Raw genomic sequence first — 55,062 nt, forward strand, 5'->3', positions numbered from 1 at the left:
TTGGTCTGACGGTTGATTACCAGATCGTCGACAACTTCTACGCCAAGGCTTCGGTTCAGTACCTCGATCCGGAAGACGCTGACGACTCTACCTCGGGCTACTTCCGCCTGCAGCGTTCGTTCTAATCCACTTGGTGAGTGTCCCCGGTCTTCAGACCGGGGACGCTTCAATCAGTTTCTGATCCGAGTGACCTCCGATCAGCTACGGGGACGGGTCCGGTCTTCCCTGCCGGACCGTCCTTGCAGCGTTTTTGAGACGCGCTCTTGTGGCTGTCTTTCCGGAGCGTCATCCAGGTAAGCCGAACCGGCATGTTGTGTATCGCACGTCGGCATCCTGTCGGCCTTGCTTAAGGCCATGCTTATTCTCAAGAGAGTTTGGATTGACCGTTGGCCATTGATTGGCGTTGCCGCGACGGGTCGTGGAAAGAAAATCCAATACCGACAATGTGATTACAGCTTTGGTGGAGAGAGGATACAGCCCTTTCGGGGGGCGGCATTCATTCCTACTCTCGGACAGCTTGTTCGTATGGACGATCTCAACGACTATTATTATTTGCAGCCGTCGTCTCCAGCGGTGGTTTTGCTTCTGCAAGTCGCAATCTCAAAATACCGCGCTCAAAATTGAGCAGGCGGGTCAGCCGACTTGAGGATGGGCTTGGCGCACGGCTCATAGAGCGTTCGACCCGTCACTTCCGGGTGACAGAGATCGGTCAAGCTTTTTACGAAAGATGCCAGACCATTCTGCAGGAGGCCGACCCCGCCAAATCGATCGTCACCGAGGCTCAATCCGACCCGCCGGGCGTGGTGCGGACGGGCTGCCCGCTAGGTCTGGTCGACATTTCGGTCGGAGGTATCCTGCCTGAATTCCTCGAACGCTTTCCGAAGATAAAGCTGCAGATTATCGGCTCCGACCGCCGCGCCGACCTCATCAACGAATCGATCTTGAGGTGAGGGCGACCAGCGAGCCGGAGACACAGACGAGCCGGACGATGCGCAAGCGCGACCGGGCGCGGCGCGTTCTGGTCGCAAGTCCGTAGCTCATCGAACGTATCGGCGGTTGAAAATTGCGTCGACGAGCTCGCCGACCTTCCGACGCTGGCGATGACCCCGTGGGTGTCGTTCCATACCTGGGAGCTCATCGCTCCGAATGACGACAAACGGGTAATCCGGCATCAGCCGAGGTTGACCTGCCGCAGCGTGACCGCCATTCTCGATGCAGCCCTCGCCGGCCTCGGCTTCGGACTTCTGCTCGAAAGCGCGTGTGAGGCGGATCTGCAGGCCGGCGGGCTGGTGCGGGTGCTGCCGGAATGGCAGTCGGAAGAAAGCCAGTTCCATATCGTCTTCACAACCGCCAAGTGCATGCCGCCGGCGGTCAGAGTGCTCATCGATTTTGTGGTGGAAAAATCCAAGCGTCATTGACGACGAGGCGACAGCCTCAGTCTGGGACGCATCGCGCTATTTCAGCCGTGCCAACAGCCTTTCACCGCTCAGCTCCCTGACCGCATCCCTGCCGATCCAGCGGGCGGTTTTATCTGGACGTTCAGCCAACAGCTTCGCCAACCCCAGTGCCGGTCCATGGCAGGCGCGATTGCGCTTGCCGATGCTGCGCAGTGCCCAATTGACCGCCTTGCGTACGAAGTTGCGGGAATCGCCGGAATGCGCCTCGATCACAGGCAGCCAGGAGAGGATGGCCGTATCGGTAGCGCCCTTTCGATGTACGGCGGCGCCCGCGATCATGGCGAAGGCGGCGCGACGAACAAATTCGCGCTCGTCTGCAGCGAATTCAGGAATGAGCTCGTCCAGGCCCGCCTCGACGAAGAGATCGGCGGCGCAGTCGACGACTTCCCAGGAGTCGAAATCATGAGCCCAGTTTCTGGCTTCTTCCGGCGTCAGCCGCTTCGGCTCGGCGGTATAGAGAGCGAGCAGCCGAGCCTCGCGAATATTGCTTCGCCAGAGCTGCATTGCCCTGAGGTGATTCCTCTTCGCCAATCTGGCGACCGCCCTGATATCAGCATTGGAAATTCCGAGGGCGCGGTCGGTGACGATGCCGAATCGCGCCATTCCAGCGGCATTCTCCTCCGAGCGCAGCGTTTCGAGATGCGCGATCAGTTCAGCCGGATCGGAAGAGCGACCGATCATTTCTCAAGCCGGGCGAGCAGCGAAGAAGTGTCCCAACGATTGCCGCCCATCGCCTGCACATCGCCGTAGAACTGGTCGACGAGGGCGGTGACCGGCAGCTTGGCGCCGTTGCTGCGGGCTTCGGCGAGCACGATGCCAAGGTCTTTCCGCATCCAGTCGACCGCGAAGCCGAAATCATATTTGCCGGCGTTCATGGTCTTGTGGCGATTTTCCATCTGCCAGGAGCCGGCCGCGCCTTTCGAGATTACCTCGACGACCTTTTCAATATCGAGGCCGGCGCGCTTGCCGAAGTGCAGCGCTTCTGAAAGCCCCTGGACGAGGCCAGCGATGCAGATCTGGTTGACCATCTTGGTAAGCTGTCCGGAGCCAGCTGGCCCCATCAGGCCGACCATACGCGCATAGGCGTCGATCACCGGCCGGGCTCTCTCGAAGACGGCTTCATCGCCGCCGCACATGACGGTCAGCACTCCGTTTTCGGCGCCGGCCTGGCCGCCAGAGACCGGAGCGTCGATGAAATCCACACCCTTTTCCTTTGCCGCGGCATAAAGCTCGCGGGCGACCTCGGCGCTGGCGGTGGTGTTATCGATCAGCACCGAACCCGGCTTCATGCCGTGCAGGGCGCCGTTTTCGCCTGAGGTGACCGAGCGGAGATCGTCGTCATTGCCGACGCAGACGAAGACGAAATCGACACCTTCCGCTGCCTCGGCCGGAGTGGGGGCGGATTTGCCGGAGAATTTCTCGGCCCAGGCAGCAGCTCTTTCGGCCGTGCGATTGTAGACGGTGACATCGTGGCCGCCCTTTGTCTTCAGATGACCGGCCATGGGGAAGCCCATGACGCCGAGACCGATGAACGCGACTTTAGCCATATGTTCCTATCCTTATCCAGAGTGAGAGGCCCTGAGGATTAACTGAAACGGCGCAAGCAGAAAAGCCGTGAAGACGGACGTCCTTTCGATTGCTTCTTTGAGGCTGGTCGCCGATCGGCCGAGCCCTAGATGGAACGAATCACAATGTTACTGGGGGTGACATGAGCGAAATTCCAAGAATCGAGCCGCGCCGCAAAGGCCGCAGCGGCACGCAGGCGATGCTTATTCCGTCTCAGAAGATGGTCGCAGAGCAGATTCGGTTGGCGCCTGAAGGTGTCCTTACCGAGGCTGGCGTTCTGCGCCGCCGTCTCGCTGCCCAATACGGAGCGGACGCCTGCTGTCCGGTGACGGTGCAGCGGCATTTGCGTGCGATTGCCGACCTGTCCGTCGGTGAACTGGAGAAGGGCGAACCACCTTCGATGGTGACGCCCTATTGGCGCATCGTCGATCCGGCGAGCCTGCTTGCGAAACGTCTTGCCGGCGGTCCCGCCGTCATTCACGAGCGGCTGGCCGCCGAACGCCGGGGGAAGTAGCGGGCAAGGCGAGGGCGAGGAACTGCTTCCAATAGCGGTTCCGGGCACCATTTCACCAGGCGCCGCTGCTATCTTTCTGGGCATCTGCGGGGTGGCGGCCATGTCAGGCGTGTGTCCGCTCGCCAAGAGCGGGCTTGCCAGGCTTTCAACAATAAATTCGGCCGCAAACAGATCTTCGCCGGCGCAGCAGCCATGGCGGCAACCTGAAAGTCGCCTCGGGCTCATGAACGCAGATGCATGTATCGCCGGATGCCGTCTGCGGCTTTCGGCGTTTCTGTGGTTAGCCTCGTGGCTGGCGAGTAGGGATTATTCATAGTGGATGGGCTATGATGGCCGTATTCGTAGTCCTTTCGATTGTTGTATCAATTGACGGGTTGGCAATACATTTTTCGTTCGATTGTCGCGTTCTGTTCGTCGCTTGACATAGGTATACCTCCATGGATATAGGTCTATTCATAGCTTTACGGGTATGGGTCTTCAATGTCGAACGTTCAGGACGTGCTCTTCAGGACGCTTGCGGATCCCACCCGGCGCGCGCTTTTCGAGCGGCTGTGCCGGGAAGGGGAGAAGACGGTCGGGGCGTTGACGGCGCAGGCCGGGGTCTCGCAGCCGGTCGTTTCGAAGCATCTCGGGCTGCTGAAGCAAGCCGGCCTGGTGCGCGACCGTCATGAAGGGCGGCAGACGCATTATAGCGCGCAGCTCGGAGCGCTTGCGCCGCTCGTCGACTGGACGAGCGAGATGGCCGGCTTCTGGCAAAGCCGCTTCAATGCGCTCGAAGATTTGTTGAAGAGGATGGATCAATGACAGACATATCGACCGAAACGCGTTCCGTCGTCATCGAGCGGGAAATGCCTTTTCCAGCGGAAAAGATCTGGCGGGCGCTGACCCAGCCGCACCTGATCCAAGAGTGGTTGATGAAAAGCGACTTCAGGCCGGTCGTCGACCATCACTTCAACTTCAACGCCGATTGGGGCGCCGTCGACTGCCGAGTTCTGGAAGTCGAACCACACAAGACCCTCGCTTACAGCTGGGGCGCCTATGGCCTCGAAACCGTCGTGACCTGGACGCTCACCCCAACGGGCGCGGGTACGCATCTGCGAATGGAGCAGTCGGGTTTTCGGGCGGATCAGCGGCAGGCCTATGGCGGCGCCAGGAGCGGGTGGCCGCAATTCTTCGACAAGCTGGAACAGGTGTTGACGCGGGTTGACTAATCCATTGGCGGCGGCCGGTCGGGCTCGTTCGAGGAGGCTTCATTGAACCGGAACAACTGGTGTCGGCAGGTCCACCGTTGGCTGTCGATTGCCTTTACGCTGATCGTCATCGTCAATATCATCGCCATGGTGCAGGAGAAGTCGGCGGTCTGGGTTGGGCTCTTGGCGTTGCTGCCGTTCGGCCTGTTTGTGCTGCCCTATGCCGCGAAACGGCGCGTGGGATGCATCGGCGGATAGGAGGTGATCCATGGCGGGCAAAACGTCGCAGGGTGCGGAGAAAGTCATGAAAGAGACTGCCAAACCGGCGGTCGCCGCGCCGAAGCTTCTGTCGGGCGGCAACCCGCAAATCCCCAAGGGTTACGGCGATGCGCCCGTGCAAGCCTATATCGCCGCCATGCCGGACTGGAAAAGTGAGATCGGGCGTCGCCTCGATGCGCTGATCAGCAGAACCGTGCCCGGCGTCTGCAAGGCGATCAAGTGGAACTCGCCCTTTTACGGCATGGAAGGGCAAGGTTGGTTCCTCGGCGTCCATTGCTACGCCAGCTATGTCAAGGTGGCTTTCTTCAAGGGTGCGTCGCTGCATCCCCTACCGCCAGGCGAGTCCAAGCAGAAAGAGGTGCGCTACCTCGACATACGCGAGGACGACCCTTTCGACGAGGCGCAGATCGCCTCCTGGGTAGAGCAGGCGAGCCGTTTGCCGGGCGAACGGGTGTGAGGTTTTGATGCGCGGCGATGGGAGAACGATAAATATGAAGAAGACGACGGCCACCATGAAGAAAATCGATTCCGAGGAAGGGACCGGGCAAGCCTCTCCCTCTCAACTGATTGATGCGAGGATCGAGGAACTCAAGGATTGGCGCGGCAACGTGCTCGCGCGGGTCCGCGCGCTCATCAAGCAGGCCGAGCCCGAAGTGGTCGAGGAATGGAAATGGCGAGGCGTTCCGGTGTGGGAGCACGCCGGCATCATCTGCACCGGTGAGACCTATAAGAGCGTGGTCAAGCTTACCTTCGCCAAGGGAGCCTCGCTTGAGGATCCGAAAAGCCTTTTCAACTCCAGTCTCGACGGCAACACCCGGCGCGCCATCGACTTTCATGAAGGCGACAAGATCGACGAGGAGGCGCTGAAGGCGCTCATTCGAGCCGCCGCGGCGCTAAATGCGTCGGTGCGGGCGGCCGGTTCGCGGAAGAAATCAAGCAGCGTGTGACGCTTCATCCGGCCGCGTTAGTGAATTGGGCTTGCCTCGCGTTCGAGAAAGAGTTCGAGATTGGTGAGGCCGATTTCTGTGCCCTGAAGGCGGGCGCCGTTGTCGGCGTAGCCGTCGAGGAAAACCACTTGCTCGGTGAAGACCATTCTGGTTCCGCTGGCTTCGGTGTCGAAGGCGACGGTGACGAGCGAGGCTGAGATGCGGCTTTGCCCGAGCTTCATCTCATAGGCATAGATGATGCGAGTATCCGGGACGATATCGATGTAGTGGGCGTCATAGGCGTGCAGAAGCCCCTCGGTGTCGGCGGTATAGTTCCTCTCTGTACCGCCCGGCCTGAAATCGAGCGCGTATTCTATGGGCACCCATTCGCCGTGGCAGGCAAACCATTGCCGCTTGGACTCCGGCGTCGACCAGGCGCGGAAGACCCGGGCGACGGGTGCCGTCAGGCGGCGTTCTATGACGAAGGTGGCATGTTCGGCAGATCGTATCGTCATTCGGGGAGTGTCTCCGGCTCATCGGCGAGAAATTGATCCAGCCCGTCAAAGGCGGCGGTCCAACGGGTCTTTCGCTGTTCCACCCAGCGTTCGACAGCGGCGAGCGCATCCTGCTGCAGCCGGTAGGTCCGCACTCGGCCGGATTTTTCGGAGAGGACGAGCCCGCTCTCCTCCAGCACCTGCAGATGTTTCATCACCGTCGGCAGGGCGACGGCGAGCGGAGCGGCCAGTTCGGTGACCGAGGCCGGGCCGCGGCCGAGCCGGTCGATCATGCCGCGGCGGCTGCGGTCGGAAAGCGCGTGGAACATGCGGTCGAGATCCGCCTGGCTTTCGATCATTCCGCTTCATCCCGAAAGCGGGCGGGCAGTCTGTCGTGATAGGGATAGAACTTGAAATAGGGGCGGGCCTCTTCCAGCGCCCTGGCGAAGGACGGGCGCGCCAGCAGCCGCTCGTAATAGGCGCGAAGCTTCGGCTGATCTGATGAAAATGCAACCAGCGTCTCGGCGTAGAAGAGAGAGGGGGCTGCGGCGCAGTCGGCCATGGTGAAGGCCTCGCCGGTTATCCAAGGGCTTTCGCCCAGTTGTTTTTCGATCATGGTATAGGCCGTGGCCAGCGTTGCCCGGGAAGCGGTCATCTCGATTTCGTCCGCCTTGCCTTCAGGGCGGCGGCGATTGCTGACCAGCGTCTGCATCGGCATCTGGACATAATGGTCGAAGAAGCGGTCCCAGAGACGGACCTGCAGCGCCCGGTCGATCTCCAGCGGCAGCAGGGGCACGGCGCCGGGATAATAGTGATCGAGATATTCGATGATAATCGAAGTCTCGGGGATGGTGCTGTCCCGGGCTTCGTCGCGGAGCAGCGGCATCTTGCCGATAGGCCAGAAGCGAAAGAGATCGGCGCATGAGGCCTCGTCGGACAGATCGACGATACGGTTCTCAAAGGGGGTCTCGTTTTCATAAAGCGCGATCAGCACCTTGTGGCAGAAGGAGGCGAGCGGATGCCCATAAAAGACGAGCGACATGCGGCGACCTTTCCTGTCTGGCTGAAAACTTTGCCGACTGACTAACTATCAGGTCCGCAGGCATCGCGCAACAGATAGTTCACCGATCGTGAAACTATTATCTTCAGCCGATGTATCTGGCGATCACCAGATGGCCCGGCGTCGGCTGTCCGTCTTCCATGCGCACGTTGATGTCGGATATCTCGACAAGCGCGAAACCGGTGGCCGTCAGCCGTTCTCTCACATAGGCGTCGGCATGGGCGAAGCGCTGGTGTGGTCCAACCATGTAGGGGCGGCCGGCAAGCAATTCGTCAGGCAGGGTCTCCGAGGAGAAAATGAACAGGCCGCCCGGCGTCAGATTTTCGGCGGCGCCGAAGAAGAGCGGTTCGAGCGCGCCGAGATAGGGCAGCACGTCTGTGGCGGTGATGAGGTCGAAAGCGTCCTCGTCATTGTCGTCGAGAAAATCCTCAACCTCGGCGACGAAGAGCGTCTCGTAAAGATCTTTTTCGTGGGCGATCTCGACCATCTTCTCCGATATGTCGATGCCGGTCATGTCCTCGCACAGCTCGCGCAGCGCGCCGCCTGTGAGACCGGTGCCGCAGCCGAGATCGAGCAAACGCTTGAACGGCCCGAGCTTCAATGCCTGCAGGCGCTGGCGCACCAACATCGGCACGTGATAGCCGAGTTGCTCGACGAGCACGTCCTCGAAGACCTCGGCATGCTGATCGAACAGGGTCTCGACATAGGCGTCGGGCGCCTTGACCGGGGTTTCGCCGCGGCCCATCGCCGCGATGCGCACGGCGGCTCCGCCGTGGTCCTCGGGATCGATCGCCAAAACGTCCTCGTAGGCCGCTACGGCCGCCTCGACATCACCTGATTTCTCCAGCGCCAGTGCACGATTGTAGGCCTCGGCAAGGGCTTCTTCGTCGATCTTCTTTGCCATCGCGGTGCATGTCCTTCTGTTTCAGGCATGGCTCTACGGCGGCTTTCGAAGTTTTGCAATGGCGCGGCAACAGGCGCAGAATGGCCAAAAAGAAGACGATGGGAGGAAACGCCATGAAAGCGGAGCACGACAGGGTGCCACCGGCAAGGAAAGAAGGGGGCGAGCGCCCCTTGCTGCTGCCCACGACGCCGGGCGAGATCACCAATACGCTCAGCCATTATTACCGCGGCGAACTCGGGCGGATGACGAGCTGGCGCGACCGCATCGACCGGACGTCCAACTGGGCGATCACCGTGGTCGCGGCGCTGCTTTCGGTGTCGTTGTCGACACCAAGCTCGCATCACGGCGTGTTGTTGTTCGGCGTGATGCTGATTACGCTGCTTCTGATGATCGAGGCGCGGCGCTACCGCTTCTTTGATATCTACCGCGCCCGAATCCGGCAGGTCGAGCGCTGTTATTTCGCGCAGATCATGGCGCCGAACGCTGCGGCCGGCAGCGAATGGGCCGCGGTGATTGCCAACAGCCTGCGTCATCCGCGCTTTCTGCTCAGTTATGGAGAAGCGATGCATCGGCGGCTCAAACGCAATTACGGCTGGATGTATTTAATCCTGCTGCTTGCCTGGTGCCTGAAGATCTCGACGCCAAAACTGCAGACGGAGGGCGCGCCGGCGCTGCAGGCGCAGTCCTGGGCCTATGTCATCGACAATGCCGTGCTCGGGCCACTCCCCGGCCTTGCGGTCATTTCGATCGTCGTCACCTTTTACCTGGGCATGCTCTATTTCGCCCTGCGTCCAGACCGGGACGAAGGCGAATTCGGCCATGGCGAGGCGCATGTGTGATCAATGCAGGATGAACTCGCCCTTCAACGCCCGCCACTCTGTCGCCGAGATCAGCTTGCGGTGGACGTAGCGCACTGAATGCAGCGGCCCGTCGAGCTTCTCCTGCCAGAATTTAAGGAAGCCCCGCATCTCGGGAAAATCGGGTGCCAGATCATAATCCTGCCAGACATAGGTCTGCAGGATCGTCGGGTGATCCGGGAGGTGGTAGAGGATCTGGGCGGTCGTCAGACCGTAACCCTGCAGTTGCTTTTCCATGTCCTTGTGCATCGTATTCAGCTTCTTCTCGTTCCCACTCGCGCTTTATTAGCGCCACGTGAAATGGAAGCACGCGAATGGTTAACGCAAGCTTAACAGATACGTTGCGAAGGAAGTATTGTTTTTTGTTTTCAACGGTTTGGCAGCATGATAATACGAGTGCTGCCACGCTTCTTTAGCAGTGCCAAAACCGCGATACACTTTTGCCCTTCATGCTCAGCGCTTGAGATGCCGCGTCAGTCGACGCTCGATCCAGGCCCAGAGATGGCGCAGCGCCTCGACAATGGTGAGGTAGAAGATCGCTGCCCAGAGATAGGTCTGGTAGTCGAAGGTGCGGGAGAAGGCGTAACGGGTTTCGCCCATCAGATCGAGGACGGTGATGATGGCGACGACCGCCGAGCCTTTGATCAAAAGGATGATCTCGTTGCCGTAGGGGCGAAGCGCCACGATGAAGGCCTGCGGAAGGATGATCTTGCGGAAGGCGATGGTCTTATGGATGCCGAGGGCTGCTGCTGCTTCGCGCTGGCCGTGCGGCACGCTTTCGATCGCGCCGCGCAGAATTTCCGCCTGATAGGCCGCCGTATTGATCGTCATGGCAAAGAGGCCGCAATACCAGGCTTCGCGGAAAAACCACCAGATGCCAACGGCTTCCAGCTGCGGGCGGAAGACGCCGAGGCCGTAATAGACCAGGAACAGCTGGGCAAGCAGCGGCGTGCCGCGGAAGAAATATATATAGCCATAGGCGAACCAGTTAAGAGCCCGGTTCTTCGACAGCCGGGCCATGGCGAGCGGCAGGGACAGGATGGCGCCGCAAACGACGGAGATGGCAACCAGACTGAGGGTTACCCAGAGTCCGTGCAGATAACGCGGTCCGTAGCGAGTGAATTTGTCCGGATCCCAGCCATTGATGACGGTGAAGATCAGCAGCGCGGCAAGCAGAGCCCAGACCGCAACGAAGACGTAGCCGCACAGGCGTGCCACTGTGACCGGCTTTGCCACCTCGCGGGGCGCAGGCTGCGGGGGGATCAATGTCTCAGCGTAGCTCATCGGCGGACATCCGAACGTTTGGCCCAGCGGTCGACATAGATAAGCAGGAAGGAGGAGAGAATGGCGAGCACCAGATAGAGACAGCAGGCAATGCCATAGAAGAAGAACGGCTCCTTGGTCACCCGCACTGCGACGCTCGTCTGGCGCAGGATATCGGCAAGGCTGATGATCGAGACGTAGGAGGTGTCCTTCAGGAGCACCATCCAGAGGTTCGTCAGACCGGGAAGGGCGATGCGAACGAGTTGCGGCAGGATGACGAGCCGTAGCGTGCGGCCGCGATGCAGGCCGAGCGCATCTCCTGCCTCATATTGGCCCTTGGGAATGGCGCGGAAAGCCGAAAGCAATACTTCCGAGCAATAGGCGGAGAAGACAACCGACAGAGCGATCACGCCGGCCAGGAAGGCGTTGATCTCGACCGGCGGCCCGACATAGCCGGCAAGCTCCAGAAGAGACTGGATGAGCATCTGCATGCCGTAATAGATGATGAAGAGCGTCAAAAGCTCCGGCAGGCCGCGGAAGATAGTCGTGTAAATGCCGGCCGCCAGCCGCAGCGATTTTTCTTCCGACTGCTGGCCGAGAGCCACGAGGAAGCCGATGACGAGGCCGATCGGCAGGGTGACGATCGCCACCGATACGGTGACCTGCAGGCCAAGGGCGATCTCGTCGCCCCAGCCGGTGTCGCCACAGGCTAGGATCGTCGACGGACCCAACCAGGTGAAGATGCCGACGGGTCCGCATAGCGGATCGAAAATGTGCACAAGTGAGCTCCAGAAGGAGCCGAGCGCGGAAAACAATCCGCCCATGCGTGAATTCCCCTCACGGCTTTTGCCGTTTTGATCTTGCCACCTTTGTCAAACAAAAATGGCGGAAGAGCAAGCCTTCCGCCATTCGCTTGATCGGCCAGATACCGAATTTCTTATTCGCCGTAAACGTCGAAATCGAAGTACTTGTCCTGGATCTTCTTGTACTCACCGCTGGCGCGGATCGCAGCGATCGCGGTGTTGAGCTTTTCCTTCAGCGGGTCGCCCTTGCGGATGGCGATACCGGCGCCGTTGCCGTTGATTTCCTTGTCGACCGGCAGGGTCGTCAGGATCTTGCAGCAGGCACCGGCGTCGGACTTGACCCATTCGGAGAGAACGACGACGTCGTCGATGACAGCATCGACACGGCCGCTGGAAACGTCGAGCTTGTATTCGTCGGCCGTGGGGTAGAGCTTCAGCTCGGTGTCGGCGAGGTGCTTCTCGGCGTAGTTGGCATGCGTCGTGGAAGTCTGTGCGCCGATCACCTTGCCCTTGAGGCCGGCAACGTCAGTGATCTTCGAATCCTTCGGTACGGCGATGGCCGGAGGGGTGTTGTAGTACTTGTTGGAGAAGTCGACGAGCTTGAGGCGCTCGGGCGTGATCGACATGGAGGAGACGATCATGTCGAACTTCTTGGCGTTCAGCGCCGGAATGATGCCGTCCCAATCGGTGCTGACGAAGGAGCATTCGGCCTTCATCTCGGCACAGAGCGCCTTGGCGATATCGATGTCGAAGCCCTGGATGGTGCCGCTGGCATCGACAAATTCGAAGGGCGGATAGGTCGAATCGGTGCCGATCACGTATTTCTCGCCATCGGCCATGGCGGAGCCGGCAAAGAGCGACATTGCCGCGAGCGAGGCTGCCGCGAAGATACGGGTGGAGATATGCATGAGGATCCTCTCTGTTGGTAGCCATCGCGCTTTTTTCTCTTGGGCTGACGGCTGCTGTTCAACGGTGACGGGCACCGCCTTGCGGCGATAATCAGACTTTTTTTCATGGAAATGCAACAGAAATTCCCGGGCTATTCGCGGCGCAAACAGCAGGCGAGATGAACGGCGGCAGACCGCTACATTCACCTGAGGTTAATCCCCGGCTTCCTAGAACCGGAACAAATCGGCGGGTTGGCGCTTTGCCATTTCGCCGTTTCGCCTCAATGCGACGCTAGGGGCGGAACTAGGGCCTGTCGGCCTTCAGGAAGCTCAAACAGGATCGAGGAAACCCGATGGGCAAGAAATCAAGATTGTTCGCAAGCGCGGCTTTTCCGCTGCTTTCCCTCTCGCTGGCGCTGCAGCCGGTGTCGGCGATGGCCGCCGTGCGCGGCGCTGAGACGCAGGCAGCCGCCGCGCGGCAAGTCGAACAGGGGAGCTTCGAAGTGGCGCAGGATGCGCCCCAGGATGCACCTTCCGAAGAAGAGCTGCTGAAGAAGAAAAAGCACAAGGAGAAGCAGGAGGCCCCAGCCGAACAGGCGCCAGCCGCCGAGAAGCCAAAGGAAGCACCTGCGGAAAAGCCGAAGGCCGAAGCACCCAAGGAGGCTCCGGCGCCTGAACCCAAGGCCGCGCCCGAACCCAAGGCAGCACCCGAACCCAAGGCCGCGTCACCGAAAGCCGAGGCGCCGAAAGAGGCGCCGGCGGAACAGCCCGAAAGCAAGCCCGCGCGGAAAGCCAAACAGGAGGCTCAGCCCGAGGCAAAGCCGGAGGCCGCGCCGCAGCAAGAACAGCAGCCGGTAACGCAGGAAAAGCCGAAAAAACCCAAGAAGCCTGAGGCTCAGCAGGCCGAGCCCGAGGCGCAGCAGCCAGCCGCAAAGGAGGCCCAGCCGCAAACGGAGCAGGCTGCACCGGAGGCCAAGCCGGAAGGAAAGCAGCGCCCCCGCGATAAAGGCAAGAGCAAGGCCGAGACAGCCGCTCCCGAGGCGGTGACGCCGACCGAAGAACAGGCCAAGCCCGAAGCCAAGCCGGAGGCAAAACCCACAGCCGAAGCGCCGGCCGAAAAGAAGCCCGCAGCCGGCGAGACTGTGGCGCCCGCAGATAAAGCGAGCCAGGACAAGGCGACCCAAGACAAGGCGACCCAGGACAAGGCCGTTGCCCCGGAAGCCGCTCCGGCCGAAAAACCGAAGGAAGGCATGGCGGCGAAACCTGCAGGCGAACAGCCCGCCGGCGAACAGCCGGCAGCACCCGCCACCGGCGCGGCCCAGCCGCTGCCTGAAGCCAGCGGCGGTCAGCAGGCCGAGCAGGCCATTCCTGCGCCTGAAAAGGTTTCGCCGGAAGAGCTGCAGCGCCGCAAGAAGATTGCCGAAGATCCGGCCAAGAGCAACGAGACCGTTGTCCTGCCGGTTGAAAACGGTGCGGCCGTGCTCGACAGCGATAAGGATGCCGACCGCAGCAAGGGCAGGGAAGTCCGCCGCGACCGCGACAAGATGCGCGCCGAGAGCAAGGACTTCAAGGTGCCGACCTCTGATGCCGAGGCGCAGGCCGCCACCGCGGATAGGGCACCGACGGTCAAGCTCGAGGCGGTGACTAGCGAGAAAGGAACCAGACTCGACGCCCGGCCGCAATTCGTTCGCCCGGACGGGGCGCGTGTCGACGACCAGACTGACGACAATCGCGTGATCATTCAGTACAACAATCAGGTGATCGTGCGCAGCGACGACGACAGGCGGTTCCTGCGCGACGGCGAACGGCCGATCTACGAAGAGCTCCCGGGCGACCGTTACCGCGAGACGATTGCGCGACCGGAGGGTTACCGCATCGTCACGATCCGCAACCGCTACGGCGACATCATCCAGCGGTCGCGCGTCGATGCCCGCGGGCGTGAGGACGTTCTCTACTATTCGCCCGATCTCTATGAGGATCCGGACCGCGACTATTTCGAGGATGCGGGTGCCGACTTGCCGCCGATGCGGCTGCGCGTGCCACTCAACGAATACATCATCGATACTCGCAGCGATCCGGACAGGGACTATTACGAGTTCCTGAGCGAACCTCCCGTCGAGCCGGTGGAGCGTGTCTATTCGCTGAATGAGGTGAAGTATTCCGCTCGTATTCGCGACAAGGTCCGCCGAATCGATCTTGATACGATCACCTTTGCGACCGGCAGCGCGGAGATCCCGATGACTCAGGCGCGCACATTGCGTAAGGTCGCCGACGCGATCAGCCAGGTGCTGAAGAAAGATCCGAGCGAGACCTTCCTGATCGAGGGCCATACGGATGCTGTCGGTTCCGACCAGAGCAACCTGGTCCTCTCCGACCAGCGGGCGGAATCGGTCGCCAATGTGCTCTCCGACGTCTATGGCATTCCGCCGGAAAACATGGCGACGCAGGGCTACGGCGAACGTTACTTGAAGGTCAACACGTCGGGCCCCGAACAGGAAAACCGCCGCGTCACCATCCGCCGCGTCACTCCGTTGGTGCGTCCGGTCGCCGCCAACCAGTAGCTGCTTCCGCCCCTCCCCGGTGTCAGGGAGGGGCGCTGACCTCCTCTTCTCCCGCCGGGAGAAGGGGGCGCGCTCTTGTCTTACCCCTCTCTATCGGCCGGCTTTCGCAGCCGCCTTTTCAATGACGTCGGCGACTTTTTCCGGCTGGGATGCGAAGACGGCGTGGCTGGCCGTGATCTCGGTCACTTCGCTGCCAGCTCGTTTCGCCATGTCACGCTCCAGCTCGGGATTGATGGAGCGATCCTGGGTGGCGACGATCGTCCAGCTCGGCTTCGTTCGCCATGCCGGCTCTCCGATCTTGGTCGAGAAGGCCTGCTTGGCGGCGAAGACCTGCGATCTTGCCAGGAAATCGGCTTCGGCTTTCGGCAGGTCGGCCGCGAAAGCCGCGGCGAAGGCGCCGGGGTCGAGGTAAAGATATTTGCCGTCCTCAGTTTCCTTGATGTCCATACTGCCGGCCGGCTTCGAGCTGGCGAGGCTCAGCAGGCTTTCCCCCTTGTCTGGCTGGAAGGCGGCGACGTAGACGAGGCCCGCAACGCCTGGATTGTTGCCGGCTTCGGTGATGACCATGCCTCCATAGCTGTGGCCGACGAGCAGCGTCGGTCCTTCCTGCAGGTCGAGAATCCGCTTCGTTGCCGCCACATCGTCATCGAGCGATGTCAGAGGCTCCTGGACGATGGTGACGTTGAAGCCGCGCTTTTCGAGGATATCGGTCGCTTTTCGCCATCCAGAGCCATCGGCCAGCGCACCGTGGACGATCACGATGTTCTTGACCGCGGCAGCCTCGGCCGCAAAAGCGATTCCGGCGGTGGCAAAGGCCAGGCTTGCGATGAAAGTCAGATGCTTGTTCATGGGGTCACTCCTTGTGGTTGACGTTGCGGGGCGGGAATCTTGAGGTTCAGCCGAAGGTGAAGGCGTAGCCCTGGACGCCCGGATCGAGGAAGCGGATTTCGAAGGTGCGGGCTGCGACGGCGCCGGCCTGGCGAACGAGTTGGTAAAGCCGCGTTCCGGTGACCGTGCCGTTGCCGTCGGCATCGATGTCGGAGCCATGATCGGGTCCCGGCGCCTTGCCGTCGAGCCTCACCTGGAAACGGATCGGTTTGGCGTCGGCGCCGGGTCCGAGAACGAGATGCAGATCGCGGGCGCTGAAACGATAGGCGATGCCGCCGCCTGCCTCATCGAGCGTTGCCTGATCCTTACCGATGGTCCAGGTGCCGGACAGGCCCCATGCGTTAATGCCGGGCTCGGTGATCGAGTAGTTCTGCGGCATATCGGCTTGCAGCCCTTCGGGCGAGACAAAATTTTCGGCCTGCCCGTAGCCGAGGTAGGTCTCTCCGGACCGGATATTGGCGAGGTCGGGACCTGCCTCCACGCCCTTGGCAGCGGGCGCAACCGGTGCCGTTTCCGCCATCTGGCTGCCCGCTTCGCGCAGCAGATCCTGGATGGCTTTTTCGGTCCTGCCGTAATTGCCTTCGCCGAAATGGTGATAGCGGATCTGGCCTTTGGCATCGATCAGATAGGCGGCAGGCCAGTAGCTGTTTTCAAAGGCGCGCCAGATTTTGTAATCATTGTCGATCGCAACCGGATAGCCGATCCGAAAGTCGCCGACAGCCTTCTTGACATTGTCGATCGTCTTCTCAAAGGCAAATTCCGGGGCGTGCACGCCGATGACGACCAGGCCCTGATCCGCATATTTTTCCGCCCAGGCACTGACATAGGGAATGGTGCGAATGCAGTTGATGCAGGAATAGGTCCAGAAGTCGACGAGCACCACCTTACCCCGCAGCTGCTCCTTGGTCAGAGGCTCCGAGTTCAGCCATTCGACCGCGCCGTCGAACGAAGGCGCATAAGCTTCGACGGGCAGATCACTGCGGAAAGGCTTGCTTCCATCGGCCGCGGGAATGATCTTGTCGTTGCTCGCCACCTCAGAGGGCGTGCCCCCCGCCGGCCTGGCATGCAGCCTGTCCAGAACGGCCTGTTCCAGCGAGGCAGTGCTGGCATAGGAAAGCCGCGCCAGCAGGCTGGTGTCGAGACCGAGCGCGATAACCGCCACGCCCGCCAACACGGCAGCGCCGACAGCCTGGCGGATTCGATCACCAAGGCCGAGCGAGCGCTTCATCGCGGCGAAGATTTTACCGCCGACCAGCAAGGCGACGGCAAGCGAGGTCGCAGCACCGGCGGCATAGGCGATCAAGAGGGCGGTTGTCTGCAGGTTGGCGCCCTGCAATGCCGCGCCCGTCAGCACGAGGCCGAGAATTGGTCCGGCGCAGGGCGCCCAGAGCAGGCCGGTGGCGACGCCGAGGATGAGCGCGCTCCTGACCGTCGGCGCAGTGCGTCCGCCGCCGCTGGCGTTAAGTAGATTGTTGCCGAGATCGACGATCGGGCGGGCAAGCGTGCTTGCGAAGCGGGGCGAAAGCAGGCTCACTCCGAAGAGCGCGAGCAGGACGATCGCGGCAAGCCGGCCATATTCATTGGCACGGATCGCCCAGCTGCCGCCGACCGCGGCAAGCGTCGCGACCAGCGCGAAAGTGGCGGCCATGCCCGCTAGCATCGGCAGCGTGCTCTTGAGGAAAGGCTGGCCGGAGCGGGCGAAGACGAAGGGGAGGATAGGGAGGATGCAAGGGCTGAGAATGGTCAGCACGCCTCCGAGATAGGCAATGATCAGAAGTGTCATCATCGTTTCCTTTGAAACCGTTTGATCGGGCTCTGGACGGCGATGGGCCCGAACCAGCAACGGCGGCGAGATAGCCGGCCGGAGGTATCTCCGATGTGTCTGGTTTGACGGGAAAATGTACCGAACTATTGCGCTGGAGCGCGGACGATACAAACGAATACAAACTGCCTATCCGCAGAGGCGGCGGCGAAAACTGCGACCGTCCGCCCATGCCCTGCCGAGGCGGCGCTTTTGTATCAGAATGTATCTCGGCAGGCGGAGGTTACACTCGCATTCAAAAACCGCAGCCTGTGACATATGGCCGATACAAGCCGAACGTCATCTCAGCGCCGTGATCCATTCGACAGGAGAGACCGATGTCAGAGCAAATCAATTATCATCGCCGCCGTTTCTTTGGCATGACGGCAATCGCGCTTGCAGCCGTCGAATTCGGCGTGGCCGGAGCGGCCGCAGCCCAACTGCCGCAGTCTTCCAGCGCCGCGCTGCCTGACGTAAAGGCCGGGACCAATGCGTCATTCGAAGCGCTGAAGCAGGTCAAGACCGATGTGCTCGATATCGGTTATGCCGAGGCCGGAAAGGCCGATGGTCCGGTCGTGCTGCTGCTGCACGGTTGGCCCTATGACATCCATAGCTTTGTCGACGTCGCGCCGCTGCTTGCCTCCGCCGGCTACAGAGTGATCGTGCCTTATCTGCGTGGCTACGGCACGACCCGCTTCCTCGATGACAAGACACCGCGCAACGGCCAACCTTCGGCGCTTGCCGCCGACATGATCGCCCTGCTCGATGCGCTCAAGATCGGAAAGGCTGTCGTTGCCGGCTACGACTGGGGCGGGCGGACTGCCAATATCATGGCCGCGCTGTGGCCCGAGCGCTGCAAGGCGATGGTTTCGGTCAGCGGCTACCTGATCGGCAGCCAGGAGGCCAACAAGAAACCGCTTCCACCGAAGGCGGAACTTGCCTGGTGGTACCAGTTCTACTTCGCCACCGAACGCGGCCGCCTGGGCTATCGGAGCAACACTCACGATTTCGCAAGGCTCATCTGGCAGACGGCATCGCCGAAGTGGAATTTCGACGATGCGACTTTCGACAGATCGGCGGCCGCCTTCGACAATCCCGACCATGTGGATATCGTCATCCACAATTACCGCTGGCGCCTGGGGCTTGTCGAAGGCGAGGCGAAATATGATGCCTATGAGAAGAAGCTTGCCGCCCTGCCGCTGATCTCGGTGCCGACGATCACCATGGAAGGCGATGCAAACGGTGCGCCGCATCCCGAGCCCTCCGCCTATGCCGGAAAATTCTCCGGCAGGTACGAACACCGCACGATCGGCGGCGGCATCGGCCACAATCTGCCGCAGGAGGCGCCGCAGGCCTTCGCCCGGGCGGTCATCGACGTCGACCGCTTCTGATTGGCGGCAAAGCTTCGTTGCTCACGCGGGCGGAATATGCGTAGGTCGCGTCTGGCACTTCGACAAGAGCGAGGCGGCGGGCGCGGCCGCAATCGTTGAGGAATAGGCAATATGGATCATGTCGATCACATCCTGATCGTCGACGACGATCGTGAAATTCGCGAGCTGGTCTCGGGCTATCTGCAGAAGAACGGCCTCAGGACCAGTGTTGCCGCGGATGGGCGCCAGTTGCGCAGTTTTCTGGAAGCCAATGCCGTCGATCTGATCGTACTCGACGTGATGATGCCCGGCGACGATGGGCTGGTGCTGTGCCGGGAACTGCGCGCCGGCCGGCACAAGGCGATCCCGATTCTGATGCTGACGGCCCGCACCGACGATATGGACAGGATCCTCGGGCTGGAGATGGGCGCCGACGACTATCTTGCCAAACCCTTTGCGGCGCGCGAGCTTCTTGCCCGCATCAAGGCGGTGCTGCGGCGTACGCGCATGCTGCCGCCCAACCTGCAGATCAGTGAGGCGGGTCAATTGCTGACCTTCGGCGACTGGCGGCTCGATACTGTCGCCCGTCATCTTCTCGACAAGGACGGGACCGCGATTGCGCTGAGCGGCGCCGAATACCGCCTGCTTCGTGTCTTCATCGACCATCCGCAACGGGTGCTTAACCGCGACCAGCTTCTGAGCCTGACGCAGGGCCGTGACGCCGAACTCTTCGACCGCTCGATCGATCTTCTCGTCAGCCGCCTGCGGCAGCGTCTCGGGGATGATGCGCGCGAGCCGACCTATATCAAGACGGTTCGCAGCGAAGGTTATGTCTTCTCGGTTCCGGTCGAAATTTCGGAGCCGCGCCGATGAGGGCTGATATCCCCATGCTATCGGGCCTGATGTGGCCGAGAACGCTCAGATCGCGGATCTTCCTCATTCTTTTGGTGGGCCTGGCCTTCGCCTATGGGCTCTCCTTCAGCGTGCTCTACATGGAGCGCTACATGTCGGCCAAGGCGGTGATGCTCGGCACGCTGGAGAACGACGTCGCGACATCGATTGCCGTTCTCGACCGACTTCCGGCAAGTGAGCGCGGCGACCTGCTGGATTGGCTGAGCCGCGGCAACTACCGTTTCGAGCTCGGACCCGGCCTGGCCGGTGTGCCCGACAGCTCCAGCAAGGCGAGGGAGATCGCAGGAAAAATAGAGGCGGCCGCCGGGCATCGCTTTCCCATCCGCATCGAACGGATTCCGGGTGAGGTGAACCGGCTGCAGGCGCATCTGACGCTGAGCGACGGAACGCCTCTGACGATCGATGTCACGCCGAGAGGCGTCATGCCGATCGCCGCATGGCTGCCTTACGTCTTCGCAATCCAAATGGCGCTGCTCATTCTCTGCACCTGGTTTGCCGTCCGCCAGGCGATCCGGCCGCTCGGCGAACTCGCTGCTGCCGCCGATGCACTCGATCCTGATAAAGACGGTCAGGCTTTGAGTGAGGCCGGGCCTAGCGAGGTGGCGCATGCGGCAAGAGCATTCAATGCGATGCGGGAGAGGATCGCCCACTATCTCGAGGAACGGGTCCAGATACTGGCGGCGATCTCGCATGATCTGCAGACGCCGCTCACCCGGATGCGGCTGCGCGCCGACATGGCGGAGGATTCACCCGAGAAGGACAAGCTGGTGCATGATCTCGCCGAGATCCAGCGCCTCGTCCAGGACGGCATCGCCTATGCGCGCAGCGCACACGGCAACGGGGAAAAGAACACTCGCATCGATTTAGCATCGTTTATCGACAGCATAGCCTACGACTATCAGGACACAGGAAAGGCCGTGACGGTCGTCGGGCTGGTTGAAGGCGCCGCCTTCACCAGGCCGCACGCCCTTCGCCGCATCCTATCGAATTTCATCGACAATGCCTTGAAGTTTGCCGGCGCCGCCGAGCTCAGCGTCGAGCGCGGCGCTGACAATTCCGTCGTCATCAGCGTCATGGATCGCGGACCCGGCATCCCGGATGATATGCTCGAAGCCGCGATGCAGCCCTTTTTCCGGCTCGAGCAATCTCGCAACCGCGAGACCGGCGGCACAGGTCTCGGGCTGGCGATTGCCCAGCAGCTGACGGCGAAGATCGGCGGATCTCTGAAGCTCTACAATCGCTCGGGTGGCGGACTGGCGGCTGAAGTCACCATTCGGTGATGTCAAAACTATCAGAATGTTTTGTACGCGAAAATGTCGTGGACGCCGGATGCTACGTTTTGTGACATTTCGGCCGTTTCCGGAAACATGCCGGATATATCGATCCATCAAACCAACTCCGTCAACCCGGCCGCAGTAGCGGCCAGTCGCATGAAGCGACGCAACAAGGAGTGTTTCCATGACCAAGATCGACAAGGTGCTTTATACCGGCAGAACCCGCACCACCGGCGGGCGCGACGGCGCTTCGCAGAGCGATGACGGAGAGCTGGACATCAGGCTCTCGCCTCCCGGCAGCGCCCAGCCCGGCACCAATCCCGAACAGCTTTTCGCAGCCGGCTGGTCGGCCTGCTTCATCGGCGCGATCGGCATTGCCGCCGGCAAGTTGAAGGTCAAGGTGCCGGCAGAGACCGCCGTCAATGCCGAGGTCGATCTCGGCACAACCGATGGCGACTATTTCCTGCAGGCCCGCCTTAAGGTCAGCCTGCCTGGCATCGAAGCGGATGTCGCAAAGGCGCTCGTCGATGAGGCGCACCGGACCTGCCCCTATTCGAAGGCGACACGCGGCAATATCCAAGTCGAATTGAGCATTGCCTGACGGGCAGGAGCCGAAAGCACAAAGGGCGAGGCCAGTCGGGGCCTCGCCGACGGAGGATAAAATGAGATTGATGATCATCTGCGTGCTGGGGGCGGCAGTGTTTGCCGCACCCTGCATCTACGACATAAGCTCGCAGGAGCCTTCGCCGCTTGCAGGCCTGGTGAAAGCGGCATCGGCAGCTTCCGCGGCGCAAGGGCGGCCATTCATCCGAGGCCATGAGGGAGAAAGACAATGAAGCTCTATCAGAACGAAATCTCCTCGGCGACGTCGCGCGTCAGGATCGCGCTCGGCCTGAAGGGGCTGACGGCCGAGGCGTTGCCGGTCACCATTCTTGGCGAGGAGGCCGAGAGCCGGCAGGCCGGATACCGCAAGATCAATCCGCAGGGGCTGGTGCCGGCCTTGCTGACGGATAGCGGCATCCTCATCACCCAATCGCTGGCGATCATCGAGTATCTCGAGGAAATCGAGGCTGAGCCGCCGCTGTTGCCTGACACGGCGGAGGATAGGGCGCTGGCCCGCTCGATTGCACTTGCCATCGCAGCCGAGATCCATGCGCTGCTGCCGCCGCGGATCGGCCTGCATCTCAAAAGCACCTTCAACGCCGATGCCGATGCGGTCGCCGCATGGAGCCGTCACTGGGTCGGTGAGGGAATGGCGGCTGTGGAAACGATGATTGCCGGCCGCAGGCAAGGCGCCTTCGCCGTCGGCGACCGGCCAAGCATTGCCGATATCTTCCTTTTTCCGCAAGCGGTTAGCGCCCGGCGCATGGGATTCGATCTCGCCCGGTGGCCCAATATCTCGGCGATTGTCGCCAAGCTGGAGGCGATCCCGGCTTTCCAGGAGAACGCGCCGGCGCCGCGACGGTGATGCGGTCAATCAAGAAGCGGCCGTCAAAGAAGGTGGTCGTTTTTCTTTTGAGCGGTTGACCCTTGCCTGCAGATGCGCGGGATACCGGTCACCTTCCACCTTGATGGTGGCGAGCGCGCTTTCGATATCGGCGAGATCCTCGGCGATGACATCGGTCTTCAGACGCTTCAGCGCCTGATCGGTAACCGCGCGGATCTGTTCCGGCCGGCTGTTCATCCCACCCTGGCCGCCATTGGCATCGAAGTCGAAGCCGAATTTCGTGGCGATCACCACCTCGCTGCGGAAGAGAGCAAGCGCCTCTCCTAAAGCTCTTCGTGGCTATAGGGTCCCTAGGCCTCGGCAGTATCGAAGAAGGTCACGCCGCGTTCGAACGCCTTCCGGATCAGCGCGACCGCTTCCTGAATGTCTTTCCCCGGGCCATAAATACTTCAGCCCCATGCAGCAGAGACCGATCCCCGAGACTTCGAGACCGCTCCTTCCAAGTTCACGCTTCTCCATAGCCGTTTGCCTTCCAAGCCTGATACTCACTGTCGGTGACATGCTCCATCCAGTCGACGACCTTGCCATCGAGCTGTTCCTGGATGGCGATATGGGTCATTGCCGTCGTCGGCGATGCACCATGCCAATGGCGTTCACCGGGGGAGAACCAGACGACGTCGCCAACGCCGATCTCCTCGATTGGCCCTTCCTTCGCGCTGCACGCGGCCGCAGCCGGATGTGACGATCAGCGTCTGACCGAGAGGATGGGTGTGCCAGGCGGTCCGCGCGCCGGGCTCGAAAGTGACACTGGCGCCAGCCGCGCGTGCCGGGTGGGTCAGCTGAAAGAGAGGATCGAGGCGCACCGTGCCGGTGAACCAGTCCGCCGGTCCCTTGGCTGAAGGCTGCGAGCCGCTTCGCTTGATTTCCATCATCGTCCTTTCCTGTGTCTGAGCTTGTGGAACGGTTCGTCCACCCCGTGGCGCATGTCTTCGTCCTGCGATGACCGATATTTAGCGCGTGCCTTTGGTGGCGATTAGATGGTAGTCATGGCAAGGACCTATGAGAAAGTTTCATGAATGCCGCGTCCTGCCGTCAATGATCTGATCGTCTTCCTTGCCGTTGCCCGCGCACAGAGTTTCACGAAGGCGGCGGCGAGGCTGGGTGTGTCGCAGTCGGCGCTCAGCCATACTATCCGGGGGCTTGAGGAGCGGCTTGGTTTGCGATTGCTGACACGTACGACGCGCAGCGTCTCGCCGACGGAGGCCGGTGAAAGGCTGCTTCTCACCATTGGTCCGCGGCTCGACGAGATCGAGTTCGAGCTTGCCGCCCTGAGCGCATTTCGGGAGAAGCCGGCCGGCAGTATCCGCATCAACGCCGGCGAACATGCGGCGGATGCCATCCTCTGGCCCGCCCCTGGAAAGGCTCCTACCTGATTATCCCGATATCAATGTCGAGATCATCGTCGATTACGGCCTGACCGACATTGTCGCGGAACGCTACGATGCGGGCGTGCGGTTGGGGGAGCAGGTGGCGAAAGACATGATTGCAGTGCGCATCGGTCCGGACATGCGCATGGCCGTGGTTGGTGCCCCCGCCTATTTCGAAGGGCGCCCAAAACCGCTGACGCCGCAGAATCTTACCGAGCACAATTGCATCAATCTCCGCCTGCCGACCTATGGCAGTGTTTATGGATGGGAATTCGAGCGGGCCGGGCACGAGTTGAAGGTTCGCGTCGAGGGACAATTGACCTTCAACAATATCGCGCTCAGGCTGAATGCGACGCTCGCCGGGCTAGGGCTGGCATATCTGCCGGAGGACGCCGTGCAGGCGCAAACGAATGGGCGGCTGGTGCGCGTGCTCGAAGACTGGTGTCCGCCGTTTCCCGGTTACCATCTCTATTATCCAAGCCGCCGGCACGCCTCGGCGGCTTTCGCTCTCATCGTCGATACGCTTCGCTATCGAGGATAGTTGGCGGATTCGGGTCCCCAACAAGCGGTTGTCCATGCTTGCTGTAACACTATGAGAGGCGTTTTGCCGGGGGTGAAAACCTGCAGTGCCGGCGATTTGACATTCCATCACTCCCCACTAATTCACACTTGAAAATGAAGGAAACAATGAATGAATACTGCGCTGCCTGCCGCGAAAGCCCGGACCGGAGTGTCCGGTTTGGATACAATTCTGGCGGGAGGGCTTTCGGCGGGCCATGTGTTCCTCCTCGAGGGAAATCCGGGAGCAGGCAAGACCACCATTGCGCTGCAGTTTCTGATCGAAGGCGCACGGCTTGGCGAACAGGGGCTCTACATCACCCTTTCCGAAACCGAGAGCGAATTACGGGCGGGTGCGGCGTCGCATGGCATGGTGATCGACGGCAATATCGAGGTCTTCGAAGTCGTGCCTCCAGAAAGCCTGCTGGACTCCGACCAGCAGCAGAGCCTGCTTTATTCGTCGGATCTCGAACTGGGCGAGACGACGAAGGAAATCTTCGCGGCTTTCGAGCGGGTAAAGCCACAGCGCGTCGTGCTCGACAGCCTGTCGGAAATCAGGCTGCTTGCGCAAAGCTCGCTCCGCTATCGCCGGCAGATCCTGGCGCTCAAACATTATTTTGCCCGGCAGGGAGCGACCGTCCTATTGCTCGACGACCTAACGTCCGACGTACTCGACAAGACGGTGCACAGCGTCGTGCACGGTGTCATCCATCTCGAGGAACTTGCGCCGAGCTACGGCTCCGAACGCCGCCGTCTGAGGGTCGTTAAATATCGTGGACAGGCCTTCCGAGGCGGTTATCACGATTTCATCATCCAGACCGGCGGCGTCATGGTGTTTCCGCGCCTGGTCGCCGCCGAACACAAATCGACTTACCTCCGCGATCGGATTTCCTGCAATATCCCGAAACTGGACCTTCTTTTAGGAGGCGGCCTGGAGCGAGGTTCCAGTACCCTCATCCTCGGTCCTGCCGGCACAGGAAAAAGCACTTTTTCGTTTCAGTTCCTGGCAGCAGCGGTTGCGCGCGGCGAGAAAGCGGCGGCCTTCATTTTCGACGAGGAGCTCAGTCTGCTCTTTGCCCGGCTGAAGGCATTTGGAATGGATCTCGAAGCGATGAGGGACGCGGGCCAGGTCCATATTGAACAGCTCGATGCCGCCGAACTGTCGCCGGGCGAATTCGCCCACCGCGTGCGGGACTGCGTCGACAAGTCGAATGCGAAAACTGTCATCATCGACAGCATTAACGGTTATCAGGCTTCGATGCCGGATGAGAATTCACTGATCCTTCACATGCATGAATTGCTGCAGTATTTGAACAGGCAAGGCGCCAACACCTTCCTCACCGTTGCCCAGCACGGGCTGGTCGGTGACATGAAGGCACCTGTCGACGTTACCTATCTCGCCGATACCGTCATTCTGCTGCGTTATTTCGAGGCTGCCGGAAAGGTGCGCCGCGCCGTCTCCGTGATCAAGAAGAGGACCGGCTTTCATGAGGATACCATCCGGGAGTATCGCATCGACAGTTCCGGCCTGACGTTCGGAGATCCTCTCGTCGGGTTCCAAGGCGTCCTTCGTGGCGTTCCCGAATTCATCGGAACGTCGGCGCCGCTCCTGTCGACCGATGGCGGGGATGGCGGCGATTCCTAATTCCGGCAAACCGAAAGCATTGATCTACACGCCCGCCGGCCGTGATGCCTGGGTGGCGGTTTCGCTGGTCGACGAGGCCGGACTGGCCTCGATCGCCGCCGCCGACCTTTCCATGTTTGCGTCGTCGCTCAGCGATGACATCGCGCTTGGTGTCCTGACGGAAGAGGCCGTTCGCTCGGGCGACCTCAAGCCGATCGCCGCCTGGGTTTCGGCCCAGCCGAGCTGGTCGGACCTGCCGTTCATCGTGCTCACCACCCGCGGCGGGGGGCCTGAGCGAAATCCATCCGCTGCCAGGCTTTCCGAGGTTCTCGGCAACGTCACCTTCCTGGAGCGGCCGTTCCATGCGACTTCCTTCATCAGCATCGCCCGTACCGCGTTGAAGGGGCGCCTGCGCCAATATGAGGCGCGCGCACGGCTCGAGGCTCTGAGCGAAAGTGAGCGGCGATTGCAGACGGCGCTCGCCGCCGGCCGTCTCGGGGCGTGGGAGCTCGAACTATCGTCGATGGCATTGTCCGTCTCGGCGACGTGCAAAGCCATCTTCGGCCGAGAGCCGGATGAGGAGGTGACGTACGACGAGCTGATTGCAAGCATTCATCCCGGCGACAGGGATCTCGTGCAGGCGCGCCTGCGCCAGACGATAGACACCGGACGCGACTATTCGATCGCGCACCGGACGATCTGGCCGGATGGATCGCTGCATTGGACCGAGGTTCACGCGCAGCTCTATGCAGGCAAATATGGCTCCGCCAGGAAACTCGTAGGCGTCTGCTCCGATACCACCGCCCGCAAGGCGGCCGAGGAGAATCTGAGACGTCTCAACGAAAACCTCGAAGAACGCGTCAGGGAGCGGACCAGAGAGGTCAACGCCGCCCACCAGACACTGCTCGAAGAAGTCGCCCAGCGCGAGAGAGCCGAGGAGCAGCTTCGCCAATCCCAGAAAATGGAAGCGATCGGCCAGCTCACTGGTGGCGTCGCGCATGATTTCAACAATCTGCTGATGGTAGTTCTCGGAAATCTGGAGCTGCTCGGCAAGCACGTTGCGGGAGATGCCAAGGCCACACGTCTGGTGGAGGGTGCGCTCCAGGGTGCACGTCGGGGAGCGGCGCTGACGCAGCGCCTGCTGGCTTTCGCCAGGCAGCAGGATCTGCAGGTCAGGCCCGTCGATCTGGCCGAGCTCGTCTCCGGGATGAACGACTTGCTACGGCGCTCGGTCGGACCCTCGGTCAGCATCGAGACCCTCCTGCCGAATGGGCTGCCGCCGGCGCTTGTTGACGCGAACCAACTCGAACTGGCGCTGCTCAACCTTGCGGTCAATGCCCGCGATGCGATGCCGGAGGGGGGAAGGCTGTCCATCTCGCTGCGCGAGGAAGAGGTCGTCGGCAATGGCGCCGATCTCGGCGAGGGGGCCTACCTCGTCTTGGCGGTGGCCGACAGCGGCACCGGCATGGACGCGGAGACGCTGAAGAAGGCCGTCGATCCGTTCTTCTCGACCAAGGAACTCGGAAAGGGCACGGGTCTGGGTCTATCGATGATCCACGGACTTGCCGTTCAGCTCAATGGCGCACTCCTTCTGAAAAGCGAGCTTGGGGTGGGAACGACCGCCGAGTTGTGGCTTCCGGCGACCGAACGGCGCCCCGTGCTGCTGGCCGAGGCGGAGCTCTCCGTCCCGCAGGCCGCGTCCAGACTGAAGATCCTTCTGGTCGATGATGATGCCTTGATCGCCATGAGTTCGGTCGACATGCTCGAAGATCTCGGCCACGAGGTCATCGAGGCAAATTCCGGCTCGCAGGCGCTTGATCTGATCAGGAGCGGCCAGCCTTTCGATCTGATGATCACCGATTATTCGATGCCCGGTATGACCGGCGCACAGCTCGCTGAAGCCGCGCGGGACATCCTGCCAGCGCTGCCAATCGTGCTGGCAACTGGCTATGCCGATCTACCCGCCGGCACCGATATCGATCTTCCGAGATTGGGAAAGCCCTATAATCAGGCGCAGCTTGCCAAGGAAATCAGCAAGGCGGTGACAGGCGAAGCGGCGCCGGGTCTCAGATGTGGCAGCGGCGCCGGTGCTTCAGGGCCTCGCCCGGCCAAGGCCGACGACCGCTGCGATGAAATCGGCGATGGCGCCCGTATCGTCTAGATCGAAGACGGGCAGGGCCGTATCCCCGACGGCATGATCGGCGGCGATGGCGCAGATATTGGGATCGCTCGGCGCCAACGCTTCACGATTGGCGGCCTCCAGGCGGCGAGCCTCGATCTTCGGGATCGGCTCGCGCTTGTAGCCTTCGATCAGCACGAGATCGCAGGGGGCGAGACGCGCGAGAATCTCCTCGAACGCGGGTTCGGGCGCGCCGCGCAGCTCATGCATGATGGCATAACGCGTGCCGGAGACGATGGTGACCTCGTGGGCGCCGGCCTGGCGGTGGCGGTAGCTGTCGGCTCCGACTCTGTCGATGTCGAAATCATGATGCGCATGCTTGATCGTCGAGATCCGGTAGCCGCGGCGGGTGAACTCCGTCACCAGCCGGACGGCAAGTCCTGTCTTGCCCGAGTTCTTCCAGCCGGCAATGCCGAAGATTTTCGGTGCGGTCATGTGCGCAGGGCCTCCAGCCAGCGTTGCGCCTCGATGAGATCGTCAGGCGTGTTGATGTTGAAGAAGGGGTCGAGCAGGCTGGCGCGGGTCGGATGCAGCGGAAAGTCCACTTCCGTAACGTCATGCCGCAACAGGAAGTCGCGCACGCGGCGTTTCTCGTCGGTAGCGATCCAGGCTTCCAGATCGGCTGCCAGTGTCACCGGCCAGAGACCGAAGACGGGATGATAGCGGCCCTCGGAGGCGGCAATGGCGATCTGCGACGGCCGCGCCAGGGCTGCGGCCAGGCGGGCGACGAGATCGGTGGGAAAGAACGGGCAATCCACCGAGACGGTGACGACATGGGTAATCGCGGGAAGGCCGGCGCCGTAGACTATGGCCGCGTGGATGCCGGCCATCGGCCCGGCCTTGCCAGGAATGCGGTCGGGAACCACCGGCACGTCATCGGCGACTGCGTCGGCGTTAACGGCAACGGAGATGACCTGCTGCGAGAGACGGAGCAGTACATGGCGAAGCAGGCTCTCGGTTCCGAGCATCACCTCCGCCTTGTCGCGACCCATGCGTTGCGAGCGGCCGCCGGCCAGCACGACGCCTGCTATATCGGATCTGTCGAGCGGGAATTCAGTCATCATCCTGCCTCAAACCGGTGAGCGCGGCGCCGATTCCTGCGCGATCGGAGGCACGCGGCGCTTGGCTTCACGATAGAACGTATAGAGGCCGGAAGCGATGACGATTGCGGCACCGAGGAGCGTCCAGTTGTCAGGTACTTCGGCGAAGAAGAAAAAGCCGAGCAGCGAGGAGAAGATCAGGCTGGTATAGCGGAAGGGCGCGACGAAGGAAATTTCCCCGGTGCGCATGGCGAGGATCACCGACTGGTAACCGACGAGCACCAGCACCGAGGCAAGCAGGAGATGTCCAAGGGAGGTCGCGCTGACCGACTGCCAACTGCCAAGCACGGGAATGAGAAGCGCGCCGAAAAAGGAGATGGAGGTCGCGGTGATGACGGTGATCATCAGCGAGGGAATCTTCGGATCGATGGAGCGGGTAGCGAGATCGCGGCCGGCCGTCGTCAGTACCGCGCCGACGCAGAGCAGGGCGGCAGCGGTGAATCCTTCCGGTCCGGGGCGGATGATGATCATGACGCCGACAAGACCGACTGTTATCGCCGACCAGCGCCGCCAGCCGACGGGCTCGCGGAAGAAGAGCGCCGCACCGAAGGTGACGACCAGCGGCAGCGATTGCAGGATCGCCGAGGCATTGGCGATCGGCATCATGCCGAGTGCGGTGATATAGGTGACGGCGGACAACATCTCACAGATGATGCGCAGGATGATAACCGGCTGCAGCACGACACGCCAGGAGCGCAGAGCGCCCATTTTCCTGGCGATCAGATAGACGAGCAGGCTGGTGAAGAGGCCGCGCAGGAACATGATCTCGCCGGCATTCATATAGGCGACCACCGATTTGGAGAGGGCATCGCTCGCGGAAAAGCCGGCCATCGCCATGCTCATATAAATGGCGCCCTCAGTATTGCGTGACCGCGGCATGAAGAGATTCCCTTACCTGTGCGCCCTTTCTTAGTCGGGAAGATACATGAAGGGAATCGGATGAATGTCACACCTGGGATAAATCGATGGTGCGCTGCACAACGCTGCTGACGTAACGGCAGGCGCTTATGTGGAAACTACAGCAAGCGGCGGTTTTGTCTGGTGAAACCGGCATGTCGATGCGGCGATCCCGACGAAACTGATCTGACCGAGACGATATGCCATCGGGGCCTTTGTTGTTGCGCGCAGGAACCGGGTGGCTGCAGCGCCGAATGTCTGAGATCTGGGATGCCTCAACAATCGAGGAGAACCGACATGACACTTCTGAACGGAAAAACCGCAATCGTCACCGGCGCAAGCTCGGGCATCGGCCGCGCGGCTGCCAAGGTCTTTGCACGGGAAGGTGCGAAGCTGGTGATCAACGGCCGGCGGCAGGATGCACTCGACGCCGTTGTCGCCGAAATCGAAGCGGAGGGTGGAGAAGCCGTCGCCGTTGCCGGCGATGTCAGGGACGAGGTGCTGCAGGCAAGGCTTACCGACATGGCGGTCTCGCGCTTCGGCGGGCTCGACATCGCCTTCAACAATGCCGGCGGTCTCGGCGAGATGGGGCCGGTTGCCGGATTGTCGCTGGAGGGCTGGCGCGAGACGATCGAGACCAATCTCACCGCCGCTTTCCTCGGCGCGAAGCACCAGTCGGCGGCGATGGGTGAGGGTGGCGGTTCGTTGATCTTCACCTCCACCTTCGTCGGCCACACTGCCGGCATGCCCGGCATGGCCGCCTATGCGGCGAGCAAGGCGGGGCTGATCGGCCTCGTGCAGGTGCTCGCCGCCGAACTCGGGCAGCAGAATATCCGCGTCAATGCCCTCCTTCCCGGCGGCACCGATACGCCCGCCAGCATCACCAATGCACCGGATGCAACGCCTGATCTGCTCGCCTTCGTCGAAGGATTGCATGCGCTGAAGCGCATGGCGCAGCCTGAAGAGATCGCCAATGCGGCGTTGTTCCTGGCGTCGGATCTGTCGAGCTTCGTGACGGGGACGGCGATGCTGGCGGATGGTGGGGTTTCGATCAGCCGGACGTAGGATGGGTGAGGGGGCATTTTGCCCAGGCAATGAAAGATGTGCCATGTGCCGTGCGCCCCCTCATCTGCCTGCCGGCATCTTCTCCCCGCTGGGGAGAAGCCGAATCGCGGCGGCGCCTCGCTCCATTTGAGACGTCGCGATAGGTGTGGCCACCGTGTGTTGCTCCCCCTTCGCCCCAGCGGAGAGAAGATGCCCGTAGGGCGGATGAGGGGGGTGAGGAGCGTCAGCGACGACGCCTTGAGCGGGAAGCCAAAGGCAGTGGCTGCTTCAATGCCGCCCCAAGGCCACCTAAGACATAATCAACCCGCCGTCGACATTGATCGTCTGGCCGGTGATGTAGGCGGCGTCGTCGCTGGCGAGGAAAGTGACCAGGCCGGCGACGTCCTCGCCGGAGCCGGCGCGTTTCATCGGGATGCCTTCGACCCATTCCTTCATCAGTTCGCCGGGGGCATAGTTGCCGAGCAGTTTGCCCCAAGCCTGGTCATTATAGGCCCACATATCGGTTTCAATGATGCCGGGGCAGAAGGCGTTGACGGTGATGTTTTCGGTCGCGACTTCCTTGGCCAGGCTCTGGGTGATGCCGACGACGCCCATTTTCGAGGCGGCGTAATGCGGGGTGTAGATGAAGCCGTCGCGGGCCTGGCCGGAGGCGGTGTTGATAATGCGGCCGCCGCGCTTTTGCTTGCGCATTCTTGCAATGGCCTCCTGGGCGCAGAGGAAGACGCCCTTGGTGTTGACGGCCATGACCTTGTCCCACTCATTTTCGGTCAGGTCCTCGACACGGGCGATGGTGATGACGCCGGCATTCTGGATCGAGACGTCGACAGTGCCGAATTCCTTTTCGGCCGCATCGTAGAGCGCTACGACGCTCGCCTTGTCGGTGACATCGCCCACGAAAGAGATCGCCTTACCGCCTTCGGTTCTGATGTGCTCGGCGACACCGTGGACCAGATCTTCATTGGCCGAGACGACGAGATTGGCGCCTTCGCGCGCAAAGCGCCTGGCGATCGCGGCGCCGATACCGCGGCTGCCCCCGGTAATGACGACAGTCTTTTGCTCAAAGCGTTTCATGGCTTTCCTCGCATCCTTCAATAGACGGCAAATGGGCGCGGCAGCGGCTGTCCGGCGTGAAGGGCGGGCAGACGACGATATTGCACGTCATCATGCCCGTTAGTCCCTTCAGCGCCTCGATCTCAGCCAGGGAGGGAGCGAGACCGTTCATATTCCAACTGCCGGCTTCTGATCGCATCACCAGCAGCAGAAACCGCCGTCGACGAGAAGATCGACGCCGGTTACAAAACTTGCTGCATTCGACAGCAGGAACACCGCCGGACCCACCATCTCGTCGACCGTTGCCATGCGCTGCATTGGCGTCTGCTCTTCGAAGAGCTTGGTCTGGTGGACCATTTCCGGACGGGTGTTCATCGGCGTTGCCGTGTATCCGGGGGAGATTGTGTTGACGCGAATGCCGCGGTCGACCCATTCCATCGCCAGGGATTTCGACATGTGGATGACGCCCGCCTTGGAGGCGTTGTAATGCGCCTGGCTCAGGCCGCGGTTGACGATCACACCGGACATGGAGGCGATGTTGACGATGGAGCCGCGTCCATTCTTCAACATGGCACGGGCCTCGGCCTGGCAGGACAGGAATATGCCCTTGAGGTTGATATCCATCAGCGTCTGATATTGATCTTCCTCCATCTCTTCCGCCGGGTTGGCGTTGGCGATGCCGGCAGCATTGACGGCAAGCGTCAGAGCGCCGAGATCGGCTTCGGTGCGTGCGACCGAATCTGCAAGGGAGGATTTGTTGGTAACGTCAGCCGCGATCTGGATCGAGCGGCAGCCGGCAGCGCGGATATTTTCAGCCGTCCTGGCCAGTCCGTCATCGGTCCGGCGGTCCAGCAGAGCCACGTCGGCGCCGCATTGCGCAAGGCCGATAGCAATTCGCTGCCCAATGCCGCTCCCGGCGCCGGTAACGATGGCAACCTGACCGCTGAGATCGAAAAGCTTAGGGGCGTTCAGAGTGATGTCGGACACCGCTCTTCCTTTCTCTGTCTGTTCAGAGCATTTCCGTTTTTCTTCGAATCTCGAAAAAGCTCTATATCTTTTTTTTTCACACAGTTCCTAACGCAAAACCGCTGCACACTTTTGCTGGAATTGCTTTAGATGGTAGCCAGTTCCATGACCGAAACGTCATTGGCCTGGTCACGATTGAGGATCCCCGCCTGCTTGCCTTGTGCAAGCACGAGAATGCGATTGGAGACGCCGAGAACTTCCTCGAGGTCCGAGCTTACGACGATGACCGCCACGCCCTGTTTGGCAAGATTGACGATGATGTCGTAAATGCCGGCGCGAGCGCCGACATCGATGCCTCTGGTCGGTTCGTCAAGCACGACGACCTTGGGATCGCGCATGAGCCACTTGGCGATCACGACCTTCTGTTGGTTGCCGCCTGAAAGGTCCGAGGCGTATTGCTCGGCACGGCCCTTGACGCCGAACTTGGCCACCGCCTTTTCCGCAAAGGAGCGCTTGAGGCGCGGTGTGATCCAGCCACCGCCCAGCTTGTCGAGATTGGCGTAGATAATGTTCTCGCTGATCCGGTGCCCGACAATCAGGCCTTGCTCCTTGCGGTCTTCCGGAACCATCACGATCCCCTTGGCGATCGCGTCCGCCGGGTCGCGCAGCCTGAGTTCCTCGCCTTCCAGCTTGATCGAACCGGCACTGATCGGATCGGCGCCCGAAATTGCGCGCACCAGTTCGGTGCGGCCGGCGCCGACCAAGCCGGCGATGCCGAGAATTTCACCGGCCCGCACCTCGAAGGTGACGTTACGGAAGGAGTCGTCCGGCGAGCTCAACCCGGAGACTTGAAGCACCGGACGATCTGTCGGAACGGGCAGGGTGGGGAACAAGCGGTCGAGCGGGCGTCCGACCATGCTCTCAACGATCGTTCGCACCGGGGTCGCGCTGTCGGAGAATTCCTGCACGCGCTCGCCGTCACGAAGAACGACGATGCGGTCGGTGATCTGCTTGATCTCTTCCATGCGGTGGGAAATATAGACGATGCCGACGCCTTCCGAGCGAAGCTTGCGAACCTGTTCGAACAGAGCTTCCGTCTCTGCGCCGCCAAGGGCGGCTGTCGGCTCATCGAGGATCAGCAGCTTTGCGTTGAGAGCCAGCGCCTTGGCGATCTCGATAAGTTGCTGATTTGCGGTGGAGAGGCCGGCGACCGTCCGCGTCGCGGGTATGTGAAGGTTCAAGCGGGCGAGCTGGTCTTGGGCCCGGCGAACCATCTGGGCACGGTCGACGGCGCCGTTCTTCATCGGCCAGCGTCCGATGAAGACGTTTTCTGCGATCGACAGCTGCGGCAGAAGCTGCAGCTCCTGGTGGATCAGGACAACGCCCTTGTCGATCGCTTCCCTCGGGGTGGCCGGGGCATAAGGTTGCCCCAGCCATGTCATCGATCCTTCGGAGGGCGTGCGGGATCCGGCAATGATGCCCGACAGCGTCGACTTGCCCGCTCCGTTTTCACCGAGAAGTGCAACCACTTCGCCCGGATAGACGTCCAAGCTGACATCCTTCAGAACTTGGAGCGGCCCATACCACTTGGATATGCCCCTCAGGGAAAGAACGGGATCAGTCACGGCACACCTCCTCAAGACCTACTTTATCAGGGATGGTTGGCGATGAAGCCTGCCACGTTTTCCTTGGTTGTCAGCGTGGCATCCAGGAGCTGGACCGGCGGCACCTTTTCTCCGGCGACAAGCTTGGCGGCATTTTCAACCGCATCGCGGCCCATCTTCTGCGTCTGCTGCGTCGCAGTCACGTTGAAGACACCTTTGCTGAGGGCTTCGAGCGCTGCGGTGTCGCCATCGAAGCCGCCGACCACGATCTTCTGCGACGGATTGGCGACCTTGATCGCCTGGGCGGCGCCAAGGGCGAGACCGTCAGCCTGTGCGAACACGATCGAAACGTCCGGATTTGCCTGCAGCATATTCTGCATGATCTGGAAGCCTTCGTCCTGGCTCCAGATGTTGGAGAACTGCTCGGCGACGACCTTGACATCAGGATATGCCTTCAGGGATTCAGCGCAGCCCTTCGAGCGATCAACTTCCGGCGTCGTGCCCTTCTGGCCATGGATGATGACCATCTTACCCTTGCCGCCGGCTTCCTTCAGAATGTAGTCGCAGACGGCCTTGGCAGAGGCGACGGAGTCCGTCGCAAGGAATGTATCGCCCGGTGCTCCCTCGGCGTTGCGGTCAACGTTTACGACCGGGATGCCGGCGCTCTTTGCGAGCTTGACCGGAACGGTCGCAGCCGCCGCACCGGCCGGAATGTAGATCAGAGCGTCGATTTTCTGGGTCAGAAGATCCTGGATCTGGTTGACCTGTGTCGGCCCGTCGCCCTTTGCGTCGACCGTGATGACTTCGATGCCGCGCTTCTTGGCTTCGGCCTCGACCGATTGCTTGATCTGGTTGAAGAAGTTTGCCTGAAGGTTGGCAACGGCGAGGCCGAGCTTCTTCAGTTCCGCCGCGTGTACGGGGCCAAGCATGAGGCCGAGCAGTGCAGCAGACGCGAGCATGGTGCGCGCTATTTTCATTGTATTTCCTCCGTTGTTTGATGGAACCCTCGGGTATGTCCTCCCCCTCGGGGTATTGATCCGTCCCGAAGCCCGGGGCGGAATTCCGGGTCCGCCAACGCGGCGGACCCCGCTCGTCAGGCGCGACGCCGCCGAATGGTCTCCGCGCCGACCGCAAGCACGATGACGATTCCGATGATCACTTGCTGAAGAAACGGTGAGACGTTGAGAAGGTTGAGACCGTTGCGCAGGACACCGATGATCAGAACGCCGATCAGCGTTCCGCCGATGCCGCCGGCGCCGCCGGAGAGCGAAGTGCCGCCAATGACGACCGCAGCGATGGTGTCCAGCTCATAGCCCAGACCACTGGACGGCTGGACGGAATCCAGCCGGGCGGCGAGCACGACGCCGGCAAGCCCCGCAAGGACGGCACTCATGACATAGACGCCGATCGTCACCAGCGGAACGTTGATGCCGGCGAGGCGCGCGACTTCGGCGTTGCCGCCCACCGCATAGAGCATCCGGCCTTCGGACCGAAAGTGCAGGAAAAGCCAGGCCGCAAGAACCACCGCCAGCATCAGAAAGACCGTGGCTGTCATGACGCCGAAATGGCGATCGATCGCCAGCATCATGAACCAGTCGGGGAAGCCGACGATCTGCTGGCCATCGGTGATCATGTTTGCAACGCCGCGGGCGGCCGACATCATTGCCAGAGTGGCGATAAAGGCCGGAACCCTGAATTGCGTCACCAGCAGTCCGACGATCAGGCCCGATACCGCCGAGGCGATCAGCGCAAAGGCGATCCCGACCGGCAGCGGCAGGCCGGCGACGTTGGCAGTCCAGCCCATGACCATCATCGCCAAAGCGAGTGCCGAGCCGACGGAGAGATCGATGCCGCCGATCAGGATGACGAAGGTCATTCCGACCGCCATGATGCCGAGAACGGTGATCTGGTCGAGGATGTTGAGGCCGTTTCGAACCGAGAGAAACGTGTCTGTGCTGACGCTCAGAAAGACGCACAGCACGAGCAGCCCGACGAGTGGGCCGGTCGCTCCCTTGAGCTTGCTCAACCACGCACCGGACGAAAGCCTGTGTTCATTGATATCGAGCGCCACCATTGCTCCTCCCTCTGCGTAGGCCTGTATCCGATATTTGTTCAGGCTAGAATAATTATTCACTCCTGCTGGAAAATTCATTAACAACTTGCTTTCCAGCTGTCAACAGGATTTCGTCGGGTGGATGTCTGTGGTACTTGGTACAAGGGGGTTGACTAATCAGAGTCTTGTGCAAAAATATTGATTAGTGAATATTTATGCACGCGAGGAATCGATGGATACGACAGAACTTGAGCGCATCGCCCGCGAGATCCGATTGCGCGATCTTCAGGCGGTCTTTGAAGCGGGCGCCGGCCATATTGGCGGGGAAATGTCAGTGATCGACATTTTGACGGCGCTCTATTTTCGGGTGCTGAAAGTCTGGCCAGATCAGCCGAGACATCCCGACCGCGACAGGTTCGTTCTCTCAAAGGGACATACGGCATGCGCCCTCTATGTGACACTCGCAAAACGCGGTTTCATCCCGGAGGAGGAGATTTCCACCTTCCTGCAGCCGCATTCGAGGCTGAACGGACATCCGAACTGCAACAAGGTTCCGGGCGTCGAAACGAATACCGGCCCGCTCGGCCACGGTCTCCCGGTCGCAGTCGGAATGGCGAAAGCGGCCAAGCTCTCGGGTGCGAAATTTCACACCTACGTTGTCACCGGTGACGGCGAGATGCAGGAAGGCTCCAACTGGGAAGCGATCATGGCGGCAGCCCAGTTCAAGCTCGACAACTTGACGCTGGTCATCGACCACAACAGGTTCCAGCAGGGCGCGGCGCTGGCCGAAACCAACGATCTCGCGCCGCTTCGTCCGAAGCTTGAAGCCTTCGATTGGGAAGTCACCGAGATCAACGGCAACACGATGAGCGAAATCGTTCCTGCTCTCGAACACCGGGGGGCGAGACCGCATTGTATTGTCGCCCATACCAACAAGGGCCATGGAATCTCGTTCATGCAGGACCGGGTTGACTGGCACCACAAGGTGCCGAGCAAAGAACAATACGAAATCGCATTGGCAGAATTGTCGGAGGCACTGTAATGAACGCGCCAATCAACCCTCCCAAGCTCTATGATTGCCGCGACGCATTCGCCGCCACGCTTGAGCGGCTGGCCGCTGAAAACGAAACGATCGTTGCCGTCTGCAACGACTCTGTCGGTTCGTCCAAGCTCGGCGGCTTCAAGTCCAAATTTCCCGAACGCCTCGTCAATGTCGGCATCGCAGAGCAGAATATGGTCGGCGTCGGCGCAGGGCTCGCCAATGGCGGACGGCTTCCGTTCGTCTGCGCCGCCGCTCCATTTCTCACCGGGCGGTCGCTCGAGCAGATCAAGGCCGACATTTCCTACTCGAACGCCAACGTCAAGCTGGTCGGCATCTCCTCCGGCATGGCCTATGGCGAGCTCGGCCCGACCCATCACTCGATCGAAGATTTCGCCTGGACACGGGTCCTGCCCAATCTTCCGGTCATTGCGCCTTGTGACCGCATCGAAACCGCTGCTGCCGTTGCCTGGGCCGCGACCTATGACGGGCCTTGTTTCCTGCGTCTGTCACGGGTCGGCGTGCCCGACCTGCTTCCGGAAGGCCATAAGTTCGAACTTGGCAAGGCAAATCTCCTTCGCCGGGGTTCCAACGTCACCCTGATCGCCAACGGCACTTTGACCCATCGCATTCTCAAGGCGGCCGAAATCCTCGCTGAGCGCGGCATCAATGCCAGAGTGCTCAACCTTGCAACGGTTCGTCCCATCGATGAGGAGGCTATCATCACTGCTGCCAGGGAGACCGGAGCGATCGTCACAGCCGAAGAGCATTCGATCTTTGGCGGGCTCGGCTCCGCCGTCGCCGAAGTGGTGGTCGACAATGCGCCGGTGCCGATGAAGCGTCTCGGCGTTCCCGGCGTCTATGCCCCGACCGGATCGGCAGAATTCCTGCTCGACGAATTCGGGATGGCGCCTTTCGCAATCGCCGATGCCGCGCAGGCGCTGATCAAGCGCAAGTAATAGGATCCAGCGACCGGCCGAAACGTTTTTGCCGTTTCGGCCGTCACTTGATCCGGGGAGGATAGAATGCGGACAATTCTGGCAATCGACCAGGGCACGACCAATTCGAAGGCGGTTCTGGTTTCCGAGAACGGAGAAATCGTCGGCAGAGGTTCGGCGCCGGTCGGCATCTCCTATCCGAAGCCGGGCTGGGTCGAACAAGACCCACACCGGCTCTACGCCTCGGTCTGCGAGGCGGTCGACGCCTGCCTGACGGCCGGTCGCGATGTGACGATCGAGGCCGTGGCCGTTTCCAACCAGCGCGAGTCCGTCACTGCCTGGGACGCCGATACCGGAGAGGCTCTTGGGCCGGTGGTCAGCTGGCAGTGCCGCCGAACGGCGCAGGATTGCGAACGTCTGATTGCCGAAGGCCAGCTTGACCGGGTGCAGGCGCTCACCGGCCTGCCCTTGGATGCGATGTTCCCAGGTTCGAAATTCCGCTGGCTGCTCGACCGGGTTCCGGCCGGGCGATCGGTGCGGCTGGGAACGATCGACAGCTGGCTCGTCCACTGCCTGACGGGCGGGCGCCGGCATGCCTGCGACGCGTCGAATGCCGCCAGGAGCCAGTTGTTCGATCTGAAGGAGCAGAGATGGAGCGAGGAACTCGGCGAGATTTTCGGCGTCGATATCGCGCTGCTGCCCGAGGTGCTCGACAGCTCGGCCGATTTCGGCAGAACGCAAGGGTTGCCGGGTGTGCCGGACGGCACCCCCATCATGGCCGCGATCGGAGACAGCCACGCCGCCCTGTTCGGTCATGGGGCATTCAAGCCGGGCGACGGCAAGGTGACCTTCGGGACCGGCTCGTCGGTCATGACGACGCTTCCGCACTTCATTCCCCCGCGTAACGGCGTGACAACAACCGTCGCGTGGCGTATCGGGGGGAGGCCGACTTTCGCCTTCGAAGGCAATATTCTCGTTTGTGCCGCCAGTCTTCCCTGGATGGCCGATATTCTCGGCCTTGCGGATGTGGCGGCGCTCGTCGAACTTGCAGCGAGCGCCGAGCCGGGCGGGCCTGGCTTCGTGCCGGCATTCGTGGGACTGGGGGCGCCTTACTGGAATGCCGACGCCCGAGCCCTGTTCTCCCAGATCAACTTCAATACGACACGCGCGCAAATGGCCCGGTCGGTGACCGACTCCATCGCCCTGCAGGTGCATGACGTGATCGCGGCCATGCGGACGCAGAGCGGCGGCGCGCTTGGCGCGCTCTATGTGGATGGCGGCCCGAGCCGGAACCGCTTCCTGATGCAGTGCGTCGCCAACCTTATCGAACATCCGGTGATCCAATGCGAGGCACCCGAGGCGTCGGCGTTGGGCGCGGCCTATTTGGCGGGGCTGTCACTCGGTCTGTGGGGCGATCTTCAGATTGTCGCGGAGCTGCCGCGAAACACCGAGATTATCGAGCCGCAATCCCTCGATCGGGCGGGACTTCTCGATCGCTGGAATGATGCGCTCGTCCGCTCGACGTTCCGCGAAACAAAGGCTAAAGGTGAATAAAAATTCAATCTGGGATTAGCGATGACTCGCCTCAACGAACTCCGCCTCATTTCAAGGGTCGCCCAGATGTACCATATCGAGGGACGGCGACAGGCGGAGATCGCGGAGCACCTTCGCTTGTCGCAGGCGACGGTGTCGCGCATGCTGAAGCGCGCCGAGGCTGAAGATATCGTCAGAACCAGTGTGATCCCTCCCGTCGGCACCTATAGCGAGCTCGAGGCGGCGCTTCGCGAGAAATACGATCTGCCGGAGGCGATCGTCGTCGAGTGCACGGAAGATCGGGACGGCGCCATCATGGCCCGTATCGGCGAGGCAGCGGCTCATCTCCTGGAGGTGACGCTTGCGCCGGGTGAGATCATCGGCGTTTCGAGCTGGAGCCAGACCATTTTCAAGATGGTCGAGAACATTCATCCTCAGAAAAGCGCCCAGGCGAAATACGTCGTCCAGACCCTTGGAGGCATGGGAGATCCTTCGGTGCAGACGCATGCGACGCAGCTGACCACGCGGCTTGCACGGCTGACCGGGGCCGAGCCGAAACTGCTTCCCGTGCAGGGCGTGACGACGTCAAGGGAGGCAAAACTTCTGATGCAGTCCGATCCGTACGTCCGCGAGACGATGGACCTCTTCGGCAGCATAACGCTTGCGATCGTCGGCATCGGCGCCGTCGAACCATCCGAACTTCTTGCGCGTTCCGGCAACATTTTTTCGGCCCGCGAACTCTCCGATCTCGCGGAAGCGGGAGCCGTGGGCGATATTTCGCTTCGCTTCTTCGATAGGAACGGCAAGCCGGTCAAGACACCGCTTGATGATCGGGTGATAGGGCTTCCGCTCGAGGATCTCGAACGGGTGGACCGGGTCATTGCCCTTGCCGGTGGCGCCAAGAAGACCGAGGCGATCGCCGGCGCGCTGCGCGTCGGGGTGATCGATATGCTTGTGACTGACAAGTTTACCGCGCAGCGACTGACCGATTGATGGGGTAGGGGGAAGGCCCGCCTCGTCCTTCAAGGCTTCGCTCCCCTGAGTCAATGCGCCGTCCCATCGACGATGACATGATCGTGGTCCAGCGAGCATTTCTCGATCCGGGCTTTGACCATGTAAATCTCCCGCAGCATCTCCGCAGTGACCACATCTCTCGGCGCGCCGCAGGCGCGCATGCGGCCGTTGGCGATGACCATCACCTTGTCGGCGAAGCGCAGCGCCTGGTTGAGGTCGTGGATGGCGATCAGGACGAGCATGCCTTTGGCACGCGCCCGGCGGCGCATGAAATCGAGGACTTCGATCTGGCGGTGCAGGTCGAGGGCGCTTGTGGGTTCGTCCATCAGCATGATTTCGGGCTCGCGCACCAGCGCCTGGGCGATCGAGACGAGCTGGCGCTGGCCGCCGGAGAGCGCGCCGAGATCGCGGAAGGCGAGCAAAGTGATATCGAGCGCTGCCATGATCTCGTCGATGAAGCGCAGGTCGCCATCGCCGACGGCCCAGGACTGGCCCTGCTTGCGGGCGAGCAGGATGGATTCGTAGACGGTCAGCACCGCATTGGCGGAGGTATCCTGCGGCATGTAGCTGATGGCGTTTTTCGCCTTTGAGCCTTCGACGACGACACGGCCCGGGCCCTTGAGCAGGCCGGTGATGCGCTTGAAGAGCGTCGACTTGCCGGCGGCGTTCGGGCCGATCACCGCGATCAACTCGCCCGATGTCATCACCGGCGTCGTCACATCTTCGACGAAAAGCTTGCGGCCGTGATAGGCGCCGACCGACTGCAAATGAAGCGCTACCATGATCGGCTCCTGTTCGAGAGGATGAGCGAAAAGAAGAAGGGCACGCCGACGAGTGCGGTGATGATGCCGATCGGGAAGACGACGCCTGGGATGATCGATTTCGAGACGATCGAGGTCAGCGACAGCAACAGTGCGCCCGAAAGGATCGAGCCCGGCAGGAAGAAGCGCTGGTCCTCGCCGAGGATCATGCGGGCGATGTGCGGTCCGACGAGGCCGACGAAGCCGATGGTGCCGACGAAGCTGACCGGCACGGCGGCAAGCAGCGAGACGACGAGCATGGTTTCCAGCCGGATGCGGCGGACATTGACGCCGAAGCTTGCGGCCTTGTCCTCGCCGAGGCGGATGGCGGTCAGCGCCCAGGCATTGCGGGCAAAGAGCGGAAGGGCAGCCAGCAGTACGGCGAGCGTCACCCAGATCTTCGGCCACGTCGCCTTAGTGAGGCTGCCCATCGTCCAGAAGACGACCGCCGACAGTGCCTGTTCGGAAGCGAGATATTGCAGGAAGGCGAGGGCGGCATTGAAGGTGAAGACCAGGGCGATGCCGAGCAGCACCACCGTCTGTACCGAGACCCCGCGGGCCTGCGAGACGAAATGTATGAACAGCGTGGCGATCAGCGCCATGATGAAGGCATTGACCGGCACCAGCAGGCCGGCAGCAACGGGCAGAAGCGGAACGCTGGTGACGATCGCCAGGGCCGCGCCGAAGCTTGCCGCCGCCGAAATGCCCAAGGTGAACGGGCTGGCGAGCGGATTGGCGAGGATCGTCTGCATCTGCGCGCCGGCGACGGAGAGCGACGCGCCGACGACGATCGCCATGATGGCAACCGGCATGCGGATGCCCCAGACGACGGCGCGGATCTGATCGGAAACGGAGGCGGGGTCGAGGAGGGCGGAGACGACGTCGCCGAGACTGTAGCGAGCCGGCCCCCAGGCGAGATCGACGGCGAAGGACAGGCAGAGCGCTGCCGTCATGGCGAAAAGGATCAGCAGCTTGCGCCGGGCGAGAGCGCGGTAGCGCTCCCTCCCTGCTTCCACGTCGATCGAATGTGCGGCAATCTCGGCCATAGCGATTTACTGTCCGATCCTGGCGTCGAGCCAGTAACCCGGCTGATAGGCGACCGGCAGGAATTTTTCGTGGAATTCCTTGAAGGTGGCATCGGGATCGAGATCGGCAAAGAGGTTCGGGTGGAGCCATTTGGCCAGTTGCTGGACGGCGACGAACTGGTAGGGGCTGGTATAGAACTGGTGCCAGATCGCATGAACATTGCCGCCGGCCACCGCCCTGGAGCCGGTGAAAGCGGGGTTTTCCATCAGCGTGATCAGCGCCTTGCGGCTGTCGCCGATGGTGGCTGTGGCATTCGGGCCGACATTGACATAATCCTTGGCATTCTTGGTCTGGCTCCAGTTGGAGCCGGTGACGACGATGACCTCGGGATTGGAGGCGACGACCTGTTCGGCATTGATGGAGCCGGTATAACCGGGCAGGAAATCGGAGCCGAGATTGTGGCCGCCGGCCAAATCGACCATCAGGCCGAAATTATCCGGGCCGAATGTGCCGCAGCATTCCACCAGGCCGGCGGCGCGATACATGAAAACACCAGGCTTCGGCGGATTGGCCGCCTTCAGCCTGTCGGTGACGCGCGCCATCTGTTCCTTCCAGAAGCTGGCGACAGCCTCGGCACGGTCCTCATGGCCGAAGAGCTTGCCGAGAATCTTCAGGCTCGGCTCGGTGTTGGCGAGAATATGCTCGCGGAAATCGATGTAGACGATCTTCACTCCGATGCCGGAGAGCATCTCCTCGAGCTTCACTTCGTCAGCCGCCGTCTTGTTGCCGATCGGCAGAAGCAGCACGTCCGGGTGAAGCTTGACGACCGCTTCGGTCTGCAGCGTGCCGTCAGTCAGGTTCCCGAGGAAGGGCAGGTCCTTGCCCTTGGGAAACTTCTCGACATAGGCGGTGAAGCCGTCCTTGTCGGTGGTCCAGAGATCGTTGCGCCAGCCGACGATCTTGGCGAAGGGATCTTCCTTCTCGATCGGCGCGACGGCGTAGAGCATGCGGCCTTCTCCAAGGATCACACGTTCGACAGGCTTGTCGAAGCTGACTTCGCGGCCAGCCACATCCTTGATGGTAAAGGACTGGGCGGGCGCCGAAAGCGGCATCAAGCCGGCAATCGCAGCTGCGGAAACTGCGAGCATTTTCACGAAATTCATCTGGAAATTCCCCTGACGTCTGAATAATGTCCGCAGGCATAAGAAATATGACTTTGTGAATCAAGTTATATGTTTTAGAGCATTTCCAAACTGATACGACCCGGGGGTGCCTGCGATGAATTCCATGAACACGAACTACACGATCCGCGATGAAATCCGCGATTTCTGGTCGGAAAGAGCGGCGACCTTCGATCAAAGCGTCGGCCATGAAATCTTTTCCGAAGCGGAACGGAAGGGCTGGCGGCGGCTGATCCGAAAGCATCTCGGCGAGGGGCAGGGGCGCGCGGCGCTCGACCTTGCCTGCGGCACGGCCGTCATTTCGCATCTGATGAATGATGCCGGCTTCAAGGTGACGGGGCTCGACTGGTCGGATGCGATGCTGGCGCAGGCGCGCGCCAAGGCGAAGAAGCGCGGTACCGATATCCGCTTCGTCTCCGGCGACGCTGAAAACACCATGGAGCCGAAGGATAGCTACGACGCCATCACCAACCGCCATCTCGTCTGGACGCTGGTGGACCCGGCTTCGGCCTTCAAGGAATGGTTTTCAGTGCTGAAGCCGGGCGGCAAGGTGCTGATCGTCGACGGCAATATGGGCCGGGAAACCTGGGTGAAGAGCCTGCAGAAGTTTTGGACAAAGGTGACGGGCAAACCGGCGGCAAGCCACATGTCACCGGAGATGATGGCACGGCACCAGAGTATCCGCTCCCGCGTGCACTTTTCCCACGAGATGCCGGCCGAAGCGATCGTCGATCTTCTCAGCAAGGCCGGCTTCGTGGAGATTGTGGTCGACCGCAAGCTTGGCGATATTCATTGGGCGCAGGCGCGCAAGATGCCGTTCCTGCGCGGGCTGGAGCGGATGATGCAGGAGCGGTTTGCGATTTGTGCGCGTAAGCCTGGGTGATGGGGAGGGCGCTGAGCGCCGCCAGCAGTGAATGACCCCTATCACAGGAAGGGACTCTCTCGCGCCCAAGGACTTGGGCGCATTGGATTCCTGTGACAGGCACAGGAATGAGGGTGGATGGGCTTTCTCGTCAAACATCACCCGCCAGTGACACTCATATGCCGGGCCACAGCGGGACGATTATGAGTCCGGTCGATAATGAAGTCGTGGCCTTTGGGCTTGCGGGTGATGGCTTCGTCGATGGCGGCGTGGAGGAGGGCGTCGTCTTCGGTGGCGCGGAGTGCGGCGCGGAGATCCGCGGCGTCGTTCTGGCCGAGGCACATATAGAGCGTGCCGGTGCAGGTGAGCCGGACGCGGTTGCAGCTTTCGCAGAAATTATGGGTCATCGGTGTGATGAAGCCGAGACGGCCGCCGGTCTCGGCAACCCTGGCGTAACGCGCCGGGCCGCCGGTCTGGTAATCTATGTCAGTTAGCGTGAACTGACGTTCGAGATCGGCGCGCAGCTCGGAGAGCGGCAGGTATTGATCGGTGCGGTCCTCTTCGATCTCGCCCATCGGCATGGTTTCGATGACGGTGAGGTCCATGCCGCGGCCATGGGCGAAGCGCAAGAGATCGGGAACCTCGGCATCGTTAAAATTCTTCAGCGCCACGGCATTGAGCTTGATCTTCAGACCGGCTTTCTGCGCCGCGTCGATGCCTTCCATGACTTTGTCGAAATCGCCCCAGCGGGTGATCTTACGGAATTTGTCGGGATCGAGCGTATCGAGCGAGACGTTGATGCGGCGCACGCCGCAATCATAAAGTTCAGCGGCATGGCGGGAAAGCTGCGAGCCGTTGGTCGTCAGCGTCAGTTCGTCGAGGCCGGAACCGATTTTTTCGCCGAGCTTGCGCACCAGATACATGATGTTCTTGCGCACCAGCGGCTCGCCGCCGGTCAGCCTGATCTTGCTGACACCCTTGGCGATGAAGGCGGAACAGAGACGGTCGAGCTCTTCGAGCGTCAAGAGATCCTTCTTCGGCAGAAAGGTCATATTCTCCGCCATGCAATAGGTGCAGCGGAAGTCGCAGCGGTCCGTGACGGAGACGCGGAGATAGGTGACCGTCCGGCCGAAAGGATCGATCATCGGATGTGCATCTGCCTTGAGCGGCGATGCGCTGCCTATCGTTCCCACTCTCGTATTCACCAATTCCTCCGCGGCGCGATTGTAGCGCGCCAAGCCGAACCCCGGCCGTTTTCAAGCGACATGTTTCTATTTGTGCATATGTGATTGCCCCGTCAAGGGAAACGGATTTCGCACACGCTAATTTGCGCTTGCCTCGAAAAAGCCGAACGCCTACTTCTCCAAGGGAAAGAGGGTGGTAGAGATGAACGATATCTGGCCGAGCGAACTTCGCGTTTCAAAGGACCGGCAGCGGCTGGTAGTGACCTTCAACGACGGCCAGAGATTCGATCTTTCGGCCGAACTCCTGCGCGTTCTGTCACCGTCTGCCGAGGTGCAGGGCCACGGGCCGGGACAGAAGGTGACGGTGCCGGGCAAACGCAATGTCGCGATCATCTCGATGACGCCGACCGGCAATTATGCGGTTCGAATCGGTTTCGACGACATGCACGATACCGGCATCTACACCTGGACCTACCTGCGCGAACTGGGCGAACGGGGGGCAGAGCTGTTTTCGGCCTATGAGGACGAGCTTCGGGAAAAGGGCATGAACCGCGACACGGCGGAAAAGCCGCGCTGAATTTCAATACATGGCCACCGGGGGACACATGGCGAAAGCGAATAGGAAGAACTGGCTGCGCGCCAAGGGCAGCGCCGCCGGCAGCAAGGTGACCTTCCTTGAACTGTTCTTCGACCTGGTCTTCGTCTTTTCGATCTCGCAGCTTTCGCATGCGCTCGCCGCTCATTATACGCCGCTCGGCGCCGTCGAAGCGGCGCTGATGACCTTCGCCGTCTGGTGGGTGTGGATCTTCACCGCCTGGGTGACGAATTGGCTCGATCCCGACAGGATGCCGGTGCGTGGCATGCTGGTGGTGCTGATGATGCTCGGGCTGGTGCTTTCCGCCTCCATCCCCGAGGCCTTCGGAGCCAAGGGATTGCTCTTTGCCGGGGCCTATGCGGCGATGCAGGTCGGACGCTCATTGTTTACGACCTACGCGATGACCCGCGTCGACCGGGCCAATACGCTGAATTTCGTGCGCATCACAAGCTGGCTAGCGGCGGCCGGCGGCTTCTGGATCGCCGGTGGCTTGCTCGAGCATGAAGCCAGGTTGATTGTCTGGATGATTGCGCTTGCTATTGAATATGCCGGGCCAGCCGCAGGCTTTGCAGTGCCGGGGCTCGGCCGTTCGGTTCCAAGCGACTGGGACGTGTCCGGCGCGCACATGGCCGAGCGCTGCGCGCTCTTCGTTATTATCTGCCTCGGCGAAGCGATCCTCGTTTCCGGCCGTACCTTTTCCGAGTTGCCGATCTCAGGACTGACGAGCATCGTCTTCGTCACCGGCTTCGTTGGCACCGTCACCATGTGGTGGCTCTATTTCCGCTTCGGCCACGGGCGCGCAGCTCATCGCATTGAGCATGAGGAAACGCCGGGTGCCTTGGCCCGGCAGGCCTTCACCTATGGGCATATTCCGATTCTGGCCGGCATCATCGTGCATGCGGTGGCGGTCGAATTCATGTTCTCGCATCCGCACGAGACGGGCGATTTCGGCGTCGCCGCGGCGGTGCTCGGCGGCTCCGGCCTGTTCCTCGTCGGCAATCTCTGGTTCAAGGGCGCGACTAGCGGTCAGATACCGCTGTCGCATCTTGCCGGCCTCGTGCTTGTGGTCCTGCTGGCCTTCGTGGCCCCCTTCATCGAGATCTATCTGCTGGGCATTCTGGCGACGCTGGTGCTGATCATCGTCGCCGCCTGGGAGTACCGATCGCTGAGCGGCGCGTCGACGGCACCGTCGCTGCATTGATCATCACCCGTCATCGCGCAGATCTTTCAGCAGCACGGCGATGATGCGCTCCATCGAGGTGGCGGTCGCCGTGCATTGCTCGATCGGCTCGTCGGAGAGCGTGCGCTCGATGAGATCGGTCTGGATCGCCATCGCTGCCTCGGTTACTTTGCGGCCTTCTCCGGTGAGATAAAGGCGCAGCACCCGCTTGTCACGCTCGTCGCCGCGCCGCTCGATCAGCCCGCGCCTTTCCATCTGCGGTAAGAGCATGCTCATATTGGAGCGGCCGACGAGGAGCTTGCGCGCCAGTTCCTGCTGCGAGATGGCCTCGAAACGGTAGAGATTCACGAGGATATCGAGATGCGGCGGCTTGATGTCGAGATCGGCAAGCGAGCGCGCCAGGGACTGTTGCATGAGCTGACAGGCGCGCGCCACCGCAATCCAGCTGCGAAAACGCGGATGATCCCAGGGAAGGGATTGATTTTTGTTCATCGTTGTACTTTATTGTTCAGTGTTGAACAGTCTTTTGGATTCCCACTATGGCAAATTTCGCGCTTAAGGTCACCCGCCTCGGATTCCGGCTTCTGCAGACGATTTCGCCGCGGCTGGCGGGCAGGGCGGCATTCCTGCTGTTCTGCCGCACACCATCACGACGGCCGACGGGCGAAAAGGCGAAGGCAGCGTATGCTGCTGGTGCGGCACGGCTTGCCGGCGCGGAACGTTTCGTGCTCAGGCTCGCCGGCGGCGCCAAGGCGCATGCTTATCGCCTGAACGGAGGGCCAATCGGCCAGCGCAAGCGCTACCTCGTCACACATGGCTGGGGCTCGAGCGCCGTCTATATGACAGATCTCGTTTCGGTGCTGGCGGCGACGGGCGCCGAGGTGGTGGCGCTCGATTTTCCCGGTCACGGGCGGGCGGGCGGGCGCTTCCTACATATGGGACTTGCTGTCCAGGCAGTCGCAGCGGCAGGAGAGCGGTTCGGTGCATTCGACGCTGCAATCGGCCATTCCTTCGGGGGCGCAGTACTGATGGTCTCGGCGGCAGGCCTGATTCCCGATGCGGCGCCGGCCATCTGCGAGCGACTGGTGCTGATCGGCGCGCCGAGCGACATGGCCTGGCTCTTTACCGATTTCGGCCGGATGATCGGGCTTCACCCGGCTGCGCAGGCTGCGCTGGAGAATGAAGTCCATCGTGTCACTGGGCGGAGACTCGAGGATTTCGAAGCTAGCGAGACGGCCGGCATGCTTGGTTGGCCTGTGCTCGTCATCCACGCCGAGGACGACAAAGAGGTGTCGCCGGCCCACGCCAGGCGTTATGACGCGGCGGGCGAGACTGTGCGGCTGTTCTGGGCGAACGGCTTCGGTCACCGGCGCATCGTCGGCGCGGCTCCCGTGCTCGGTGCGATCGCGGCCTTTCTTAAAGGCGACGCGGACGAGGACGCCGGCGAAAGCATCAAAAAAGATGCAGAGATCATTCCGTTTTTTGAGCTTCCGGCGAGGCGCGCGGCATTGTAGCGTCCGTGGCAAAGATCAGCCGCGGCGGGACGCTTCATGAAAATCATCAGCAGCATCGAAGAGCTCAATACGATCTATGGCGCCGGGCTGTCGCAGGCCTCGGTCGACAAGGTGACCCAGCGGCTGACGCCGCTCTATCGCCAGATGATCGAAAGCTCGCCGTTTGCGGCACTGGCGACCGTAGGCCCGGAAGGGCTCGATTGTTCGCCACGCGGCGATCTCGGTGGCGTAGTTCGCGTTGTCGACGACGAGACGCTGCATCTGCCGGATTGGCGCGGCAACAATCGCGTGGATTCGCTCTCCAACATCGTGCGCGACCCTCGGCTTGCGCTGATGTTCCTGATCCCCGGCTCGAACACGACGATGCGTATCAATGGCCGCGGTGTCGTTTCAAATGACGAGATACTGCTTTCGAGTTTCGAAATGGACGGCAAACATCCACGCACCGTCGTCGTCATCTCGATCGACGAGGTCTATTTCCAGTGCGCGCGAGCGGTGATGCGGGCCGAACTGTGGAACGCTGCGCATTTCACCGATCCGGCGAACTTGCCGACGCCGGGCCAGATGCTGAAGGCCGCCGTCAGCGATTTCGATCAGGAAACCTACGACCGGGAATGGCCGGGACGGGCGGCGAAGACGATGTGGTAAACACTGTCATCTCATTGCGACGGTGCAGTTTTGACAAAGCTCGCCCTTTAATCGACGTCATCCTTGGCCTTTGCCGAGGAGCTGCTGCACTGGCGGCAGATGCTCGAGACAAGCCCGAGCATGACGAAAGAAGGGTTGTCACCTAGTGGCGACAGCGTGCCCTATCATGAGGGTTCAGCGTCAAGCCTTGTAGATCAGCCAGCTCTTGCTGAAGTCCTTCTGCATGCCATCCTGATAGAGGACGATGCAGTTGCGGCCGGCGTGCTTGGCGCCGTACAGCGCGATGTCGGTCTTGCTGTAGAGTTCGCCGGCATCCTCGGCATTCGAGGCCATGCAGATGCCGATCGAAACAGTGATCGGGCCGTAATTCACCCGGGTCCGGGAATTCTTGAACGGCGTGGTTTCCAACGTGCGGCGGATGCGTTCGGCGATCGCCGTCACTTCCTCGGCCGTGTTGCCCTCGATGATCAGGGCAAATTCCTCGCCGCCGGCACGGGCGACAAAGACATCTCGCCGGACATTGCTGCGGATGACGGAAGCGACGGTGGCCAGGATCTTGTCGCCGACAGGATGGCCGTAGGTGTCGTTTATCTTCTTGAAATTGTCGATGTCGGCGAGCAGCAGGGCCGTTATCGGCCGCATGCCGGGATTGTTGAAGACCGCTGCCAGCCGGTCGTCGAAGGCGCGACGGTTGGAAAGGCGCGTCAGCGAATCGGTGTTGGCAATGCGCTTGTATTCGTCGAGTTCCTTGCGGACCTGGTCCATCTCCTGCGAGCGCTGGACAACGTCCTCGACGGTACGTTCGCCATGCGCCATGGTATCGCCGGTCGCCTGGCTCAAAAGTTCGATAGCGCTTTCGATCAGTTCGACGCTGGCATTGCTTTTGGAGGTGATGCGCTTATGAGTCTCGCCGAGCAGCCTTGTATAGCTTTCGAGCGAACTTTGCTCCTGCCTCAGTATCCGCAGCAGGCCGTCGAGTTCGCCTGATATGCGCGTATGGGCATCGTCGAAAACGCGTACGGGGGTGCTGGTGAAATACTGCGCGCCCAGCGCATCGAGTTCGGCCTGTGTCGCCTGGCTGCCGAGAGCTGCGAGTTCGCGGGTGAGGGCCGGATTGGAGCCGATATAGGCTTCGTAGAAGAGTTCGTAATTGCGGGGTATCGGCGCAACGCCCATCGAGCGCATGGCATAGGTGATCTGGCCCGCTACGTCGGGAACCTGCACCTTGGGCGCGACAGCCGTATTCATCCGGCAAACTCCTCATTTTTTCGAAGGCAATATTTATTTGTTAGCTTAAATTTCTTGGGAAAAGATTAAAGCGATATATACCAAAGATTACATATGAAAACTTCGCAGTGGGTCTATACTTCAGGCAGGTCTCTGATTCTTCATGGAAAAATGCATCTTCATCGGGACAGTGTATACCCGTTGCGCGGGAGGCGTATTTAAAAAACTTACACACCTTTTCTGGTTGAAGATCGTATTCATCTTGTCGACAGCAAGTTTGGTTGTCTCCTATTTCGTATGCATATTGCGGAATGACAATTTTCACCGGCAAACCTGAAATACTGCCAGAAAATCAGGACGTGAGATTATGGAAAGGTCCCGCGCCATTTCTTCGCCATCCTCGTTTTCACCGTCTTCGCAGGGGGGCGCCGTGCTGCTGGAGCACACCGGTCTCGCCTTGCGCATTCGGACGGAGATCCTGGGGTGGGTGATGATGGAGATGTGACAAGCGCTGGAGATATTCAGTGAGCGCGCAAATATCTGAAAGGCGTGCGGCACCTTCTCCGGCAGGCGGACAGGGGCTTGACGGCAAGCCGTCAGTTGCCCTTCATCTGCCTTCGAAGACCACACCAGACGATTATCCCAAATTCAATTCCTGGAAGAAATCATTGCCCTTATCGTCGATGACGATGAAGGCGGGAAAATCTTCCACCTCGATCTTCCAGACTGCTTCCATGCCGAGCTCGGGATATTCCAGCACTTCGACCTTGCGGATGCAGTCCTTGGCGAGACGGGCGGCGGGGCCGCCGATCGAACCCAGGTAGAAGCCGCCATGTTTCTTGCAGGCTTCGCGCACGGCGCGCGATCGGTTGCCCTTGGCGAGCATCACCAGCGAGCCGCCGAAGGACTGGAACTGGTCGACGTAGCTGTCCATGCGGCCGGCCGTCGTTGGGCCGAAGGAGCCGGAGGCATAGCCGGCCGGTGTCTTGGCGGGACCGGCATAGTAGACCGGGTGATTTTTCAGGTAATCGGGCATGCCTTCGCCCTTTTCCAGGCGATCGCGGATCTTGGCATGAGCGAGGTCGCGGGCGACGATAATGGTGCCGGTCAGCGAAAGGCGCGTCTTGACCGGATGCCTGGAGAGTTCGGTGAGCACTTCGGCCATCGGCTTGTTGAGGTCGATATGCACGGTCGATTCCGACAGTTTCGCCTCGTCGATCTCGGGCATGTATTTCGACGGATCGGTTTCGAGCTGCTCCACGAAAATGCCGTCGCGCGTGATCTTGCCCTTGGCCTGGCGATCGGCGGAACAGGAGACGCCGAGGCCGATCGGCAGCGAGGCGCCGTGGCGGGGCAGGCGGATGACACGCACGTCATGACAGAAATACTTGCCGCCGAACTGGGCGCCGACGCCCATCTGCTGCGTCAGCTTGTGGATTTCCTTTTCCATTTCGACGTCGCGGAAGGCATGCCCGCTCTCGGAGCCTTCGGTCGGCAGCGCGTCGAGATAACGGGTCGAGGCGAGCTTGACCGTCTTCAGGTTCATCTCGGCCGAGGTGCCGCCGATGACGATCGCCAAATGGTAGGGGGGACAGGCTGCCGTCCCCAACGTCAGGATCTTCTCCTTAAGGAAGTCGATCATCCGGTCATGGGTCAGGAGCGAGGGCGTGCCCTGATAGAGGAATGTCTTGTTGGCCGAACCGCCACCTTTGGCGACGAAGAGGAAGTCGTAAGAGTCGGTGCCTTCCTGATAAATATCGATCTGAGCCGGCAGGTTGTTCCTGGTGTTCTTCTCTTCGAACATCTTGATCGGCGCGAGCTGCGAATAACGCAGATTCTTCTTTTCATAAGCGTCGAGCACGCCTTTCGAAAGCGCCGCCGCATCACCGCCCTCCGTCCAGACCCTGCGGCCCTTCTTGCCCATGATGATCGCCGTGCCGGTGTCCTGGCACATCGGAAGCACGCCGCCGGCGGCGATATTGGCGTTCTTCAGCAGATCGTAGGCGACGAAACGATCATTGTCGGTCGCTTCAGGGTCGTCGAGGATGGCGGCAAGCTGCTTCAGATGCGTGGGGCGCAGCAGGTGGTTGATGTCGGCAAAGGCAGTTTCGGCAAGCAGCCGGATGCCCTCGGGATCGACCGTCAGAATTTCCTGACCCTTGAAGCTGTCGGCCGAGACGTAGTCGCTGCTGATCTTGCGGTAGGGGGTGGCATCCTCGCCGAGGGGGAAGAGATCGTCAGCCATCCAAGTGACCTTTCTGGTGGGCGTCGCTGAAATTGGAACCGGTCTAAATCTGCTGCGATGCAAATGCAATTGGGAACGGCGGAGTGTGGAGTTGGAGCCATGTCGTGCCACGTTTTGCAACCCGCCCGTTGCACGCAATAAGAGAGTGAAACAAGGGCGAACTCGACATTTGTCGCGAAACAACCGACTTCAGGTTGCCTTCAATTCAAGCCCAGTTCATATTCTCGGCAGCGTTAACCTGCCGGGGCTTCCAATGACAAATGCAAAGCCAACTGCTGTCGACGACCTTCTGGTTTTTTTCGAACATGACTGGATCAGGGGCGATCTGCTGCGCCTCGCCAGCGATCCCGAAGGTGCGGACATGTATGTTCGCTTCGTCAATGGCGTCCGTATCGACGCCAAACATGGGCCTGACCACGAAACGATCATTCAGGGCAAGTACGGAACCTTCAAGGTGAAGCCTGACGGTCACTTCACATATGAGCTGGATACCACGCTGGATGTGGTGAAGAATTTAGGGAAGTCCGATCAGCTCATCGAAAAACTGAGTTACAAGATGTCCGACGGCTCGGGGGGCACGGACCTCGGCGTGTTGACCCTTGCGATCGACGGCGTCAACGAAGGCGAAAAATACCACGAAGTCCTGGATTTCGATGATATGGGCGTCTTATCGAGGGCGGATAATTTCTCTCTCCCCAATTATCGGGGCTTTGCGCTCTCCGTGAACGGCAGCCACGATGTGACGCTTCTGAACGGCATTGTCTACGATACCATTCCGGGCGTCGACGCCATCACCGAAGACGGTTTCAGCGACACCGTTTTATCCCCCGGCTCGGCGCCCGTAAGCTTGAAAATGGTCGATGGCGGGGAGTTCACCTTTCAGAGCGTCTCGATCGCCGAACTGTCGGCATCGCCCTTTCATCTGACGCTCACTGCCCTGAACGACGGCCAGATCGTCTATCAACAGGAGCTCGAGGTTACCGGGCCCAATCTCGAGGTCAATCTCGAAGACATCGAAGAAATCCGCTTCGACTTCATGGGCAATTCTGTGGTGATGGACAATTTTTCGCTGTTGGTTTGAGGCTTGTCTGATGTCGTGC

General features: G+C 61.1%; 55 protein-coding genes and 5 pseudogenes. 30 read left to right on the forward strand and 30 right to left on the reverse strand.

From position 1 onward, the window contains the following. Window positions 1-125, forward strand: a pseudogene (locus HJC00_RS19390) (porin); the annotation flags it as partial. Between the two features lie 400 nt (window positions 126-525). Continuing rightward, a pseudogene (locus HJC00_RS19395) lies at window positions 526-1,418 on the forward strand (LysR substrate-binding domain-containing protein). A 36-nt stretch (window positions 1,419-1,454) separates the two neighbouring features. Here the strand turns inward: HJC00_RS19395 and HJC00_RS19400 are convergent. Further along, window positions 1,455-2,138 carry a DNA alkylation repair protein gene (locus HJC00_RS19400; RefSeq protein ID WP_210631021.1) on the reverse strand — a complete coding sequence of 228 codons (684 nt, stop codon included), beginning with the start codon at window positions 2,136-2,138 and terminating at the stop codon, window positions 1,455-1,457. Then, window positions 2,135-3,004: an NAD(P)-dependent oxidoreductase gene (locus HJC00_RS19405; protein ID WP_210631022.1), complete on the reverse strand. Its 870-nt coding sequence runs from the start codon at window positions 3,002-3,004 to the stop codon at window positions 2,135-2,137. Before HJC00_RS19405 ends, HJC00_RS19400 begins: the two co-directional genes overlap by 4 nt. A gap of 161 nt (window positions 3,005-3,165) precedes the next feature. Between HJC00_RS19405 and HJC00_RS19410 the strand changes: the two genes are divergently transcribed. The 6 genes from HJC00_RS19410 to HJC00_RS19435 all read left to right on the forward strand — a co-directional run bounded on the left by HJC00_RS19410 (window position 3,166) and on the right by HJC00_RS19435 (window position 5,953). Further along, window positions 3,166-3,537, forward strand: a complete 372-nt coding sequence (locus HJC00_RS19410; protein WP_210631023.1) for a hypothetical protein — start codon at window positions 3,166-3,168, stop codon at window positions 3,535-3,537. A gap of 480 nt (window positions 3,538-4,017) precedes the next feature. After that, window positions 4,018-4,341 carry a helix-turn-helix transcriptional regulator gene (locus tag HJC00_RS19415; RefSeq protein WP_011425688.1) on the forward strand — a complete coding sequence of 108 codons (324 nt, stop codon included), beginning with the start codon at window positions 4,018-4,020 and terminating at the stop codon, window positions 4,339-4,341. Then, a complete protein-coding gene (locus HJC00_RS19420) occupies window positions 4,338-4,748 on the forward strand; it encodes an SRPBCC domain-containing protein (RefSeq protein ID WP_210631024.1) in 411 nt (136 codons plus the stop codon). The genes HJC00_RS19415 and HJC00_RS19420 overlap by 4 nt, the downstream gene beginning before the upstream one ends. A 42-nt stretch (window positions 4,749-4,790) precedes the next feature. Then, the gene (locus tag HJC00_RS19425; protein ID WP_210631025.1) at window positions 4,791-4,985 is read left to right on the forward strand and encodes a hypothetical protein; all 195 of its coding nucleotides are present in this window, start codon (window positions 4,791-4,793) and stop codon (window positions 4,983-4,985) included. A gap of 10 nt (window positions 4,986-4,995) precedes the next feature. Beyond that, complete coding sequence (locus tag HJC00_RS19430) at window positions 4,996-5,463, forward strand: DUF1801 domain-containing protein (protein WP_221155834.1); 468 nt, start codon at window positions 4,996-4,998, stop codon at window positions 5,461-5,463. A gap of 34 nt (window positions 5,464-5,497) precedes the next feature. Continuing rightward, window positions 5,498-5,953 (forward strand): DUF1801 domain-containing protein, encoded by a 456-nt coding sequence (locus tag HJC00_RS19435; RefSeq protein ID WP_221164502.1) that lies wholly within the window; start codon window positions 5,498-5,500, stop codon window positions 5,951-5,953. Window positions 5,954-5,970: 17 nt separating this feature from the next. Here HJC00_RS19435 and HJC00_RS19440 read toward each other — a convergent pair whose 3' ends face one another. The 4 genes from HJC00_RS19440 to HJC00_RS19455 form a co-directional block, all read right to left on the reverse strand. After that, window positions 5,971-6,447 carry an SRPBCC family protein gene (locus tag HJC00_RS19440; RefSeq protein WP_221147577.1) on the reverse strand — a complete coding sequence of 159 codons (477 nt, stop codon included), beginning with the start codon at window positions 6,445-6,447 and terminating at the stop codon, window positions 5,971-5,973. After that, the gene (locus tag HJC00_RS19445; RefSeq protein ID WP_210631028.1) at window positions 6,444-6,785 is read right to left on the reverse strand and encodes a helix-turn-helix transcriptional regulator; all 342 of its coding nucleotides are present in this window, start codon (window positions 6,783-6,785) and stop codon (window positions 6,444-6,446) included. Before HJC00_RS19445 ends, HJC00_RS19440 begins: the two co-directional genes overlap by 4 nt. Beyond that, window positions 6,782-7,468: a glutathione S-transferase family protein gene (locus HJC00_RS19450; protein ID WP_210631029.1), complete on the reverse strand. Its 687-nt coding sequence runs from the start codon at window positions 7,466-7,468 to the stop codon at window positions 6,782-6,784. The genes HJC00_RS19445 and HJC00_RS19450 overlap by 4 nt, the downstream gene beginning before the upstream one ends. A 103-nt stretch (window positions 7,469-7,571) precedes the next feature. After that, a complete protein-coding gene (locus HJC00_RS19455; RefSeq protein ID WP_210631030.1) occupies window positions 7,572-8,390 on the reverse strand; it encodes a methyltransferase in 819 nt (272 codons plus the stop codon). 113 nt (window positions 8,391-8,503) lie between these two features. Here HJC00_RS19455 and HJC00_RS19460 point away from each other — a divergent pair, with 113 nt between their 5' ends. After that, entirely contained in the window at window positions 8,504-9,229 is a 726-nt protein-coding gene (locus HJC00_RS19460; protein WP_210631031.1) for a DUF2270 domain-containing protein, read from the forward strand. Here HJC00_RS19460 and HJC00_RS19465 read toward each other — a convergent pair whose 3' ends face one another. The 4 genes from HJC00_RS19465 to HJC00_RS19480 form a co-directional block, all read right to left on the reverse strand. Beyond that, complete coding sequence (locus tag HJC00_RS19465; RefSeq protein ID WP_011425678.1) at window positions 9,230-9,496, reverse strand: usg protein; 267 nt, start codon at window positions 9,494-9,496, stop codon at window positions 9,230-9,232. It lies immediately after the preceding gene. A 204-nt stretch (window positions 9,497-9,700) separates the two neighbouring features. Further along, window positions 9,701-10,531: an ABC transporter permease gene (locus HJC00_RS19470; RefSeq protein WP_210631032.1), complete on the reverse strand. Its 831-nt coding sequence runs from the start codon at window positions 10,529-10,531 to the stop codon at window positions 9,701-9,703. Then, complete coding sequence (locus HJC00_RS19475; RefSeq protein WP_221147580.1) at window positions 10,528-11,334, reverse strand: ABC transporter permease; 807 nt, start codon at window positions 11,332-11,334, stop codon at window positions 10,528-10,530. Before HJC00_RS19475 ends, HJC00_RS19470 begins: the two co-directional genes overlap by 4 nt. Window positions 11,335-11,447: 113 nt before the next feature. After that, the gene (locus HJC00_RS19480) at window positions 11,448-12,221 is read right to left on the reverse strand and encodes a transporter substrate-binding domain-containing protein (RefSeq protein ID WP_210631034.1); all 774 of its coding nucleotides are present in this window, start codon (window positions 12,219-12,221) and stop codon (window positions 11,448-11,450) included. A 332-nt stretch (window positions 12,222-12,553) separates the two neighbouring features. Between HJC00_RS19480 and HJC00_RS19485 the strand changes: the two genes are divergently transcribed. Continuing rightward, complete coding sequence (locus HJC00_RS19485; RefSeq protein WP_221155831.1) at window positions 12,554-14,761, forward strand: OmpA family protein; 2,208 nt, start codon at window positions 12,554-12,556, stop codon at window positions 14,759-14,761. 90 nt (window positions 14,762-14,851) lie between these two features. Here the strand turns inward: HJC00_RS19485 and HJC00_RS19490 are convergent, their stop codons facing one another. Together HJC00_RS19490 and HJC00_RS19495 are read right to left on the reverse strand one after the other, a co-directional pair. Continuing rightward, a complete protein-coding gene (locus tag HJC00_RS19490; protein ID WP_210631036.1) occupies window positions 14,852-15,610 on the reverse strand; it encodes an alpha/beta fold hydrolase in 759 nt (252 codons plus the stop codon). A 46-nt stretch (window positions 15,611-15,656) separates the two neighbouring features. Further along, window positions 15,657-17,432: a cytochrome c biogenesis protein DipZ gene (locus HJC00_RS19495; protein WP_221155829.1), complete on the reverse strand. Its 1,776-nt coding sequence runs from the start codon at window positions 17,430-17,432 to the stop codon at window positions 15,657-15,659. 356 nt (window positions 17,433-17,788) lie between these two features. On the opposite strand from HJC00_RS19495, the gene HJC00_RS19500 reads away from it, so the two are divergent. The 5 genes from HJC00_RS19500 to maiA all read left to right on the forward strand — a co-directional run bounded on the left by HJC00_RS19500 (window position 17,789) and on the right by maiA (window position 22,474). Next, window positions 17,789-18,841 carry an alpha/beta fold hydrolase gene (locus HJC00_RS19500; protein ID WP_221147583.1) on the forward strand — a complete coding sequence of 351 codons (1,053 nt, stop codon included), beginning with the start codon at window positions 17,789-17,791 and terminating at the stop codon, window positions 18,839-18,841. 111 nt (window positions 18,842-18,952) lie between these two features. Continuing rightward, window positions 18,953-19,693 (forward strand): response regulator, encoded by a 741-nt coding sequence (locus HJC00_RS19505; RefSeq protein ID WP_221147584.1) that lies wholly within the window; start codon window positions 18,953-18,955, stop codon window positions 19,691-19,693. Beyond that, the gene (locus HJC00_RS19510) at window positions 19,690-21,012 is read left to right on the forward strand and encodes an ATP-binding protein (protein ID WP_210631040.1); all 1,323 of its coding nucleotides are present in this window, start codon (window positions 19,690-19,692) and stop codon (window positions 21,010-21,012) included. Before HJC00_RS19505 ends, HJC00_RS19510 begins: the two co-directional genes overlap by 4 nt. Before the next feature lie 178 nt (window positions 21,013-21,190). Beyond that, a complete protein-coding gene (locus HJC00_RS19515; protein ID WP_210631041.1) occupies window positions 21,191-21,607 on the forward strand; it encodes an organic hydroperoxide resistance protein in 417 nt (138 codons plus the stop codon). A gap of 231 nt (window positions 21,608-21,838) precedes the next feature. Then, complete coding sequence (gene maiA, locus HJC00_RS19520; RefSeq protein ID WP_210631042.1) at window positions 21,839-22,474, forward strand: maleylacetoacetate isomerase; 636 nt, start codon at window positions 21,839-21,841, stop codon at window positions 22,472-22,474. Window positions 22,475-22,618: 144 nt separating this feature from the next. On the opposite strand, the pseudogene HJC00_RS19525 reads toward maiA, so the two are convergent. Beyond that, window positions 22,619-22,972 (reverse strand): annotated as a pseudogene (locus HJC00_RS19525) (aldo/keto reductase); the annotation flags it as partial. Then, window positions 22,959-23,382 (reverse strand): annotated as a pseudogene (locus tag HJC00_RS19530) (cupin domain-containing protein). The pseudogenes HJC00_RS19530 and HJC00_RS19525, both read right to left, overlap by 14 nt. Before the next feature lie 147 nt (window positions 23,383-23,529). Between HJC00_RS19530 and HJC00_RS19535 the strand changes: the two are divergent. The 3 genes and pseudogenes from HJC00_RS19535 (at window position 23,530) to HJC00_RS19545 (ending at window position 28,223) form a co-directional block, all read left to right on the forward strand. Next, a pseudogene (locus HJC00_RS19535) lies at window positions 23,530-24,421 on the forward strand (LysR family transcriptional regulator). A gap of 150 nt (window positions 24,422-24,571) precedes the next feature. Next, complete coding sequence (locus HJC00_RS19540) at window positions 24,572-26,083, forward strand: ATPase domain-containing protein (RefSeq protein ID WP_221164503.1); 1,512 nt, start codon at window positions 24,572-24,574, stop codon at window positions 26,081-26,083. Continuing rightward, the gene (locus tag HJC00_RS19545; protein WP_221155838.1) at window positions 26,058-28,223 is read left to right on the forward strand and encodes a hybrid sensor histidine kinase/response regulator; all 2,166 of its coding nucleotides are present in this window, start codon (window positions 26,058-26,060) and stop codon (window positions 28,221-28,223) included. Before HJC00_RS19540 ends, HJC00_RS19545 begins: the two co-directional genes overlap by 26 nt. Here the strand turns inward: HJC00_RS19545 and mobB are convergent. Genes mobB through HJC00_RS19560 form a run of 3 tightly spaced genes read right to left on the reverse strand, consistent with a single transcriptional unit; the run spans window position 28,155 to window position 30,220 of the window. Beyond that, window positions 28,155-28,676, reverse strand: a complete 522-nt coding sequence (gene mobB, locus HJC00_RS19550; protein WP_221164504.1) for a molybdopterin-guanine dinucleotide biosynthesis protein B — start codon at window positions 28,674-28,676, stop codon at window positions 28,155-28,157. The genes HJC00_RS19545 and mobB overlap by 69 nt on opposite strands. Continuing rightward, entirely contained in the window at window positions 28,673-29,302 is a 630-nt protein-coding gene (gene mobA, locus HJC00_RS19555) for a molybdenum cofactor guanylyltransferase MobA (RefSeq protein ID WP_221164505.1), read from the reverse strand. Before mobA ends, mobB begins: the two co-directional genes overlap by 4 nt. 9 nt (window positions 29,303-29,311) lie before the next feature. Next, complete coding sequence (locus tag HJC00_RS19560) at window positions 29,312-30,220, reverse strand: DMT family transporter (RefSeq protein ID WP_210631048.1); 909 nt, start codon at window positions 30,218-30,220, stop codon at window positions 29,312-29,314. Between the two features lie 315 nt (window positions 30,221-30,535). On the opposite strand from HJC00_RS19560, the gene HJC00_RS19565 reads away from it, so the two are divergent. Continuing rightward, entirely contained in the window at window positions 30,536-31,303 is a 768-nt protein-coding gene (locus HJC00_RS19565) for an SDR family oxidoreductase (protein WP_210631049.1), read from the forward strand. A 288-nt stretch (window positions 31,304-31,591) separates the two neighbouring features. Here the strand turns inward: HJC00_RS19565 and HJC00_RS19570 are convergent, their stop codons facing one another. From HJC00_RS19570 to HJC00_RS19595, 6 genes are all read right to left on the reverse strand, one after another. After that, window positions 31,592-32,374, reverse strand: a complete 783-nt coding sequence (locus HJC00_RS19570) for a glucose 1-dehydrogenase (protein ID WP_210631050.1) — start codon at window positions 32,372-32,374, stop codon at window positions 31,592-31,594. Then, entirely contained in the window at window positions 32,361-32,525 is a 165-nt protein-coding gene (locus HJC00_RS19575) for a hypothetical protein (protein ID WP_221164541.1), read from the reverse strand. The genes HJC00_RS19570 and HJC00_RS19575 overlap by 14 nt, the downstream gene beginning before the upstream one ends. 26 nt (window positions 32,526-32,551) lie before the next feature. Further along, the gene (locus HJC00_RS19580) at window positions 32,552-33,340 is read right to left on the reverse strand and encodes an SDR family oxidoreductase (RefSeq protein ID WP_221164506.1); all 789 of its coding nucleotides are present in this window, start codon (window positions 33,338-33,340) and stop codon (window positions 32,552-32,554) included. A gap of 125 nt (window positions 33,341-33,465) precedes the next feature. After that, window positions 33,466-34,944, reverse strand: coding sequence for a sugar ABC transporter ATP-binding protein (locus HJC00_RS19585; RefSeq protein ID WP_210631052.1), 1,479 nt, complete (start codon window positions 34,942-34,944; stop codon window positions 33,466-33,468). A gap of 26 nt (window positions 34,945-34,970) precedes the next feature. Next, window positions 34,971-35,900 carry a sugar ABC transporter substrate-binding protein gene (locus HJC00_RS19590; RefSeq protein ID WP_003540275.1) on the reverse strand — a complete coding sequence of 310 codons (930 nt, stop codon included), beginning with the start codon at window positions 35,898-35,900 and terminating at the stop codon, window positions 34,971-34,973. Between the two features lie 116 nt (window positions 35,901-36,016). After that, window positions 36,017-36,997 carry an ABC transporter permease gene (locus HJC00_RS19595; protein WP_097612907.1) on the reverse strand — a complete coding sequence of 327 codons (981 nt, stop codon included), beginning with the start codon at window positions 36,995-36,997 and terminating at the stop codon, window positions 36,017-36,019. A 211-nt stretch (window positions 36,998-37,208) separates the two neighbouring features. Between HJC00_RS19595 and HJC00_RS19600 the strand changes: the two genes are divergently transcribed. From HJC00_RS19600 to HJC00_RS19615, 4 genes are all read left to right on the forward strand, one after another. After that, the gene (locus HJC00_RS19600; RefSeq protein WP_221123389.1) at window positions 37,209-38,018 is read left to right on the forward strand and encodes a transketolase; all 810 of its coding nucleotides are present in this window, start codon (window positions 37,209-37,211) and stop codon (window positions 38,016-38,018) included. Then, a complete protein-coding gene (locus HJC00_RS19605) occupies window positions 38,018-38,974 on the forward strand; it encodes a transketolase family protein (RefSeq protein WP_221164507.1) in 957 nt (318 codons plus the stop codon). Before HJC00_RS19600 ends, HJC00_RS19605 begins: the two co-directional genes overlap by 1 nt. Window positions 38,975-39,040: 66 nt before the next feature. Beyond that, on the forward strand, window positions 39,041-40,507 hold the full coding sequence (locus tag HJC00_RS19610; RefSeq protein WP_221164508.1) for an FGGY family carbohydrate kinase: 1,467 nt from the start codon (window positions 39,041-39,043) through the stop codon (window positions 40,505-40,507). 21 nt (window positions 40,508-40,528) lie between these two features. Next, window positions 40,529-41,479 (forward strand): sugar-binding transcriptional regulator, encoded by a 951-nt coding sequence (locus HJC00_RS19615; protein ID WP_210631056.1) that lies wholly within the window; start codon window positions 40,529-40,531, stop codon window positions 41,477-41,479. A 50-nt stretch (window positions 41,480-41,529) separates the two neighbouring features. Here the strand turns inward: HJC00_RS19615 and HJC00_RS19620 are convergent, their stop codons facing one another. Genes HJC00_RS19620 through HJC00_RS19630 form a run of 3 tightly spaced genes read right to left on the reverse strand, consistent with a single transcriptional unit; the run spans window position 41,530 to window position 44,489 of the window. Further along, on the reverse strand, window positions 41,530-42,282 hold the full coding sequence (locus HJC00_RS19620; RefSeq protein WP_221123388.1) for an ABC transporter ATP-binding protein: 753 nt from the start codon (window positions 42,280-42,282) through the stop codon (window positions 41,530-41,532). Further along, entirely contained in the window at window positions 42,276-43,346 is a 1,071-nt protein-coding gene (locus HJC00_RS19625) for an iron ABC transporter permease (protein WP_210631058.1), read from the reverse strand. Before HJC00_RS19625 ends, HJC00_RS19620 begins: the two co-directional genes overlap by 7 nt. Before the next feature lie 6 nt (window positions 43,347-43,352). Continuing rightward, window positions 43,353-44,489, reverse strand: a complete 1,137-nt coding sequence (locus HJC00_RS19630; RefSeq protein ID WP_210631059.1) for an ABC transporter substrate-binding protein — start codon at window positions 44,487-44,489, stop codon at window positions 43,353-43,355. Window positions 44,490-44,604: 115 nt separating this feature from the next. On the opposite strand from HJC00_RS19630, the gene HJC00_RS19635 reads away from it, so the two are divergent. After that, on the forward strand, window positions 44,605-45,390 hold the full coding sequence (locus tag HJC00_RS19635) for a methyltransferase domain-containing protein (protein WP_210631060.1): 786 nt from the start codon (window positions 44,605-44,607) through the stop codon (window positions 45,388-45,390). Window positions 45,391-45,527: 137 nt separating this feature from the next. On the opposite strand, the gene moaA is transcribed toward HJC00_RS19635, so the two are convergent. Beyond that, window positions 45,528-46,574 carry a GTP 3',8-cyclase MoaA gene (gene moaA / locus HJC00_RS19640; RefSeq protein ID WP_221123387.1) on the reverse strand — a complete coding sequence of 349 codons (1,047 nt, stop codon included), beginning with the start codon at window positions 46,572-46,574 and terminating at the stop codon, window positions 45,528-45,530. 181 nt (window positions 46,575-46,755) lie between these two features. On the opposite strand from moaA, the gene HJC00_RS19645 reads away from it, so the two are divergent. Both HJC00_RS19645 and HJC00_RS19650 read left to right on the forward strand, forming a co-directional pair. Then, a complete protein-coding gene (locus tag HJC00_RS19645; RefSeq protein WP_210631062.1) occupies window positions 46,756-47,130 on the forward strand; it encodes a gamma-butyrobetaine hydroxylase-like domain-containing protein in 375 nt (124 codons plus the stop codon). 28 nt (window positions 47,131-47,158) lie between these two features. Next, on the forward strand, window positions 47,159-48,349 hold the full coding sequence (locus HJC00_RS19650) for a low temperature requirement protein A (RefSeq protein ID WP_221164509.1): 1,191 nt from the start codon (window positions 47,159-47,161) through the stop codon (window positions 48,347-48,349). 3 nt (window positions 48,350-48,352) lie between these two features. Here HJC00_RS19650 and HJC00_RS19655 read toward each other — a convergent pair whose 3' ends face one another. Beyond that, window positions 48,353-48,820 carry a MarR family winged helix-turn-helix transcriptional regulator gene (locus HJC00_RS19655; protein WP_210631064.1) on the reverse strand — a complete coding sequence of 156 codons (468 nt, stop codon included), beginning with the start codon at window positions 48,818-48,820 and terminating at the stop codon, window positions 48,353-48,355. A 47-nt stretch (window positions 48,821-48,867) separates the two neighbouring features. On the opposite strand from HJC00_RS19655, the gene HJC00_RS19660 reads away from it, so the two are divergent. Together HJC00_RS19660 and HJC00_RS19665 are read left to right on the forward strand one after the other, a co-directional pair. Beyond that, window positions 48,868-49,842, forward strand: coding sequence for an alpha/beta hydrolase (locus HJC00_RS19660; RefSeq protein WP_210631065.1), 975 nt, complete (start codon window positions 48,868-48,870; stop codon window positions 49,840-49,842). Between the two features lie 36 nt (window positions 49,843-49,878). Beyond that, window positions 49,879-50,490 (forward strand): pyridoxamine 5'-phosphate oxidase family protein, encoded by a 612-nt coding sequence (locus HJC00_RS19665; RefSeq protein ID WP_210631066.1) that lies wholly within the window; start codon window positions 49,879-49,881, stop codon window positions 50,488-50,490. A 180-nt stretch (window positions 50,491-50,670) separates the two neighbouring features. On the opposite strand, the gene HJC00_RS19670 is transcribed toward HJC00_RS19665, so the two are convergent. Then, complete coding sequence (locus HJC00_RS19670; protein WP_210631067.1) at window positions 50,671-51,738, reverse strand: GGDEF domain-containing protein; 1,068 nt, start codon at window positions 51,736-51,738, stop codon at window positions 50,671-50,673. Between the two features lie 346 nt (window positions 51,739-52,084). Between HJC00_RS19670 and HJC00_RS19675 the strand changes: the two genes are divergently transcribed. Continuing rightward, the gene (locus HJC00_RS19675; protein WP_221164510.1) at window positions 52,085-52,222 is read left to right on the forward strand and encodes a hypothetical protein; all 138 of its coding nucleotides are present in this window, start codon (window positions 52,085-52,087) and stop codon (window positions 52,220-52,222) included. Between the two features lie 132 nt (window positions 52,223-52,354). On the opposite strand, the gene HJC00_RS19680 is transcribed toward HJC00_RS19675, so the two are convergent. Beyond that, entirely contained in the window at window positions 52,355-53,962 is a 1,608-nt protein-coding gene (locus tag HJC00_RS19680; protein ID WP_221123385.1) for a fumarate hydratase, read from the reverse strand. A gap of 253 nt (window positions 53,963-54,215) precedes the next feature. Here HJC00_RS19680 and HJC00_RS19685 point away from each other — a divergent pair, with 253 nt between their 5' ends. Continuing rightward, a complete protein-coding gene (locus HJC00_RS19685; RefSeq protein ID WP_210631613.1) occupies window positions 54,216-55,043 on the forward strand; it encodes a VCBS domain-containing protein in 828 nt (275 codons plus the stop codon). Window positions 55,044-55,062 lie beyond the last annotated feature (19 nt).

Origin of the sequence: Rhizobium sp. NLR22b (genome assembly GCF_019685295.1) — a bacterium.
GTDB lineage: Bacteria > Pseudomonadota > Alphaproteobacteria > Rhizobiales > Rhizobiaceae > Rhizobium.

Bases quoted from the DNA above. Each gene is read 5' to 3' on its own strand.
- HJC00_RS19400 (WP_210631021.1), bottom strand. From the start codon at position 2,138: ATGATCGGTCGCTCTTCCGATCCGGCTGAACTGATCGCGCATCTCGAA.
- HJC00_RS19405 (WP_210631022.1), bottom strand. From the start codon at position 3,004: ATGGCTAAAGTCGCGTTCATCGGTCTCGGCGTCATGGGCTTCCCCATG.
- HJC00_RS19410 (WP_210631023.1), top strand. From the start codon at position 3,166: ATGAGCGAAATTCCAAGAATCGAGCCGCGCCGCAAAGGCCGCAGCGGC.
- HJC00_RS19415 (WP_011425688.1), top strand. From the start codon at position 4,018: ATGTCGAACGTTCAGGACGTGCTCTTCAGGACGCTTGCGGATCCCACC.
- HJC00_RS19420 (WP_210631024.1), top strand. From the start codon at position 4,338: ATGACAGACATATCGACCGAAACGCGTTCCGTCGTCATCGAGCGGGAA.
- HJC00_RS19430 (WP_221155834.1), top strand. From the start codon at position 4,996: ATGGCGGGCAAAACGTCGCAGGGTGCGGAGAAAGTCATGAAAGAGACT.
- HJC00_RS19435 (WP_221164502.1), top strand. From the start codon at position 5,498: ATGAAGAAGACGACGGCCACCATGAAGAAAATCGATTCCGAGGAAGGG.
- HJC00_RS19440 (WP_221147577.1), bottom strand. From the start codon at position 6,447: ATGACGATACGATCTGCCGAACATGCCACCTTCGTCATAGAACGCCGC.
- HJC00_RS19445 (WP_210631028.1), bottom strand. From the start codon at position 6,785: ATGATCGAAAGCCAGGCGGATCTCGACCGCATGTTCCACGCGCTTTCC.
- HJC00_RS19450 (WP_210631029.1), bottom strand. From the start codon at position 7,468: ATGTCGCTCGTCTTTTATGGGCATCCGCTCGCCTCCTTCTGCCACAAG.
- HJC00_RS19455 (WP_210631030.1), bottom strand. From the start codon at position 8,390: ATGGCAAAGAAGATCGACGAAGAAGCCCTTGCCGAGGCCTACAATCGT.
- HJC00_RS19460 (WP_210631031.1), top strand. From the start codon at position 8,504: ATGAAAGCGGAGCACGACAGGGTGCCACCGGCAAGGAAAGAAGGGGGC.
- HJC00_RS19465 (WP_011425678.1), bottom strand. From the start codon at position 9,496: ATGCACAAGGACATGGAAAAGCAACTGCAGGGTTACGGTCTGACGACC.
- HJC00_RS19470 (WP_210631032.1), bottom strand. From the start codon at position 10,531: ATGAGCTACGCTGAGACATTGATCCCCCCGCAGCCTGCGCCCCGCGAG.
- HJC00_RS19475 (WP_221147580.1), bottom strand. From the start codon at position 11,334: ATGGGCGGATTGTTTTCCGCGCTCGGCTCCTTCTGGAGCTCACTTGTG.
- HJC00_RS19480 (WP_210631034.1), bottom strand. From the start codon at position 12,221: ATGCATATCTCCACCCGTATCTTCGCGGCAGCCTCGCTCGCGGCAATG.
- HJC00_RS19485 (WP_221155831.1), top strand. From the start codon at position 12,554: ATGGGCAAGAAATCAAGATTGTTCGCAAGCGCGGCTTTTCCGCTGCTT.
- HJC00_RS19490 (WP_210631036.1), bottom strand. From the start codon at position 15,610: ATGAACAAGCATCTGACTTTCATCGCAAGCCTGGCCTTTGCCACCGCC.
- HJC00_RS19495 (WP_221155829.1), bottom strand. From the start codon at position 17,432: ATGACACTTCTGATCATTGCCTATCTCGGAGGCGTGCTGACCATTCTC.
- HJC00_RS19500 (WP_221147583.1), top strand. From the start codon at position 17,789: ATGTCAGAGCAAATCAATTATCATCGCCGCCGTTTCTTTGGCATGACG.
- HJC00_RS19505 (WP_221147584.1), top strand. From the start codon at position 18,953: ATGGATCATGTCGATCACATCCTGATCGTCGACGACGATCGTGAAATT.
- HJC00_RS19510 (WP_210631040.1), top strand. From the start codon at position 19,690: ATGAGGGCTGATATCCCCATGCTATCGGGCCTGATGTGGCCGAGAACG.
- HJC00_RS19515 (WP_210631041.1), top strand. From the start codon at position 21,191: ATGACCAAGATCGACAAGGTGCTTTATACCGGCAGAACCCGCACCACC.
- maiA (WP_210631042.1), top strand. From the start codon at position 21,839: ATGAAGCTCTATCAGAACGAAATCTCCTCGGCGACGTCGCGCGTCAGG.
- HJC00_RS19540 (WP_221164503.1), top strand. From the start codon at position 24,572: ATGAATACTGCGCTGCCTGCCGCGAAAGCCCGGACCGGAGTGTCCGGT.
- HJC00_RS19545 (WP_221155838.1), top strand. From the start codon at position 26,058: ATGGCGGGGATGGCGGCGATTCCTAATTCCGGCAAACCGAAAGCATTG.
- mobB (WP_221164504.1), bottom strand. From the start codon at position 28,676: ATGACCGCACCGAAAATCTTCGGCATTGCCGGCTGGAAGAACTCGGGC.
- mobA (WP_221164505.1), bottom strand. From the start codon at position 29,302: ATGACTGAATTCCCGCTCGACAGATCCGATATAGCAGGCGTCGTGCTG.
- HJC00_RS19560 (WP_210631048.1), bottom strand. From the start codon at position 30,220: ATGCCGCGGTCACGCAATACTGAGGGCGCCATTTATATGAGCATGGCG.
- HJC00_RS19565 (WP_210631049.1), top strand. From the start codon at position 30,536: ATGACACTTCTGAACGGAAAAACCGCAATCGTCACCGGCGCAAGCTCG.
- HJC00_RS19570 (WP_210631050.1), bottom strand. From the start codon at position 32,374: ATGAAACGCTTTGAGCAAAAGACTGTCGTCATTACCGGGGGCAGCCGC.
- HJC00_RS19575 (WP_221164541.1), bottom strand. From the start codon at position 32,525: ATGAACGGTCTCGCTCCCTCCCTGGCTGAGATCGAGGCGCTGAAGGGA.
- HJC00_RS19590 (WP_003540275.1), bottom strand. From the start codon at position 35,900: ATGAAAATAGCGCGCACCATGCTCGCGTCTGCTGCACTGCTCGGCCTC.
- HJC00_RS19595 (WP_097612907.1), bottom strand. From the start codon at position 36,997: ATGGTGGCGCTCGATATCAATGAACACAGGCTTTCGTCCGGTGCGTGG.
- HJC00_RS19600 (WP_221123389.1), top strand. From the start codon at position 37,209: ATGGATACGACAGAACTTGAGCGCATCGCCCGCGAGATCCGATTGCGC.
- HJC00_RS19605 (WP_221164507.1), top strand. From the start codon at position 38,018: ATGAACGCGCCAATCAACCCTCCCAAGCTCTATGATTGCCGCGACGCA.
- HJC00_RS19610 (WP_221164508.1), top strand. From the start codon at position 39,041: ATGCGGACAATTCTGGCAATCGACCAGGGCACGACCAATTCGAAGGCG.
- HJC00_RS19615 (WP_210631056.1), top strand. From the start codon at position 40,529: ATGACTCGCCTCAACGAACTCCGCCTCATTTCAAGGGTCGCCCAGATG.
- HJC00_RS19620 (WP_221123388.1), bottom strand. From the start codon at position 42,282: ATGGTAGCGCTTCATTTGCAGTCGGTCGGCGCCTATCACGGCCGCAAG.
- HJC00_RS19625 (WP_210631058.1), bottom strand. From the start codon at position 43,346: ATGGCCGAGATTGCCGCACATTCGATCGACGTGGAAGCAGGGAGGGAG.
- HJC00_RS19630 (WP_210631059.1), bottom strand. From the start codon at position 44,489: ATGAATTTCGTGAAAATGCTCGCAGTTTCCGCAGCTGCGATTGCCGGC.
- HJC00_RS19635 (WP_210631060.1), top strand. From the start codon at position 44,605: ATGAATTCCATGAACACGAACTACACGATCCGCGATGAAATCCGCGAT.
- HJC00_RS19645 (WP_210631062.1), top strand. From the start codon at position 46,756: ATGAACGATATCTGGCCGAGCGAACTTCGCGTTTCAAAGGACCGGCAG.
- HJC00_RS19650 (WP_221164509.1), top strand. From the start codon at position 47,159: ATGGCGAAAGCGAATAGGAAGAACTGGCTGCGCGCCAAGGGCAGCGCC.
- HJC00_RS19655 (WP_210631064.1), bottom strand. From the start codon at position 48,820: ATGAACAAAAATCAATCCCTTCCCTGGGATCATCCGCGTTTTCGCAGC.
- HJC00_RS19660 (WP_210631065.1), top strand. From the start codon at position 48,868: ATGGCAAATTTCGCGCTTAAGGTCACCCGCCTCGGATTCCGGCTTCTG.
- HJC00_RS19665 (WP_210631066.1), top strand. From the start codon at position 49,879: ATGAAAATCATCAGCAGCATCGAAGAGCTCAATACGATCTATGGCGCC.
- HJC00_RS19670 (WP_210631067.1), bottom strand. From the start codon at position 51,738: ATGAATACGGCTGTCGCGCCCAAGGTGCAGGTTCCCGACGTAGCGGGC.
- HJC00_RS19675 (WP_221164510.1), top strand. From the start codon at position 52,085: ATGGAAAGGTCCCGCGCCATTTCTTCGCCATCCTCGTTTTCACCGTCT.
- HJC00_RS19680 (WP_221123385.1), bottom strand. From the start codon at position 53,962: ATGGCTGACGATCTCTTCCCCCTCGGCGAGGATGCCACCCCCTACCGC.
- HJC00_RS19685 (WP_210631613.1), top strand. From the start codon at position 54,216: ATGACAAATGCAAAGCCAACTGCTGTCGACGACCTTCTGGTTTTTTTC.